The organism is Algoriphagus mannitolivorans DSM 15301, assembly GCF_000429425.1.
In the GTDB taxonomy this organism is placed as follows: Bacteria; Bacteroidota; Bacteroidia; order Cytophagales; family Cyclobacteriaceae; genus Algoriphagus; species Algoriphagus mannitolivorans.
On the sequence record NZ_AUBV01000015.1, the window covers coordinates 1 to 57,671 of the forward strand.

The window sequence follows — 57,671 nt, forward strand, 5'->3', positions numbered from 1 at the left end:
CCTGCCAGCGTTTCTCCTTCCACGCCTAGGGCGGTGCCTGTCGCTCCGTGAGCTGCCGCATCGTACACGCCGGTGTAACCCGTGACGGTGATGTCCGCATCCGCTTTGGTTATTTCAAAAGCCAATGGCACCGATACCGCCCCGTTATAATTCGCATCTGAGGCCAATGTTGCAGTCACTTCATAATTTCCTGCATTGGTAGGTTTAGTGGCGCTTGCAGGATAAGAAGTTCCTGAAACGCCCACATAACTAAAAGTCACCGCTCCGGTAGATCCTGACTTGGTCACCGCATCAGGTCCCTGTGGATTGCCATTATAGGTAAACGGTCCCGCTGAATTTACACTAATAGATGAATTTGCTTTATCAACTGTCAAAGTACCAGTAGCAGTTGCTGGAGTTCCTCCATCACTCAGTGAAACTGTAAAACTGTACGTTCCTGCAGGGACATTTGAAGCAACATTGAGAGTTAATGTAGCTCCTGGGAATGAATTACCTCCTGTTGAAGTAAATGTCGCGGAAGGTGTAAAGCCTCCAGATGTAACACCTGTCGGCAAATCAGAAACACTATAAGTCCCATTTACCGTACCATTACTACCTCTTACTGAAGATATGGCATAAGTAGGTGCACTTGCAGTACCATAAACGGATATGCCTGATTGAGCACCAACTGAAACAGTTCCTACAGAACCTGCACTACCAGTTACATCAAAAGAATTGCTAGTGCCCGAAACACCACTTTTAGTGGCGGTAATTGTTGCTCCTAAAAATGCAGGATTTATTGTTACACTATGTGAGGCTAAAATCCCATTGGAAAAATTTGACGTATTACCTGATCCAGAAGTAAGTGTCGCATTAGAGGAAATTGCAACATTATTTCCTCCTCCACTAAATCCAGTAACAGTGTGATTAAATTGATCTCTTGCCGTTACCTTTACACTAAAGGCAGTACCTGCAATTTGGTTAGGAATATTTCCACCTACAGATGATTCCACAAGGAAATTACTTACAGCACCTGCAACCTGATTTAAAGAGACTATATTCTGGGGCGAGCTTAAATTCTCTAGTGTCCCTGTGAAACTTAGTACTATTGAGCCACTATTTGGCAATAAGTTACCATTAGTAGACCTAATCTCTACTCCACTAATAGTAATTTGGTCATTTGTATTTGATACGGAAGTACCAGAACTAGTAACCGAAACCGAAATGGTTATTGTAGAAGCAGTTGAGCTTAGGACTGAAACAGAAGCAATATCCCGAGTTCCAGAATTTGGCGTATAAGAAACTCCTACACCAGAAGTTTTGAATTCCCATCCACTAGGTGCCGATAAAACAATTTGACTAAAACTAGTAGTAAAATCATTTTTCCCTTGAGTACCATTCGCTTCTCGTACAATAACATTCCCAATGGCTGTAAATGCTGGTGAAGCCGCATTAGCAGCTTTATCTACCGATACGTCCATTGAAATTGGAACACTAGCATTTCCATTTACGACAAGTGAAGCATCATCCGTAAACTCCGTCACTGCCGTTCTCCCAGAGCTTTCACCTGTAGCCGTCAGTACAAAATGAACTCCTAGGTGATTTTCCTTAATCAAAAATCCATCATATCGGATATTGCCATTCGCGTCTGCAATGGCAAAATTATCATGGGAATTGGAACAGGTTTCGGGTTTGGGGGTTTCTTCGAAATGAAAATCCACCCGTTCTCCGGGTTCCCAACCTGTACCTGTGATAATTACATATTCACCCGGAGCATAATCATCCTTATCCGTGGTGACCGTGGCTTGCCCCAGAGCTACGCTCCATCCTCCTATTAGCAGAAGAAGCGTTCCAAAGAACAGGGACTGAATCGATTTGAGTAAAAGCTTTCCCATATAAATGGCATTTTTGGTTTGGTGATAAATGCCCCATTGCCTATTACACCGCCTATTTCTCTAAAAATCAAGGCCAAAGGGATTCAAAAGTTAGAAAAAGAATTCAAATAAAAAATAGGCCTTATGTATTTTTTATACTTTTTTCTGCTTTTTAAACCATGTTTTATGTTTTTTACACGAGCGGCAACCCAAAAACCTATTTCATAACGAACCAGAAACCGCTTTTTTTGACCCTAACACCCTAATCGTTTTATTATCAATAGATTGGATCAAAAATATTTCTTTACCTTAGAAGAATGCACCGAATTTTAGGTTTCTCGCTTCTACTTTTCCTTTTCCTAGGGTCCTTTAGCTTTGCTCAAGTGGACCAAAAATTTCTAATGCAGTCCACTCAATCCTATCTCAATGCCACCCAAGCCAAGGATTGGAAGTCAGTCTTGGAGATGATGAATCCTAAAATTTTCAACTATGCCCCCAAAGCCATGTTGGAACAGATGTACAAACAGATGGAAAATGATTCAGGCATGAGGTTCAACTATTCCGAAATTGAAATTCTTCGAATTAAAACTGAATTTATCCTAGCTGACACCAGCTATATCCCCGTGGATTATTCCATGACGATCCAAGTCCATGTCAATCCAAAACTTTACAAAAACCCTGATGACATCAGATTACTGCACCAAGGTTTTGAAAAAACCTATGCTGGCCAGGAAGTGGTTTTTGATCCAGTGAATTCCAGATTTTCCATTGATCTAAAAAATACATTGATCGCCTCCTCCGCCCAAAACTCACAGCTTTGGTACTTCAGTGAATACAAAGCCAATGATCCACTTTTGAGCTATATTTTGCCTATTGAAGTCATGAATCGGCTTTTGGCAGGCTGGAATTAAATTAAATTTTTCTTTCATTATTTCCGAAAAATCGAAAAATTGGGGATTAACCAAAATGTATAATCACCATGTTAGATCAGTTATTAAGTATGGCCGATGGGCCTTTGAAAGATATTTTGTCAAGTTCAGGTTTGGATGAAGGACCGAATACCACCTCAGCGATCAAAGAATCTTTGACCTCCGTTTTGCAGCAAAAAGCCCAATCCGGCGATTTTTCAGCCATTAAAGAAATGTTTTCAGGAGCAGACACTCCCTCTTCCAGCTCGGCAATTTCATCCCTTGCCGGGGATCTTTCCGGAGGATTGATGGAACGACTGGGAATTTCTAAGGAAAAGGCCATGTCAATTGGCATTGCCGTTTTGCCGATGTTGATGAATTTGTTTAACAAAAAAGTAAACGATGCTCCGATGAGCAACAGCAGCATCGGGGACACCATCGGGGATCTTCTTAGTGGTAAAGGTTCCAGTTCTGCCACCGACCTACTGGGGAGTCTGATGGGAGGAAATGGAGGCTCGGGCCTCGGTGGATTGATGGATTTAGGAAAAGGACTTTTTAAATAAAGAAACCATTCTTCCCAAGATAATAGCCGGTATATTCCGGCTTTTTCTATGGGCAATACTTTGCCTTTAGTATCTTTCAAATCAAAATTTGAACCCAACCCAAGCCAAAACATTTTCATGTCTTACCTAGATCATATTTCCTCTCCCACACTTTTAATTGACGAAAAAATCACCCGGGCCAACATTAAGCGAATGGCGGAAAAGGCCAAGAAGCACGGAAAGGAATTGGTTCCTCATTGGAAAACAGCTCAATCCCATGAAATCGGAAATTGGGCCAAAGAATATGGCATCAAACAAATCACTGTCTCTTCCATCAAAATGGCCGCCTATCTGTGTGGACAGGGTTGGGAAAATATACACATTGCCTTTCCTTTCAATATCCGGGAAACGTCCAAACTGAATGAGCTGGCCAAAGACCAATCTCTATCCGTTCAAATCGTCAATCCTGTAACGGCGAAAACTTTGGCATCCAAACTGACAAATCCGGTCGGCTTCTTTATTGAAATCGACGCGGGCTATGGTCGAACTGGGGTCAATGTTTCGGATTTTGGCACTATTGAGGAAATCATGCGGATTTCCAAGACTTCCGATAAGCTGACTTTCAAAGGCTTTTACCTTCATCCTGGTCATACTTATTACATGCCCAACAAGGATGAAATCTATGACCAAAGCCGAAAAGCCCTTCAAATGCTGAAGCTGAAATACCAAACTGAATTCCCCAAGCTAGCAACCCGCATCGGAGATACGCCCGGCTGTGCTGTCATGGATGAATTCGGAGATGTGGATCAATTAGGGCCGGGTAACTTCGTTTTTTTTGATCTGATGCAGGCTGAATTAGGAAGCTGCTCCAAAGAGGATATTGCTGTCTGTTTGGCTGTCCCGGTTGTAGATATCCAAAAAGAACGAAAGGAGATATTGGTACATGGCGGTGGAGTACATCTGGCCAAGGATGTTTTGGTGGATGCTCAGGGAAATAAAAATTTTGGAGAGGTGGTAGCTCTCCATGAAAACGGCTGGTCGATTTTACCCGAACGCTCGTATTTGAAAAGCATTTCCCAAGAACACGGAGTGATCAAAGCTTCTGATTCGCTTATTAATTCTGTTCAAATCGGGGATCTTTTGGGGATTCTTCCCATTCACTCCTGCATGACCGCGGATTGTATGGGAGCTTACCTGAGCTTGGATGGAAAATGGATTGATCATGCTGAGGGGAAATGACCTTTGGTGAAGGCAGAGGGCTTTCGAAAATATTGATCTGCCCTTCTTGTTTTCCTTTTGCAATTCCTACAACTTAAGCCTTGAAAACCCTTCAAGGCTTTTTTTACCCAAATATGAAAAAACTACCCTTCCTCCTGCTTTCGCTTCTGGCTATTGCCTGCTCCAAACCAAAAGAACAATTTGAACTTTGGCTAACAGATCCTAAAGCAGGAATCCTTTTCCAAAAGGTTCTGGATTATGATATTTCAGAATCCCCAACTCAAAGCATCCTAGTCGATCCCGAAACCTCCTTTCAATCTATCGATGGATTTGGTTACACTTTGAGTCAGGGATCTGCCAAGCATTTATTATCCATGGAAGATTCTGCCAGAAGTTCTATCCTGGAAGAGCTTTTCGGAAAAAAGGGAAATGCCATCGGTGTGTCCTATCTGAGGCTTTCAGTTGCCGCCTCTGACTTGAATGAATTCCCATTTTCGTACAATGATCTGGAAGATTCTCTGGCTACAGATCCAGAGTTGGAACATTTTAGTCTGAGTTACGACACCTTGGATGTCATCCCGGTCTTGAAGGAAATTTTAAAGATTAATCCAGATCTTCAGTTGATGGCTTCCCCATGGTCTCCTCCGGCTTGGATGAAAGACAATAAGGATACTCGGGGAGGATCACTTCTGGAGGAGTTTGAGCCTGCCTATGCAAAGTATTTGGTCAAGTATATTCAGGCGATGCAAAAGGAAGGAATCAGGATTCATGCATTGACTATTCAAAATGAGCCTTTACATCCCGGCAACAATCCTTCCCTACTTATGCTTCCTGAGCAACAGGCTCGTTTTATCGGGCAGCATTTAGGCCCAGCATTTCAGGAAGCTGGAATATCCACCAAAATCATTGTTTACGACCACAATGCAGACAGACCGGATTATCCGATTGCGGTCTTGAGCGATTCTTTGGCCAATCCATTTATCGATGGATCAGCTTTCCATTTATATGGAGGGAAAATCGAAGCCTTAAGCGATGTGCATCAGGCCTTTCCGGATAAAAACATCTACTTCACCGAACAGTGGGTAGGAGCTCCGGGAGACCTAGCTGGAGATTTGGCTTGGCATACTAAAAACCTGATTATCGGAGGAACTCGAAATTGGGCCAGAACCGTCTTGGAATGGAACCTAAGCTCTAACCCTAGCCTTACCCCACATACCGATCGCGGAGGTTGCGATAGATGTTTGGGAGCGATTACCATTGACGGAAATGAGGTGACCAGAAATTCAGCTTATTACATTATTGCCCAAGCCAGCAAGTTTGTGGAGCCCGGTTCGGTGAGAATTGATTCCAATGAACTGGATGGCTTATCCCATGTGGCCTTTCAAAGACCTGACCGGAAAAAAGTGTTGATCGTCTTGAATGACTCCAAGGAAAAACAAGTCTTTGAGATCAAGGAAAAGGAGAAAGTAATTTTGGCTGAATTGAATCCCGGTGCTGTGGGAACTTGGGTTTGGTAAAGAATTTAAGATTTACGAGGCTGAATAATCTATTATTGTGCTGTTCAGGATTAAGCTTTTTGGCAATCCTTATCCGACAACCCATACCCCTCTTTAGCCATAGGTCACCCGACAACCGAAAACAGACAACCGAAAACAGACAACCGACATCAGCCACCTTCTTCAACCTATTTTCGGTTCCTAAATATTACAACCCCAGAAATTCAAAAATCCAGCTTGGGTTCAAGCCAAAGCATTCCTAAACTCAATAACATCCCTGCAAGCCAGATCCACGGAGAAATGGTTTGCTGGGATTCTTTTTGGGGGGAATTGAGAGAAGAAGTAGCGTCCTCCATCTCCCGGACATACTCCGAACTGAAAAGGGTTGGAAATTCATCGGCCGAATACGCATAAATATCCAAATCATACCCCACTTGAATCCATCCAGAGTCTTTGAAAGGAATCTTTCCTTTTGCTAAAAAAAGATTCACTGGATTTGAATTCAGAAAAAGGGTATCGCCAAGTAAGATCAATTCTGAAGGCAAACTGTCTTGTTGATATAATTCCAATTCTTGACCTATTTCTGCCAAAACAGGAGCTTCAAATCTCCAGCTTTTCTCTTCTTCTGGTTCCAATTGACTGATTACTTCACTCCAGAGTTTTTCATAGGCCAATTCATTTCCCTGAAGAAAAAGCGGAAAGGAAGTTTCTACCAAGGCGATCGCAATGGGATTACCAAAAGGGAACTGAATTGCCCAGGAATCCTGGAGCAGTATTTTTTGAGCAGGTTTTTCGAGAAAAGAATAAGGCAAAGCCTCTGCACCATTTTCCAAAACCCTGCTGCTTTCTTGGCTGGTTTTCTCCAGTTCGAAATCAGTCCCATAAAGACGATTGACCAACTGAATTGTCTCAGGGGCATTGGACAAATTCCAAACGACCAAGGCTACCTCGGAATTTTTCACCAGATTCTGAACATCTTTTCTTCCCAATTGTCCTGCTTCTAAAAAAATCACCTGAAGTGAATCCGAGGACTCGGCACTTTGAAGTTGGGTGTCACGGGAAACTTGGATTTCCTCTGTCACCTTTTCCCCCTTATTCTTAAGCCATTGACTTAGATTTCTCAATTCCGGATTCGGAAATCCAGAAATGAAATGATATTTCTTGGGTTTTGACGGACCCACGTAAAACCGCAACCAAGCCAGGGTATCAGAATCCATGATCAATGGAAATTCTATTCTTCCTAAGCCAGCCACTTGAAATTCCATTTTTCCGGTATTCCAGCCTTGTGATAGGGTAGTTTCGGTTTCGTCAATTCCTTCAATTGCTAGGCTTTTTTGAGAACTTTCAGAAAACACTTTATAGCTTAATCGCTGCATTTCTCCTTTTCTGAGAAATCCTTTCCAAGAAACCTCCGAAAGCATTCCATTCCTTTCGGGCAAAATCCAGGTGAATTCCGTCCCTTTTAATGGATATAACTCCTCCCTTTCAAATTGATCACCCAGTAGATAAACCTTTTCTGAACCTTGGTCAAAGTCTTTTAGGGCAACCGCTTTTCGAAGTTGAAGGCTATCCTTCCAGAAGTTCAGTTCGTCTCTCTCCACTCCGCTTCCATACACCAATATTCCCTCCTCCGTCCCAGTGCTAGAGCGTGCAGGCCTTAACACGGCCATGGAAAATGCCAATAAAAACAAGAGGGAAAGGATAATCCGAACGGCAATTCTTTTGAAAGACTTCCCTCTTTTCCATTGGAAGAAAATAGGAAATCCAGCAGCCAAAGTCAGCAAGAATAAGATCCCGGTAAAAAAGGGCCAAGAGACTAAAGGTTGGAAGAATAGGTTCATCTCAGATTTTTCCGGAATGCATTAATGAGCGCTTCATTTCCCAAATAGGAAGCTGAAGGGTTTTTATAATTTTTGGCCAAAGGGTAAAGCTTCTCTCTTAGGTAATTTTTCCCTTTTGAGTCAAGTTTTCCAGCTTCCCACTGCTGCAAATAAAGCAGTAAGTTCCAGTCATCCAGTTGGGTATTTTGCATGCGCTGAGTCCAAAGCTCAGCCAATTTTCGAAGGTTGGACTTTTCTTCGGTACCTAGACTTGTTTGATTCAGGTATCCCAAAGCTTTGGAGGCTAATGGCTGTATTTGCTGGTCCAAAACGACCCTATCCTTCACGATTTGCTTTTCCAGATCCTCCAGTTTTCCGCTGAGTCGTTTTTCTTCCTCCTTAATTGGAGGTGGATCGTATCCGGTTCGCTTGATATAGACTCTGGATTTTTGCTGGACAGTCTTAAGCATTTCCAAGGCCTTGTATTGGAAAGGAAGAGACTTCTCTGGTTCGAACAGCCTCAAATAAAGTTCTGCCTGCCACATTTGTTCCAAGGCAGCTTTCAATGCACCTCGGGTCGATTGCTCGAAATAGGTGTTTTCCTCGGCCGAATCATGCCCGTGAATATACTCCATCAGCAAGCTTTCGATTCCTCCACCACCCTGAGAAGATGGACTTTCCTCTGCATGCGTATGAGCCGGTTCTGCTGGCTTAAAGTCCGGATCATGCTCACCCTCCTGATCATGTAAGTGCATGTAGCCTCTCAATAAATCCCCATCTTCTGCTTCCTCAATGGATCCTCCGGCTTCTGATTCAAACTCTTCTCCTAGATACTGTCCATAGCGAAGTCTGAGCAGCTTTTGGTCATAGCCAATTTCATTGGAAGTAAAATTGAAGTCCTTGGTGGACTTTTTGGATTTCTCTGCCAAAAGCTTTTCAGTGTCAATGATAATCTGCCGCTGACTTCGGAAGTATTCCGGCAAAACCTGAATGGCCATTCCCTCCATCGCAGCTCCATTGTCTTCTTTTTCATCAAAATACTTGATGAAATAGGTGTCTGTTCTGGAAAAGTTGGGATCCGGACTTTTGTTGTCCATCGCGGCCCAATAGTAATACAATTCGTCTCCCGGCTGAAATTCCATGGCTGATACATCTAGGGTAAATCGGGAGGTTTTGGAAGTAAATGCTTGATTTTCGACAGGAAACCGGGTTTCTCTGAATTTTACATTTTCCCCTTTTCCCCGGGCTAAAGTAGCTACTAAGACCACTTCCTGAACTTTGAAGTCATCTTTGATCTGTGCCTGAAGCTGGATCTTTGGGTTATTTCCCGGAAAAAAGAACCGGTACGTTTCCTTTTCTTCCGGAAGGATTTCCGGGCTTTTGTCCTCGATGGATTCCAAGGTGTAAAAATCAGATTGATAAACCTTGAGACTATCTCGCTGTGCCAAAATAGAATAGACTCCTGAACTCAATAATTCCTCTTTTAACTGAAAGCTTGAACCTGTATTGGTAAACCTCAGCTTTTCCCCTGCGGAATTCACCAAAAAGACTTCTAAGTCTTCATTTGCTCTAAAATCCAGATCCCAAGTCAACAAAGAACCACGTATAGCTTTGATTTCTAGGTCTTCTTGAGTGGAAATAGGAATTCCAGTATAGGAAGGGGATTGAATCTGTACTTTGGATTTTTGAAGTAAAACCACCTCTTCATCAGCCTGAAGACCAAGTTCAGCCAATTCTACTTGATTTTTTGAATTAGGTTCAGTTCCACCATAGTTAAATTGATCAATTGCCAAAAAAGAGGCATATACCAAAGCTAAACCGAGAAGAAAGGGCCAAAGACCAGAATAAAAGACCCAAATCTTTGGTGGAATTTGTTTGGAAATTCTATCTGATTGGAGCTTCTCCGCCAGGCTCAGACTAGGCTTTTCCAAAAGCTCCAAGCTGAATTCCAGGTTACCGGCTTTTTGATGGATTAATTGCAGGGCTTCTTTCCTTTGAGATTTCAGGCCTCCAAACAACCAAAGAAAAGCACCTGCTCCTATTCCAATTATCCCCAATCTTATCCCCTCATGAATCCCAACCAGGGTCGCCAAAACTCCAAGAATCAGGGCCAACAAAAACCCTTTCAACCACTTGTTGATTGCAAGCTGAGTTTCTATGGATTTAATATGTCGGGCTAATGTTTTCACTGGTTTGATCGAAAAGCTAGAAACCGCTCTAATCCGAATAGAGCCAGAATTAATAGAAGAATTATTTCAGAGGAATTTGAAATCTTAGCGACTTTACTCTCAGGAATTCTATGAAATTTTTGGGCAATTTGTGCTTGGGAAAGCTTTCGGGAATCGGGATCAATCCCGAAGTGAGGCAATACTTTTTTCAGTATCAATTCCGGAAGAACTCCCTTCTGTACTACTTCCTCCCACGGCTGTTGCACGGGGTTGGAAAGTGCATGTTTTCCCAAGGACTCCGTACGTAAAACCAATTGATTTTCTGAGCTTTCTATATCTTGACCTGAAGTAAAAATAATCTTAGCATCAGGCAAATTACTTTCAGAAAACTGAAGTCCATAAACCTCTGTAATCGCTTCAAGACTGGCCTTTAAAATCTCTTTTTTTCCCACCTCCACATTTTCCAAATTGACCGATATCGGAGAAATCAAGGCCACTTGGCGATAAGCATTTTGCTCCTTTGTTTCTAAAAATCCTTCTGTATTAATCCCAAGAAATCTACCCGAATCCAATTGAATCGAGAATCCTGAATGCTTTGGCTTGACAGTCTGAGAAAGGTGGAAAATTGGTTCAGAATTGATCCAGTAACTCGACTGAGAAAATTCATCAGAAAGCCCTTTCATATACAAATGAACAGCATCGCTATACGCCATCAATTCATCCAAATAGGATTGAAGCCCATTGGGATCAAAACCTTCCAATCCCTTCGCTTCAAGGTCGAATAAGGGTAAACCTTCGGACAGCCATACGACTCTTTCCCCCCTTTCCTGGGCTTGATTTAGCTCAAAGCGAAATTCGGCTGCAACTTTCTCATCCGGAGCTACTCCATGGACAATTGCTTTTTCCTCAGACGTAAGAAATCCCTTCCACCAAATTCCCACCAACAGGAGAATTAGCGCAATCCAAAGTAAAATCCGAACCAGCAACAATAGTCTGTGATCAAGCTTTAAAGAACGAGAGGATTGGGATTCCTGTGGATTAAGCCAAGCAGTGGCAGCCCAAGAAATTACCTTTCCTTTCCTCCCACTCCAGAGATGAATTAAAATGGGAACAGAAATTCCCAAAAGCCCCCAAAAGAACACAGGAGTCACCCAAGTCATATTCCAAAGCGTTTTTGATTTAGAATATTGCGAGCCATCTCTGCCAAAGGCGTTTTCAGGGATCCTCGGATTAGGTGAGTTTGGGAGCTGAGAAACTCCTGATCCAATTGCTTCAAATACGCCTGAAACCTTCGATTATACTCAGCTTTGACGGATTTTGAATCCTGAATAAACTCTTTACCGGTCTCCAGATCCTGAAACACAAAATTTCCATCCATCTGGAAATCCAATTCCTGCTCTCCCAGAATTTGAACCAAAATGAGCTCTTTTCTTGGATGCTGAAACTCTTTGACAAGCTGTGCCCATTCGGAGTCCTGCTGCAAAAAATCCGACACCCAAATCACCAATTCCCGATTTCTTCCCTGAACAAAGCCTTCAGGGATCGAATTTAATGGCCAAGAACCTTCCGCTTTTTCCTTTTCCAGGGAAAAAAGTATCCTTTGGAAGCTTTTGGGACTGGGCCCTACTTTTTGTTCAATTTTCCCTTGGGAAAGCGTGAAATAACTGAGGGAGTCGCCTTGAAGAAAGGCCAAATACGCCAAACTAGCGAGAAGATTTTTGGCATATTCCAGACGGGAAACTCCTTCTTCAGTATAATTCATGGAGCCTGAAAGATCCAGCATCAATCGGATATGCAAGTGGCTTTCCGTGGTAGATTCTTTGATCATGTATTTCCCTGAACGGGAAAAATACTTCCAATCAATCCGGTTGGGATCATCACCCGGACGATAATGCCGGTATTGCTCAAACTCACTCCCCACTCCCACTCGGATGCCGGAATGAATTCCCTGTCTCAACTGCTCAGAGATTAGTCTGGCAGAGAGTTTTAGGTCTTTGAGCTTGATGATCTCCAGATTACTTGGCATGAATCGGGGTCTGAGCTAAGATTTTACCAATGATATAATCAGCGTCCAATTGCTCTGCTTCAGCTCGGAAATGCAGAGAAATCCTATGCCTCAACACTGGGAAGATCAAGTGCTCAATATCTTCGGGAATCACCGAAAATCGGCCTTTTACGATAGCTCTGGCTTTGGCACAAAGCACTAAAGCCTGGCCTGCACGAGTTCCTGCCCCCCATTCCACATAGTTTTTCACTTCCGGAACTGTGGTATTTTCCAATCGGGTGGCGCGTATAAGCCTTGTGATGTAATTCAAAAGGGAAGAATCCAAATGAACCTCACGGGTTAACTTCTGAAGCTCTTTGATTTCATCAGAGTTCAGAACCTTTTCAGGTTGAACTTTATAAGTTCCGGTAGTTCTCTGTAGGACTTCCAGCTCCTCGGTTTCAGTCGGATAGCCCAATTTGATATACAATAAAAAGCGATCTAATTGAGCTTCTGGGAGAGGATAGGTGCCGCTTTGCTCAATGGGATTTTGGGTGGCAATGATCAAAAAAGGATCCGGCAAGGCATAATTCTTCCCAGCATAGGTGACCACTTTCTCCTGCATGGCTTCCAAAAGAGCAGCTTGAGTTTTAGGTGGAGTCCGGTTGATCTCATCCGCCAAAACCATATTGGCAAAAATGGGGCCCGGGGTAAACTGAAAGAACTTTTTGCCGGTGCTGTGGTCTTCTTCCAAGATTTCTGTACCCAAGATATCCCCCGGCATCAAATCCGGAGTAAACTGAATTCGCTTAAAGCTCATCTCCATGACTTCAGAGATGGTTTTGACCATCAGAGTTTTTGCCAAACCAGGCACCCCTTCCAAAAGACAATGTCCTCCCGCCAAAAGGGTGATGATCACCTCATCCAAGACTTCTTCCTGGCCTACAATGACTTTGGCAATTTCCTTTTTCAGCTGGGGAATTTTATCCACCAGAGCTTGATAGTGTAGTAGTTCTGTTTCCAAGGTTGGTTTAGGTTAAAGCATATACCACGATGTTCACACCGAACCGGGTATTGTCAATTTTGAGAAAGCGTTTGTTTCTGAAGTCGTAGTCCCATTCACAGCCATAATCCTTATTGCTGTACAGCACTCCGATTTTTCCATTGATTTCTATGGCTTTCAGGTAATCGTGAACCAGGTCATCTCCCCATCCATTCAATTCAAAAGATGTGGCCGGAGGGCCGTCCTCAAACTCGAAGAAGCAACGGTAAATAAAGTGGTCATTGGGGATTTTCTTCAAGGCAGTAGAGCCGAAGGTTCTGGCCATTTCCTCCTCGAAAGATTTGGCAAATAGCCCATCAATGTCATGGTTGCAATCGTCCACAAAGACAAATCCCCCCTGCTCCACATAAGTTTTGAAATTCTTTCTTTCTACCTGAGAAAACTCCACCAGTTTATGCCCACTGAGGTAGCAAAAGGGGCTTTTGAAGATCTCCTCGCTACTTAATTCTATGACACGCTCCTTTTCATCCACTGGAATCGTGGTGTATTCCACCAAGCTATTCAGCAAATTGGACGGCATACGCTGATCCGTATCCCAATTGCCGGAATTGTATTTGATTCGAGTGAAAAAGAAGTTTCCAGTTGGTAGTTTCCAGTTAGCAGTCACTTTGATTTAATTACTGTGAGCAGTAAGCAGTAAGTGGTAAAAAGTAAGTAGTTCTAAATTACTACTCACCACTTACCACTTACTTTTTACAGATATGGACAGACTATCAAATTAAACGGCGTCCGACAATGAAGTAAAGGTAAAGTCTCTGATTTTCATCGGAGGAATCATGTTACCGCCAGTTCGCTCAGGCTTTCCTAAAGCTTCAATGTTGTTTAACATGATAATCGGGCTTTCATTGAAACGGAAGTTTTTCACCGGAAATTTAATCTGTCCGTTTTCGATATAGAAGGTACCATCACGGGTCAGACCGGTGTAGAGCAAAGTCTGGGGATCCACGGCTCTGATGTACCAGAATCGGGTCACCAAAATCCCTCTTTCAGTATTTCTGATCATGTCCAAAAGCGATTGATCACCGCCTTCGAAAATTACTCCCTGAGGCCTAGGAACAGGCTTTACACCCTGTTTTTCTGCCCAATATCGAGAGTAAAACAGGTTTTTGGCCACTCCGTTTTCTACCCAGGTAGTCTTTTCCAAGGGAAGTCCATCCCCAGACCATGGAGAGGCTGGAATATCCGGATGATTGGGGTCAGAATATATGTTTACTCTTTCGTCAAAAAGCTTTTCGCCCAATTTTGTTCCTCCACCCTTCTTGCTCATAAAGCTCCGGCCTTCATCTGCACTACGGGCATCTAATCCGAAAGTCAAAAGTCGAAGCAAATCATTGGCCGCCATCGGTTCAAGGATCACGGTATATTTTCCCGGTTCGATCGCCTGTGCATTGGTAGATGCCATTGCTTTTTGGGCAGCGATTTTGGTCACTTCCCCTGCCTTCAGCAGACTGGCATCGTTGAAATCCCGACCTGCATAGCCTGAACCTGTTCCATCTGCAGTTCTTACCGTAACAGTAAAATCCACTCCAGTACGCTGGTTGTAGCCAAAAAGGCCTTTGCTGTTTCCTTGAGCAACAAATCCGGAGAAATCCTCTAAATATCCCGCAGCGGTCAGGTTGTTTTCCACGCAAGGGGCAATGCTGTCAATTGCCAATTGAGCCCGATAATCCGGATTGATGTTATGAGTTGCCGATGAGAAAGTTTTGGCAGGACCATAGGATTGCGGTCCTAACATGGGCATGTATTCCGGATTTTCAGGTGCCAATTTGGCGATCTCCTCTGCTCTGGCTACGGCTTTTTTCAGGGATTCATCATCCAGCTCATTGATGCTGGTTGATCCTGATTTCTTTCCGTAAACGGAAGTGATGCTGAGGCTAATTTCGTTGGTTTCCCCGCTCGTATTCACTGTATTCCTTGCATAGCGAATGTTTCCGGTACGTCCTCCACTTAGAGTTACTTCGGTTTCATCAGCTTTAGCATAGGACAAAACTTTATCGATTATTGCTTTTGCTTCTGCTTGTGTAAGTATAGCCATGGTGTTGATGTTGATTTAGATGGATCTACCGGTGTTAATTACATTGACTCCGTCAAAACGGGTGGTTGCACTGCCGTGAGATACTGCAGAAACCTGCGAAGGCTGACCTTTTCCGTCAAAGAAAGATCCGAAAAGACGGTAATCATCTTTATCACAAATCGCAGAACAGCTATTCCAGAATTCCTGAGTATTGGACTGGTAAGCTACATCCTCAAGCATTCCGGCTATTTCCCCGTTTTTGATTTCGTAAAACAACTGGCCTCCAAACTGGAAATTGTACCGTTGCTGGTCAATTGAATAAGAACCACGACCGAGGATATAAATCCCCTTTTCGATGTTTTTGATCATGTCATGTGGGCTCATTTTCTCAGTGCCAGGCTTTAAAGAAACGTTTGGCATTCTCTGGAACTGAACCGAACTCCAGTTGTCTGCAAAGCAACAACCGTGAGATTCTTTTTCCCCGATGATTTTGGCCTGATCGCGGATAGCCTGGTAGTTTACCAATACGCCGTTCTTGATCAGATCCCATTCTTTGGCTTTCACACCTTCGTCATCCCAGCCTACATTGCCCAAGGAATTTGGCTGAACCTTGTCCGCAACGATATTTACTTTATCTGAACCGTACTTGAAAGACTTAGTCTCCCACTTGTCCAAAGTTGCAAAGCTGGTTCCGGCATAATTCGCCTCATAACCTAATACTCTGTCCAATTCGAGCGGGTGTCCTACTGATTCGTGGATGGTCAATCCCAAATGATCTGGGTCAAGCATCAAATCGTACTTGCCTGGCAAAACTGACTTTGCGGTCAGTTTTTCTTTGGCATGCTTGGCGGCTCCAATGGCATCTTCGACCATATCATAGCTATTTCGATAGCTGTTGAAACCGGCCGGATTCATGAATTTTTCGGAAGCCAATCCGTCCAGATACTCGTAGCCCATGCCCATCGGTGCAGAAAGTGCCTGTCGGGAACGGAACAATCCTTCTTGACGATTGACAGCAGTCACGGTAAAGTTTGGCCAGATTCTATGGATATCCTGATCGATGTACGAACCATCCGTTGAAGCAAAGTATTTCTGCTCGTTGACCATGAAAAGCGCCGAATTGACAAAAGCAGCGCCATTGTCCAAAGCCGCATTATTCACGGAAAGCAAAAGATCAATTTTGTCTTTTACCGGAATCTCCATGGCATTTTTTTGAATCGGAGTTTTCCAGCTCACTTCTCCGAAGGATTGTACCGGAGCAAGTTCTACCGGTTCTTTCTGAAGTTTGGAATTCGCTTTGGCAATCGCCACAGCTGTTTCTGCGCATTTCTTAATGCCATCCGGAGTTACATCTGAGGTGGCCGAAAAGCCCCAGGTTCCATTGGCAATCACTCGGATGCCCACGCCGAAAGATTCGGCATTGGTGATTCCCTGAACGTTTTTCTCTCGGGTAAACAGAAATTGCTGAAGGTATCTTCCGATTCTGACATCTGTGTAGGTTGCACCCAGGGATTTGGTGGTGTTTAGGGCAACATCCGCAAGGATTTTTTTAGCGGCAGGATCCATTCCAGGAGTCATCAGGTACTCAGCAGCTACAGGCTTGCTGTATGCTGCCAAACTTGGAATCATCATTGCCCCCAAACCAAGCCCTGAAAGATGGATAAAGTCTCTTCTTTTCAAAGTATCGCTTGTTTAATGGTTAGGTAAAGTTCTCTTTCCTTAAAAGTAACCCTAATCTGAACTGATTTCAACCGGAATCTTACAATTGCGGTAGATTGGGATTATTGGAGGAAAAAAAGCCCCGTAAAAATGTAAATAATCCCTGTCCCGCTTTATTAATCGGGGATTACAGCATCCATCATGGGAATTTTAAATTGATCCAGTTTTTTCAAATAGAGTCTCTCTGAGCTTTCTGGGCGGCTTTCTCCTGCTTTTTGAAATACCTTCTAAACAAGAAATTGGATCTCAAGGCCTGCATATTCTCATTGAAACTCTGAGTGCTCGCTTCCAGATTGATCAAAGTTTCCATCAATACAGATCTGAAAACAGAATCTGTTAGCACCATCCCCGCGGCACCATCTCCCTGCTGAATTTCCTGAAGCATCAGCTTTAATTCACTCATGACCAATTTAGCTTCTTCAGTGGAATGATCCAGTTGACTTAGGGTATGCTGAAAACTGCTGACCATTGAGGTGTCAGAGATCAAGGAAGAGGCAAGGCCATCACCTTCTTTGATTTCCAAGAGTAGATTCTTCCCTTCTTTTGCCAAAGCAGTTGCGTTATTTCCGGCAATGGTGAAGGAGCGGATTGCAGTTTTGATCTCTCTTCCCAAGGTAGAATCAGAAAGAGTCCTCCAAATGGCTTCACTTTCATTCAATTTCTGGGAAACATCGGCCAAATTACGAAGAGTGGTTTCAAGGTAATTTCCGGATACATCCAATTTGTCCAGCAGTTCTTCTGTACCCACCTGGTCCAAAGGATAAAGTATATCACCTTCTTTGATGGAACTAGTAAACTCTTCCTGGGGATGAAGCTGAATCATCTTGTTTCCCATCAATCCATCAGTATTGATGGTGGTTTTGGAGTTATTGGGAATATATTGTGCCATGGACTTGTGGACCAAAAGCTTGGCTTCAATGGTGGAATCATTCAGCATTTCTATACCTGCGACTGTTCCTACATTCATGCCTTTGAATCTCACATTACTTCCTGGCAAAAGCCCATTTATGTCCTTCACATGAACCAGAACAGTCATGGAGGTACCGAAGATGTTTTGGTTTTTCCCGATCATGTATAGTGAGAAAACCAAGAATATCAGCCCGGCAATCACCATCGCTCCCAGTTTTGCATCTGCTATTTTTCGTTCGTTTTTCATAGTCCTTCAAAGAAATCTTTGACTTTTGGATCTTCATTTTGGAGAAGATTTTCATAGGTGCCTTCCGCATAGTTTTTCCCATCGATAAGCATGATGATTCTGTTTCCTGTCATTCGGATACAGTTCAGATCATGGGAAATGATAATGGCTGCGGTTTTATATTTTTTCTGAATGCTGTTCATCAATTCGCTGATTTCTCGAGCAGTGATGGGATCCAGACCGGTAGTTGGCTCGTCATAAAGAATCACTTTCGGCTTCAGGATTAGAGTTCTGGCCAAAGCAATCCTTTTTCGCATTCCTCCTGAAAGCTCAACGGGCATCATATCGATCGTGTGAGCCAAGCCCACATCCTCTAAGGCCTCCTGGATTGCTGATTCTGCATGATCCTGTCTTTCCTCCTTTGTCCAATGCTTTCTCAAAGGAAAAAGTAGATTCTGGCGAACTGTCATAGAATCATACAAGGCATTGCTTTGAAACAGAAATCCCACCTCTGCTCTCAAATGATCCATCTCATCCTGTTCCAATTCGCTGATATCATGATCCAAAACCATAATTTCGCCTGAGTCTGGATGAATTAGGCGGATGATGCACTTGATCAATACAGATTTTCCTGAACCCGATTTGCCAAGAATCACCAAGTTTTCTGCCTCATAAAGGGAAAGCGAGAAATCTTTCAAGACATGGTTTTCACCAAATGATTTATTCAGATTGCTGACTTGGATGATGGGTTTTTTATCCATTGCTGATTTAAGTTAAACCCAAAATATCCGCCACCTGTACCGCAATAAGGTCAAGGATAAAAACCATCAAAGAGGCCACTATCACGGCTGTGGTAGCAGATTTCCCCACACCCTCGGTTCCCTTTTGGCTGTAATATCCTTTATAACAACCCACAATTCCGATGGCAAAACCAAAGAAAATTGTCTTGATAATTGAGGGAAGAAAATCCCCATAAATCAATGCATTATAGGCTTGATGCCAATACAAGGTCCAACTCACATCGCCTTTCATATTCACCCCCAAAAACCCGCCATAAAGCCCAATGGCGATGGCAAGGCTGGAAAGTACAGGGACCATGACCGTCGCAGCCAATACCCGTGTCACCACGAGATATTTGAAAGGGTTCGTGCCGGATACTTCCATGGCGTCTATCTGCTCAGTCACCCTCATGGAGCCCAGCTCGGCGCCTATGCCAGAACCAATTTTTCCGGCACATATCAGAGCAGTAATCACCGGGGAAATTTCCCGAACCAAGGAAACCGATACCATAGAGGGTAAAAGGGACTCGGCTCCAAACTCCACCAAAGTCGGCCTGGATTGAATCGTCAAAACTAGGCCCATGATGAACGCGGTAATGCCTACCAAGGTCAAAGCCTTAAACCCAATCCAATAGCATTGATTTATAAATTCATCCCATTCTTGCTTAGGCTTGGTCGCTTCACGGAAAAATCTCGCCGTAAATCTGGAGATCTCCCCGACCTCCTTAAAGAATGGATTTTCGATCTTTTTGGCTAGTCCCATACATTTTTATCTTTTTAAATTTGACCAACTTCTCCAATAATTTGGAAAAGGAAGATCACCTAAGAACCTGATATAAATCACTCGAACTCTTCCTGCAAAACCAGATTTAGTCTTTCGGAAGTAACTTCAATGCTCCTTGAATCATCAGAAAATCAGAGGCCAGCTCTTGTTGGAGTTTTTCCAAATAGGCATCGGGATAGAGGTCATCTTTTGCATTCTGAAGAACCTCAGTACGAGTATAATAAGGATATAACTCGGCGTAAGTTTCTTCGAATATGGCCTTCAATTTGGCTACCGAAAGCTTGGAACCGATGTCCTTTACTACTTCTAAATACTTGGAATACAAAAACTCATCCTCAGCGATTTTTTTATCCAATTCATCCTCCTTTGAAAAAATATAGGCGGTTGGATTTGAGCGCTGTGCAGCTTTTCCCTCATGTGGAAACGCAGAGAAAATATCATCATAATCCCAGGGGATGATCTTGAACAAACCCGATTCGGGATCGATATAGAAAAACACCTCATCTGCATAATCTCCATTTCTCACCAAGAAATTAAAAGCCATCCAGCTCATATAATTCTCCAAATCAAGCTTTTGACCAAGAGATTCGTAAAGATTTGAACCTGATTCATTTTTCAGCAGCTGGTAAATAGATTTAAAAGAATTCTCAAGCTCTTTGGCTTCGGATTTAGAAAGTGTTTTGGAGGTTTTTGCTTTTTCTATGGAATGACCATAGCCTCTTCTGATCACGATGGGACTTTTTGCTTTATGAATTGCCCAATCTTGAGGCCTCTCTACCAGTAAATAAATCCCCTGACTAGTTCCATTGACTTCTAGATTGGAATAGCTGAAAAAATAATTCATCAACCCGATCTCTTGCATCATCCCGAAGGCAAGGCGGTTTCGGATATAATACTTATCCATCGCCAGGCTCAACAAAATCAAATGCTTTAGTTTGGTTTCTCTCTCATTCCTTGAAAAGTGTATTGGTTTCTCCAAATCAATGCTTAGGCTTTTTCTGGGAAAACTAAGAGTAGTCTGTCCCCGGGAATGGACATCCGTAGGCACAACTTCCTGACCGTTGATTTTTAAGCTTTTTGCATTAAAGCCCTCTTTTTTCCCGGTGACTTGTCTCAATCGGATAAAATCTCTGGGAGCTAAGTCCAATTGAATGAGGTTTTCAATTTTTTGGGATTGGTCTGAAAAAGAAAGCTGACTGTCAATTGAGCTGGATTCCTGGCCCAAGGTCTCAAAAATTGAAAGACCAAATACCAGAATTAAAAAAAGAGCCAGCTTCCTAAGCATTACATTTCCAATTGATTTAATGGAATTTAACCAGAAATAAAGCTTTATAAAAGTTGAATTGAACTTCAGCCAATTTTAAAGAGGAAACTTTCTGGCTAACAGTTTTTTTTCTTGGCATTGAAACTCCTTATTTTTCCGGAAATCATTTCCGCATGAACCTGCAAATTCTCTTTCAAGTCGTTTTCCTTTTGGCTTTTGATTTAAGCCTAATTTTCAGGCCAAATCCTCCAGTTCGGATAGAAATGACCACCAACTATGGAACCGTCGTTCTGCGACTCTACGATGAAACTCCCCTACACCGGGACAATTTTGTGAAGCTTGTTCAAAGTGGGACTTATGACAGCTTACTTTTCCATCGAATCATTGAAAATTTCATGGTTCAAGCCGGGGACCCAAAAAGCAAAATGGCATCATTTCAGGACACCTTGGGAGGTAATGATCTCAATTATAGAATTCCTGCAGAAATCAAGCCTGAGCTTTTCCATAAAAAAGGAGCTTTGGGAGCTGCACGGACCAACAACCCTGAAAGAGCTTCCAGCAGCACGCAATTTTATATCGTGCAAGGAAAAATCCAGAATGATAGCCTTCTAAACCACAATGAAAACCGGATCAATCAAATGCTCGCTAGCCATTTGGCTACCAATGATCCAAGATTCAAGCCGCTTCAAGATTCACTTTTGCAAGCTCGCGAAATCAAAGACTCGCTTTTAATCAAATCCTTATCAGGGAAATGGGCGCAAATTCAGCGGAGTTATGCGGATTTTGAACGCTATCAAATTCCTGCCGCTCATCGGGAAGTTTACAAAGCCATCGGAGGAACTCCCCATTTGGACCAGAACTACACGGTTTTTGGAGAAGTAGAAAGCGGCTTGGAAGTGATTGACGCCATGGCTGCAGTCGAAACCAATTCTATGGACCGGCCATTGACGGAGGTTAGAATTTTGAAAATGAGGATTTTGAGGGATTGAGAGTTTAGACGGAAGCGGGAAGACCGGAGACGGGAGATGGAAGACCGGAGACCGAAGCGGGAAGACCGAAGCTTTGCCTTTTGCCATTTGCCTTTTGCTTCTTGTTCATTTCCTCTTGCCCTTTGCCCCTTGCTTCTTGTTCATTGCCTCTTGCCCTTTGCCTTTTGCCTCTTGCCTGTCAGGCTGAGCATTTGAGAAACTAGAGTCGCGAAATCGAAGCCTTCCCTCATCTCCTAAACCACCTTCGTTTTCCATTTTCCCTTTCGGAAGAAATACAAGGACACCAAAGCATGAAAAGAATGACAAAATGCGATGGCTATAAAAATTCCCAAGTATTTCATCCCCATAGGAAATGCTAGGAAGTAAGCCAAAGGAACTTCCAGACAAAGCAAAACGCCGGTGTTGATCCAAGCTGGAGTTTTGGTATCTCCTGCACCATTGAAAGCTTGAGTAAGCACCATTCCTACTGCAAAGAATATGTAACCCAAGGCAATCACCCAAAGTCCCTGGGCAGCCACATCTCTGACCTCCAGAATATCCGTGAATATTCCTGCTAACTGTTTGCTAAACAAAAGGTAAATACCCGTCACGGAGGCCATGAAAATCACATTATACCGTGTTGTCAGCCAAACGGCCAGCTCGGCTCTTCTGACTTTTTTGGCGCCCAAGTTTTGCCCTACCAATGTAGCTGCGGCTCCTGACAAGCCCCAAGCAGGTAGAATCGTGAAAATCAAAACCCTGAAAGCAATGGTATATCCCGCCAAGGCTGCCGACCCAAATTCTGCATTCATCCGGGTTAGTGCTACCCAAGAAACTGAATCAATCAGAAACTGACCCATCCCCCCGATGGAGAGATCGATGATTTTTTTGACCGTTTCCCAATTAATCTGGAGGTTCTGCCTAAGTATCTTGAGTTTATGCTTTCCGTTGAACAAGTGGTAAAGCTGATATACCACCCCAATACTTCTTCCCAAAGTAGTGGCTATGGCTGCTCCGTCCAATCCAAAGCCATCCCAGGCTCCAATTCCAAAAATAAAAAGTGGGTCAAGGATAATATTCAACCCATTGGCTATCCAAAGGGAGCGCATGGCATGATGTGCTTGACCAGCTCCCCGAAATGCTCCATTTAAGAGGAACAACAGCATAATCGCTGTGTTTCCCGCAAAAACGATCCGGGCATAAGTTTTCCCGGATTGAACCACTGCTTCCTCTGCTCCCATAACCCGAAGAAGATCCTCAGCAAAAATCCATCCTCCGACTCCAAGAAATATGGAGATCACCCCTCCTACCAAAAGCAATTGAAAAGTGGCTGAACCAGCTTCTTCAAATTCTTTTTCCCCAAACCTTCTGGAAACTAAAGCAGTCCCAGCCATGCTGATTCCAAATCCTATGGCATAGGTCAGCACAATTACGGACTCGGTCAAGCCCACCGTAGCTATGGCATGCTCCCCAAGCTTGGCAACAAAGAAAATATCCACCACCGCAAAGGCTGACTCCATCATCATTTCCAGAATCATTGGAATCGCCAAAATGAAAATGGCCGTTTTCAAAGGCAAGCGTGTAAAATCCTGCTCTTTACCGAGAATTGCTTCTTTGATTAGCTGCCAAGTCATTGGAAAAATATTCGTTTTAAAATTGAGGGCCTCAAAAAAACAAAAAAACCGCCAATTGGCGGTTTTTCAAGCTGTTATTTTAGAATTAAATCAAGAACCAATGGCCTCAATATGGTTTTCTTTGATTTTTCTACGAAGAATTTTACCCACGTTGGTTTTGGGCAATTCATCTGTGAAATAGACTTCCCTAGGAACCTTGTAATTGGTTAATGATTCTTTACAATGATTGATAATTTGCTCAGAGGTTAGGCTTTGATCTTTTTTCACGACATAAGCCACGACTTTTTCAGTGGACTTAGGATCTGGCATCCCGATGACACCTACCTCCAAAACCCCTGGACAAGAAGCTATGCAGTCCTCAATTTCATTGGGATAAACATTAAATCCGGAAACCAAGACCATTTCTTTTTTGCGGTCCACGATCTTGAAGAATCCACTTTCATCCATGACTCCAATGTCACCGGATTTAAACCATTCTCCATGCATAACTTTTGCAGTCTCGTCAGGCCTATTCCAATAGCCTTTCATGACTTGAGGACCTTTGATAAAGATTTCTCCTTTTTCTCCCAAAGGAACTTCATTCCCATCATCATCAGCCACCATCACTTCTGTGTTAGGAAGTGGAATTCCGATAGTTCCGATCTTTTCTGTTCCATCAATCGGGTTACAGGTAGCCACTGGAGAAGTTTCTGTCAGTCCATAACCTTCAGCCAAAGGAACCCCAGTGACGAGTTTCCATTTTTCAGCAGTAGTTTTTTGGACTGCCATTCCACCACCGACTGCAATTTTCAACCCCGAAAAATCCAGATTTTTGAATGCTTCCTGGTTAAGCAATCCATTGAACAAAGTATTCACTCCTGTGATCACGGAGAATTTCTTTTTGGCTAAATCTCCAATGAAAGCTTTCATATCCCTTGGATTGGTAATCAGCACATTATGAGCACCAATTTTAAGCATTGCCAGGCAGTTTACCGTCAGTGCGAAAATGTGGTAAAGAGGCAACGCAGTTATGACAATTTCCTCTCTTTCTTTCAGTCTTGGTTTCATCCAAGCTGAAATCTGCTGCATGTTAGCCACTATATTACCATGAGTCAATTCAGCGCCTTTCGAAACGCCAGTGGTACCTCCGGTGTATTGTAGAAATGCAGGATCTGAAAGCGAAGTCTTCACAGGTTTGAAAGAAAACTTCGAACCTTCAGCTAAGGCTTTTTTCAGGGAAATTGAACCCGGAAGGGAAAAAGACGGAACCATCTTTTTGACATGCTTGACTACCAAATTGACAATGGTGCCTTTTAGTCCTCCAAGTAGATCTCCTAGCTCAGTTGTAATGATTTTCTTGGCAGATATTTCATTTCTGATTTTCTCCAAGTTGGAAGCAAAGTTCTCAACAATTACGATCACATCAGCCCCTGAGTCATTGAACTGATGCTTCATCTCAGCAGGTGTGTACAAAGGATTTGTATTGACGACCACCATTCCGGCTCGAAGAGCTCCAAACATCACCACGGGGTACTGAAGCGTATTGGGCATCTGAATGGCTACCCTTGAGCCTTTTTCGAGTTTGAGTCCTTGGGTAAGGTAGTTTGCGAAATTTGCGCTTAACTCGTCCAACACCTTAAATGTCATGGTTTTACCCATGCATTCAAAGGCTACTTCATTACTGAACTTCCGGACACTTTCCTCAAATAAATCGCAAACGCTGTTATAAGCCGTGACATTGACAGTTTTGTCGACTGAAGGTGGGTAATTTTTAATCCAAGGAAAATCACTCATAATTGGTCTATTTCGGGGTTTTTATCTTTTTCAATTACTTAAAAATCCTTTATATCACCAAGGATTTCTGTATTACTTCAAAATTTTTCTGGCGATTAGTTCTTTCATGATTTCATTGGTCCCCGCATAGATTCTTTGAACTCGGGCATCTGCCCAACCTCTTGCCACAGGATATTCCCACATGTAACCGTAGCCACCATGTAGCTGGACACATTCATCAGCCACTTTACACTGAAGTTCAGTCATATTATACTTCGCTGCTGAAGCCATTGCAGAATCAAGTTTTCCCTCATTATGCAGATACACTAAGTAATCGCAATAAATCCTTCCTTGTTCGACAGAAGCCATCATTTCTGCAAGTTTAAATCGGGTATTTTGAAACTCAGAAATAGCTTTACCAAAGGCTTTTCTTTGCTTCACATATTCCACAGTGGATTTGAGCAAAAATTCACTCAAGGCCACAGCAGCCAATGCTACCACCAAACGCTCTTGAGCAAGTTCAGTCATTAAATACTTGAACCCATCCCCTACCTTACCCAGAAGGTTTTCTTTTGGAATCTTGACATCCTCGAAAAACAACTCGCAGGTATCCTGAGCATGAAGGCCCACTTTTTCAAATGGAACTCCCTTGGTAAATCCTTCCATTTCCCGGTCTATCACAAAAAGACTGATCCCTTTTGCCCCTTTATTGGGATCTGTTTTGGCCGCAACCACCACCACATCCGCAAGGGAACCATTGGTGATAAAAGTCTTGGAGCCATTTAGCAAATAATACTCTCCTTTATCTTCTGCAGTTGACCTCATGCCCTGAAGGTCAGATCCAGCCCCTGGTTCGGTCATGGCTACGGCACCGATATATTCCCCTGTGACCATTTTGGGAATATATTTGGCAAGCACTGCCTCTTTCCCATAATGTAGGATATAGGGCATGACAATATCAGAATGCAAGGGATAGCCAATGGTTGGTCCTGAACATCCGCTTAGCCCAAGTTCTTCAATCAAAATGGCGTTATATCGGAAATCTTTGATGTTCATTCCACCCAAGTGTTCCGGGGCCTGAATCCCCAGAAAACCGTTTTCACCAAATTTCATCCAAGATTCCCTGCTTACTCTTTTGTCTTTTTCCCATTGTGCATTATTGGGAATAATCTCTCTGGCAATGAAATCTCTAACACTTTGTCTAAAAAGTTCATGCTCTTCATTGAAAATCGATCTGTGTAGTCCGTACATATTTGGGTTTAGTTTTGCTGGATCAAAAATAAAGGTTTTAGAGTTCTGGATTTTTGCCGCTCCTCAGACTTTCCTGAATTAATTCGGAATTTCTGCCAAAAGCTAAGATTCAAGCTCTTACATTTAAAAATCAATCCGCTCGAAATGATCGAATTATCAGAGAATACCTCCCTCCGGGAATTACAGGCTTTATCTTTTTGGGAAAAAGAAGAAATCCTTCAAGAATCCAGCTCAGCCGGCCCCAGTAATATGAATTTGGTGCTCAGGATTAAGACATCTAACCGAAGCGTCATTCTCAAACAGTCTAAACCTTATGTCCGAAAATTCCCTCAAATCCCGGCTCCAATTCAAAGAATTCAGGTGGAATTTGAGTTTTTACAGCTTTTAGAAAACCACCCTTTGGCAGCCAAATTTGTCCCAAAAATCTTGGCCTACGACGCTTCAAATCATATCTTACTCACAGAAGATCTGGGAAAGGGCAAGGATTTTTCAGGAATCTATTCCGGAGAGAAGTCCCTCAATGAAACAGATATTTCCACTTTAATGGAGTTTATCAATGTACTCCATGGAATTCAAGCGAAGGACTTTCCTGATAACATGGACATGAGAATTCTCAACCATGAGCATATTTTTCATTTTCCTTTTCAAAAAGAAAATGGATTTGATCTGGATTCCATTCAGCCGGGGCTTCAAAAATTATCCTTGGAATTCAAGCACAATGAGCTTTTAAAAGAAAAAATTGAATCTCTGGGTAAGCAATATCTTTCCAAAGGTGAAACCCTACTCCATGGGGATTTCTATCCTGGAAGCTGGCTGGAAGTTTCCACCGGTCTAAAGGTAATCGATCCGGAGTTTGGCTTTATGGGAGACCGAGAGTTTGATTTGGGAGTCTTTTTAGCCCATTTGGATCTCGGTCAACAGAAAGAAGATCTCAAAAATCAGGTGATTTCCTCCTACTCCCACTCTTTTAACCTGCCGCTATTAAAAGCCTACAGAGGTGTAGAAATTCTCCGTCGATTGATAGGAATTGCACAAGTTCCGGTCAACATGACCTTAAGTCAAAAAGAAGCCCTGTTGAATTTTGCAAAGTCCCTGATTATAGATGCTCATGAATAAACTTCTCCTTGTTTTCCTTGTCCTAGCCTTGATTTCCTGTAAAAAAACAGAGGAAACTCCTACCTATGACGTCCTTCAAAAATCCAGCTTGAGCGAATCTCAGCTTCAGGACAAAATCTTGGGAATGTTGGTAGGGTCAGCAATCGGAGATGCGATGGGAGCACCTACTGAAATGTGGAGCCGGGAAAGCATTGCATTAGAGTATGGGTTTGTAGAAAGATTGGACTCCATGGTGCGTGAAGCCTCTCCTGAAGGAATTTGGATTCCCAATTTACCTGCCGGAGGAACCACGGATGATACTCGATGGAAGGTATTGGCGGCCAACTACCTTTTAGGCCAAAAGCCGGGAAGTTTGGATCCAAAGGGGTTTGCCAAACAAATACTCAAAACCTATGAATCCAGCTTGGAAAAATTCAAGTCTTTAGACTCTCAAGACCCTGAGCCCTACGAAAAAATAATGCTTGAAGTAAATTGGCTCTCCGAATGGGCGAAAGTCAGCTATCCCTTTTTGGACAATAATCTTCCTGCATTTGTAGATTCACTGTCGAAATTTTACGGAGGAGAGATGGTCTGTGCGGGACTACTTTATGCGCCGGCTATCGGTGCATTTTTTCCCGGAGATCCCGAAAAAGCCTACCGAGAAGGTTATAAGCTTACTTTTTTTGATTTGGGCTACGCTCGGGACATCAGTGCATTAAGTATGGCGATGACTGCTGCTGGGATGAAAGCAGGAGCCACAAAATCCGATTTGTTGGCTTCTTTGAGATTGGATCCTGAAAAATATTTTGAAAGCAGGTTGGTAGGCAGAACCTCCCATCGAATCCTGAAGGATGCTCTTTGGATCAATGAGGAAGCTAAAAAGCAGGACAGTATATCTCCTTACTTAGATTCGAAAAGTAAAGCTTTGGCTTATGCTTTTTCGCTATTGGATCAAAAACAACAGGACATGCCATTCCATGCCGGTGAGATATATATTCAATCCTTGACGGCCATGATTTATGCAGATTTTGATTTTAAAAACTCCCTGATTTTCCTGGTGAATTATGGTAGGGATAATGACACTACAGCTGCCTTGGTGGGCGGAATCCTGGGTGCATGGTATGGATTTGAAAAACTTCCAGAAAAAGAAAGAATTCAAGTCTTGAAAGTATCCAAAGAAGTCTTGGGAATAGATCTCGAAGAAAAGGCCAGACAATTGACTACCCATCTCCTTGGAAATTAAAAAACCCGAGACAAGCTCGGGTTTTAGTGGAAGTTTAACAGGTTTTTATTCAAAATAAAGGGTTTTGCTTCTGCCTTTGGCATCCTTCAATTCAACGTAGACATCTTCTGCGGAAACGCCCACAAGTCTGTAATTCTTTTGAAATCCTGCTGGTTGGAAAATATCTTCTCTCAGCATTACTCTACCGGACTCCGCATATCTCAAAGTCACCTCGACCCCCGGCTCTTCTAGGCCTACCACAGTTAGGTTGATGGCATTGCCTTCAATTTCCTTCGCATAAGCCACCAAAGGAGATGCTGGTGTCTCAGTTTTTTCGAAGGTTTCTACGCTATACTCTACTTTTTCATCTTCTGTGATAATCCTGACAGTGTATTCTCCGCATGGCAAATCCTTGAGATTATAGGGGATCACTACATCCTGACCAGTGACATTTACTTTTCTTTGATGAAGCTTTTTTCCATTTGGATCCAAGATTGCAACTTTGGCTTGACCCACACCTTCTTTAAGAAGGACATTTACTTTTTTAAAATTTGCCTTTACTTCTGAATTGGATTTCAAATCATCGGAGGCATTTGCGGCAAGACTACTTAATGTAAGTGCGCTTGCAATGGCGAAAGTGAATAAAGTTTTCATAACAGTTTGTTGGTTTAGATTCGTGTCTAGCTTTTTGCCAAGGACGTACCAACAATTATTTCGACATTCACACCTTCCTGTAATTGCTTCAGCGGTATTAAGGATTTTTAAAGATTTAAAAAGAATATTATTTCGATTAGTGCTAATTCTTTAACCGATAGTTGATCGATTCTGGGAAAACCCCTGTTTTTTTGTCACAGTAGCGGACATTTTAGGTCAAAAAGGCAAAAAGTGTGGGTTACAAAGAAATGAATGATATTAAGGAAATTTAATTTTCAAATTTTCAAACAATTTGAAATCAAGGAATTAACCATAAAAAAACCTGTACGTTGTCGTACAGGCTTTGTCCGCTAAGGCTCAAGTTCAGACCGAAATCCAGCTTAAAAAGCGTAGCCTAATCCCGCTCCGATATATAAAGGCCAAAAACCGTTGTTGTTGAAAATCGGAGCTAGGTTAAGTCTCCAGGTGACTCCCCCATCTACCGGCACCTTACGATATCCAAAGTTTAAAGTACCCATGACACTCGGGGATCCATCTACGTCCAAGATGTAACTGTATGAACTGGTATAATAGCTTGTACACACGAAGTTGTTGTTTTGATCATAGTAGCCATTTTGACAATAGCTATATCGATCCTCATTGAATGCAAAAAAAGTAAATCCCATTCCCATCTCGAAATAGTGAGGACCTTGTCCATAAAGCTTATTGACCATGATTGGCATAGAGAAAAAGCTTTCATTCCGGGTAGAATATCCTCCCAAACCTATCCTCATTCCCCAGGAATCCATTTTGGTTTTATCAAAACGGAAATCATAATTAAAGCTGTAAGGAAGTCCAGCTCCTCCCAATTCCAGAAAAAGGGACTGACTGGGGAGTTTTTCCTCTTGGGAAAAAGCTTGGAAAGCCATGAGGCTGACCAGCAAAAATGTAAATAAGGATTTCATGTTGTGGAAGTTTTATTCAATCACGGTAAAAATACAGAAAACGCTACCTTATTTCTAAGTCTTTAGGAAGGAATTCTCATCTTGGCTATAGAATACTTATTTTTATCTGGTACATCGGAGGTCGTGATTATGGATTCAATTTCAAAAAAGTTAAAAGCTACTCTAGGGATAATCTTGCTATATCCAATGCTTTTGGTGCTCTCTTCTTGCATGGAAAATGAATTTTACATTGAGGGCTGCCCCCTACCAGCACAAGCTGATGCCACGGGACTTGCCCAGATTTTTTTTAGCCCCTACAAAAATCAGAAATACTCCAGTTCCGCAGATACGGTTCCTTTTAATGATTTTCGTTTCAACATCGAGCTCAAGATTCTCGAGAAAGAACGGGCTGATGCAGGATCCTTTCCGGGGAAAGCTTTGGCTCTGTCTTGCATGAAAACATACTCCATTTCCAACATATCCAATATCTCAGTGATTCTACAGCAACCATTCGCAGGCCTGCCTATAGGAACGGATATCGCCTATTTATTGGAAAGTCCGGAAGGAAAGAAACTCTCAGAACTTCGGGAATTTTTGGAGGTCCAAGTTTTCTTCAGCTTCAAGCTAAAAATCACCCCTGAAAATTATTCTCAATTAAAAACCCGCACCTTCTTATTTTTGAAGGATGGAAGTCGGCATAATCTAGAATCCACTTCCCCCTATTTAAAAATCTCCTGACATGCTTAGAAAAATTTTTCTCTTTCTCTTTGCCACGGCAATCGTACTGGTCATTGTGTACATGCTGGGTCCAAAGACCGAAACCCAAATCTTAACCATTAACTTTCCTGAAGTACCGACTGGAATATCAGAATTGGAGGAGTATCTCAAAAACCGGGAAGATACTGTAGTCGGGTTGAAGCCCGGTAATGAAGCTTATATCCAATGGGCTGATAGTGTGAATAAAGGCAAAACCCCTTACTCTATTATTTATATCCATGGGTTTGGCGCTGGGCCTATGGAAGGAGATCCGGTACATCGATTTCTTGGAGAGCATTTCGGCGCCAATGTTTTCGTGACCCGCCTTCCTGAGCATGGCATACGACGTGCCAATGGTATGGCATACCTCAACGCACAAGCTCTCGCAGATGCAGCAGGAGAAGCTTACCAAATCGGAAAAAGTCTGGGAGATTCGGTCATCGTGGTCGGAACTTCCATGGGAGGAGCCTTGTCACTTTTACTTGCAAGCCAGCAGCCCGAAATTGCAGCCGTAATACTTTATTCCCCTGCCATTCGGGACAAAGGAGAGAGATTGGAGGCTTTGTTTAAGCCATGGTCTAAATTTTTGATGGAAAAAACCATGACCCAAAATGGATCTATGGACATGAAGCGCACCGGAGAAAAGGCTGAATTCTGGTCTGAAGTGCAGCACCTCAATGCGTATGAAAGCTTGGCCATTCTTTTATACAGTGAAATGAATGCTTCCACTTTCTCAAAAATCCATCAGCCGGTATTCTTGGCCTATTATTATAAAAGCGATGAGGAACAAGATCCGGTAGTCTCTGTACCAAAAATGCTGGAAATGTACAGTCAGCTGGGAACTCCTGATAATTTAAAAAGGGAGAAAGCATTTCCAAAATCCGGAGATCATGTCATCGCTTCATCCATCACCTCCAATGACTGGCAAGGTGTCTTGTTTGGTACCATTGATTTTCTGGAAAATGTGGTAAAAGTCCCTGCCAACCCAAAATATCAGGAACAGGTGGAAGAAATGAGTCGAGCCAAAGATTTGGTGGACAGCTTGGACAAAAACTAAAAAAAGGCCTCTAGGAGGCCTTTTCTGTTTCTATATCCATTCTAAAAGATCGAGTGGGAAGTCCGATTTCATTGACCAGATTCACTTCAGGGTTATCTGCCCAAGCATATCGGATGCTGATCGGAATAACTCCTTCAGGAAGGTTGATTACCACCTGATTGTTTCCCTGGATCTTCCCTCCTATAGCTTCAAACTTGCCTTCTGCTACTTCGACGATAAATCCTTTTACCTGATCCCCTTGAGTTAGTTGAAGTCCTTTTCCTACTTCCTCAAAAGTCAGGACAAGTTGGCTTCCACTTAGATTTATCGCTTGGATTAACGGGCCTGTGGCAAGGATTTTCTCTCCAAAAGCCACTTTTCGGGCTTGCAGCCAAAGTCTTTCTCCTACATCCTTTTTATTTCTGGGATGGATATCCTCTTCCTCACCAATATCAATAGTCAAAGCCAACCCCGTTTTTGGAAGCTCAAGTGTCTGTGATTGAGCTTCTCTTAAGTGGGCCCAATTACTCTCTGGCTGCACTTCCTCTCTTTTCATATAATTAGCTAACTGCACGAAAAGGAAAGGGAAATTCCCGATGTTCCATCGTGTCCTCCAATTCGTAATCATCTCCGAAAACAACTCCCGGTATTCCTCATGCCTTCCTGCATTGCTTTCCCCTTGATACCAAATAACCCCCTTGATGGAATATTGGGTCAAAGGAGCAATCATGGCATTAAACATCACCCCTGGCTTCCAATTGAAGTATTCAACTTTTGGAAGTTGAGGTTCCACTTTGGAATTGGAATAAGCCCAAGAACCTTCCAGATTAATTTTTCTTCCGTTTTGGGAGAAATACATTTCATCCTTTTTCCCAATTTCAGGGCGGTTATTCCAGGTATTAACTGCTCGGATGGTTAGAACATTTTGCCCTCTCTTCAGGATATCGGAGGATATTTCCAATTCAGGCATTGAAGCGCCCCAATCTTTATAATGAACCTGAACTCCATTGATATAGATATAAGCCATTTGGCTGATAGCAGGGAAATGCAAGACAACATTTTCGGTGCTGGACAGATTAAATCTTTTCCTCACCCAGGCGATATGTTCCAATGGATTGGCAGAAGGTAGATTGACTGTAGTCCAGCCAGCCTCATTGTAAGAAAGAGATGCAACTTCCCCGGCTAATAGAGAATCAGGCCGGGCAACAAGAATATCCCTCATTTCCTTTTTCTTCTCGTTTTCCAAGAAGACCTCTTTCCATTTTTGAGCATTTTTCACCATGTCCAAGGCATCCTCGGTATAGGACCTTTCTGGGATTTTGGCCAATTGAGCTGCTTCTGTCCAGCCTTCGGCGGGAGTTCCTCCCCAATTGGATTCAATGATACCCACGGCCACCTCTTTTTCCAGGGCATTTTTCTTGGCAAAAAACCAAGCCACTGCGGAGAAATCGGGAAGATTCTCAGCATTGGCTTTTTTCCATTCCCCACCAGAAAGATTTCCTTTTTCCATTGCACTGTAATCTTTGGGAACCTTAAAAAATCTTATGGTCGGAAATTCTGATAGAGAATATTCTTCCTCCGCGCCAATGACTCCGGACTTCAAGGGCCATTCCATATTGGACTGACCTCCTGCTACCCAAACATCCCCGACATATACATCCTTTATATTCTGAAGATTCACTGTGAGTTCATAGGGACCTCCTGCAGGCAATGGGGGAAGCTGAACTTTCCAAGTACTGTCTTCCAAAACCGTGGTACTGCCAATTGCTCCTGCTAGGCTCGCTCGGATTTTTTTTCCGGGAATTCCCTTGCCCCATAGTTTTATTGCTTGGTCTCGCTGCAACACCATCCCATCACTGATGAGTAAAGGAAAGGAAACTTCAGAATCCGGCTTAGGTCCTTCGCAACCCAGAAAGCTTCCTAGGATAAGGAGCAGGAGGAGTATTTTTTTCATAAATCAGATTTTGGAAATGAAAAAGGGAGATAATTAGTCTCCCTTTAAGTTCGATTAAATAAATCTATTGATCAAATTTTCGAAATATTCTTGCTTTCCGGATATCTGCTTTGGCTCTCCAACTGCAAAGGCATGAGCTCTCAAGTCTTCCAAAGTCAATTTTCCTGCCTCAAATTCTTTTCCTTTCCCAGAATCGAAAGAGGCATATCTCGCTTTTCTCCTTTCCAGATAATCGGATTTTTCCATGATGTCTGCTGCGATCAACATGCCACGGGCAAAGGCATCCATACTTCCGATATGGGCCAAAAACAAATCCTCCGGATCCGTGGAGTTTCTTCTCACCTTGGCATCAAAGTTTACGCCACCACCCTGCAGACCGCCTGCCGCCATGATCACCAACATGGATTCAGCCAATTCCTGAAGATTAAGCGCAAATTGGTCAGTATCCCATCCGTTTTGATAATCTCCTCGATTGGCATCAATTGAACCCAAGAATCCACCGTCAGCGGCTACCTGCAACTCATGCTGGAAAGTATGCCCAGCCAAAGTCGCATGGTTCACTTCGATGTTCAATTTGAAATCCTTGTCCAAACCATAATGTCTCAAGAAACCAATTACTGTTTCAGAATCATAGTCATACTGATGCTTGGTCGGTTCCATTGGCTTAGGCTCGATGAAGAAGGTTCCTTTAAAACCGTTCTTTCTAGCATAATCTCTTGCCATGGTCAGGAATCTAGCCAAATGATCCTTTTCACGCTTCATGTCCGTATTGAGCAAAGACATATAGCCTTCACGTCCTCCCCAGAAGACATAATTTTCACCACCCAATTTGATGGTCGCGTCAATGGCATTTTTTACTTGAGTTCCAGCAAACGCCAATACATCAAAATTTGGATTGGTGGAGGCACCGTTCATGTATCTTGGGTTGCTGAAAACATTGGCCGTCCCCCATAGCAATTTGATTCCGCTGGCTTTTTGATGCTCTTGAGCATAATCTGTGATGATCTGCATCCGCTTTTCATACTCAGCCAAAGAATCTCCTTCGTCAATTAAGTCGATGTCATGGAAGCAATAGTAATCCACTCCAATTTTTGAAATGAATTCAAATGCAGCGTCCATTTTGTCCTTTGCCCTTTGAATTGGGTCAGGATTTGAATCCCATGGATGTACAATGGTTCCAGGTCCGAAAGGATCTCCTCCAGTGCCACAGAAGGAATGCCAGTATGCGATCGCAAACTTGAAGTGCTCCTTCATGGTCTTTCCTGCGATTACTTTATTCTCGTCGTAAAAGCGGAAAGCCATCGGGTTGTCGCTCTCCCGGCCTTCAAATTTGATTTTGTCGATGTTAGGAAAATAGGTTTTTGACATGGTTTTTGAGTTTACTGTTAATTTTTAGGAATAATAGGTTTATGGATTTTTCATTTTATAAAATCACTTCATTACGGCCTTAAGCTGAGATTCCCAATGCTGGTAAACCTCCTCATAGGGCTCAAAAAAGTTTTGATTGGGCTCCAAGGTTTCAAGAAGTTCCAATCCCTGGAACGCTTCAGATTCAGACTGAAATACTCCTGCACCGATTCCTGCTCCTCTTGCAGCTCCCTGAGCCCCATCAGTATCGTAAAGTTCCAAATTGACCCGATTCATATGGACAAACGTCTTTCGAAACAAGGGACTCAAAAACATATTGGCATGACCTGCTTTGACAGTCTGAAGATTCATTCCCATCTCCTTCATGATTCTGAAACCATAAGTTAAGGCAGAAACGATGCCTTCTTGAGCTGCTCGAATGACATGGCGTTTATCATGCTTCAGCAAATCCAAGCCCAACAAATGTGCTCCTACTGGCTTATTTTGCATGATTCTTTCTACTCCGTTTCCGAAGGGGATAAATACCAAACCTTCAGAACCCATCCCGGCGGCAGCTCCCAGACTATTCATCTCCTCATACGAAATCCGGGATCCCCCCATCAATCTCTTCAGCCATGAGTTGAGAATTCCAGTGCCATTTACACAAAGTAAAACTCCATAGGAAGGACTTTTTTGTGAGTGGTTGACATGGACAAATGTATTTACCCTAGACTTCGGGTCATAAAGTGGCTGATCCGAAACCCCATAGACTGTCCCTGAAGTCCCCGCTGTGGTTGCCAATTCCCCGGGCTTTAAGACCTGTAAGGAAAAAGCATTGTTGGGTTGGTCGCCTGCCCGATAAGAAATCGGAACACCGGCTTCAATACCGGTTTCCTGAGAAGCTTTGGCTGTAACTTTTCCCTGCAAAGAAAAGGAAGGGACAACAGTCGGAATCCACTCTTGAGGAATTTCCATTTGACTAAGAAGTTTCTGACTCAATCCATTTTCCTTAAAATCCCAAAATATCCCTTCAGAAAGTCCTGTTTCTGAGGTTAGGATTTCCCCAGTCAATTTCATAGCAATGAAATCTCCGGGAAGCATGATTTTGTGAATCTTGGAAGCAATCTCAGGCTGATTCTCAATCACCCAGCGAAGCTTGGAAGCAGTAAAATTTCCCGGGGAATTCAAAAGATGGGGCAGACAATAGTCTTGCCCCAGTCCTTGGAATGCTTTTTCTCCAATCTCAACGGCACGACTGTCACACCATATAATAGATGGCCTGAGAACATTTTGATCTTTATCTACGCAGACTAATCCATGCATTTGATAGGCAATCCCGATTCCTTTGAGTTCGCCTTTTTTTACCCCTGCCTTTTTGAAAATATAGGCCGTGGATTCTTTGACATAACTCCACCACATTTCCGGATCCTGTTCTGCCCAGCCGGTTTCAGGCGCCAAAATCGGCATTTCCTCTTCTGGAAATGCCTTTGAAGCGATAGCCTTTCCCGTATCTGCATCCAACAAAGATGCCTTCACGGAGCTGCTTCCGATATCCAATCCTAATAATAGATTTCTCATGGCTTACCAGAATACAGTATATAGCGCAGCGATAATACCGGCGATCAAAATAGCTCCAATCTTAAATTGGATACTGGTCTTAAACAACTCCTTGTTGACATCGATGCTGTTTGGATGATCTTTTCCTTTTCCTTCAATCAGAGAAATAATGATCATAAGCGCAGCCAAAACAAGGAAAACCACTCCCATTCGGTCAATGAAGGGAAGATTCGGGAATACAAGCTTTAGAACGACGGAAAGTGGAATACTCAAAGAAGCTCCTACCAATGCAGCGTTGGAAGTGGTCTTTTTCCAGAAAACTCCAAAGAAGAAGATGGCAAATACACCCGGGCTGATAAAGCCAGTGTACTCTTGGATAAATTGGAATGCTTGGTCAAGTTGGCCCAAGGCTGGTGCGACCATCGCCGCGACCACAAAAGCAACCAAAGCTGTAATTCTACCTACTCTTACCTGCTTGGATTCAGAAGCATCTTTACCAAAGTACTTCGTGTAAATATCCATCGTGAAAATCGTGGAAGTACTATTGGCCATAGATGCAAGTGAAGAAACTATAGCTGCGGTCAAAGCCGCAAATGCAAGACCTTTCAATCCTGTCGGAAGCAACTGAAGTAAGGTCGGATAGGCGCGATCTGACTTAACAATACCCGTAGCAGGATCAGTCATGGACTGAATAAATGCAGAATCACCTCCATTTTTCACAATCACCCATGCTGCAATCCCAGGAACAACTACGATCAAAGGCATCAATAGCTTCAAGAAACCGGCGAAAATCATCCCTTTCTGAGCTTCATCAAGACTTTTTGCCGCCAATGCTCTTTGGGTGATATATTGGTTGAAGCCCCAATAGCTCAAATTGGTGATCCACATCCCTCCTACCAAAACAGAAAGCCCAGGAAGGTCCAAATAAGCATCTCTTGTTCCTCCTTTTCCATCAGGAATCATCATTTCGCCTTTGGAAAGAATCATGGAAAAGTGTCCAGGGACTTCCTTTCTCAAAAGACCTATTCCCTCCCAGGCATCTCCATTACCTACCATGCTTAGTGCGATATAGGTCGTGGCCAAACCGCCGGCGATAAGAAATACCACCTGTACTACGTCTGTCCAAGCCACAGCTTTCAATCCTCCATAAATAGAGTAAACCATCGCAAAGAGGGCCAATCCTACAATCCCCGTAAACATCGGAACGTCCAGGATGGTGTTTAACGTAAGCGCTCCCAAATAAAGCACGGATGTCAAGTTGACAAAAACGTACAGCAACAACCAGAAAATTGCCATGGTCGTCCGCACTCGGGTATCGTATCGGTCAAGCAAAAATCCCGGCATGGTATAGATCCCTTTCTTGATATACACCGGAAGAAAGAAAATCGCCACGACCAAAAGCGTGGCCGCGGCCATCCACTCATAAGTGGAGATTGCCAAGCCTAAAGCAAACCCGGAGCCGGACATCCCGATAAATTGCTCCGCGGATATATTAGAAGCGATCAGGGATGCACCTACAGCCCACCAAGGCAAAGCTTTAGAAGCAAGAAAATAATCAGAAGAGTTTTTGACGTGGCCTTTTTTCTCTCTGGAGACAAATAGGCCCATCCCAATAATGAGGAAACAATAGCCAATAAAGACTATCAGGTCAATGGGTTCAAGAAGCATAAGTTTAGGTTTGGTTGATTGTTTTGGGTATATAAAACTACTATTAGTTGATGTTTTACAATTTAAGGTCGATAAATATAGCGGTTTGATGCAAACGTCTGCATATTCCTCCTAATCAGTTTCAGATTTATTTGAAAAATTCAGAAACAAGTCCCCAAGGATCAATAGAAAATTTGGAGGATTCTATATTTTCCAAATAACTAACCCCCAATGCATTGGAAACCCAAACCGAATCGGCCTTCCAAATGACTTCTTTTGGAAATAAACCTTCCTTCAATTCAATTCCTTCACTTTTAAATTTTGAAGCTAAAGCCCCCCTACCCACTCCTTCGATGCACCCAGTAGCCAAAGAGGGAGTAAAAACAATGTTTCCCTTCTTCCAAAAAATATTGGAACTGCCTGCTTCTGCAATATTTCCCTTGGAATCCAGAAGAATGATCTCGTCCCAATTATTTTGAATTCGTTCTTGAGCAGCTAAGATATAAGGCAAGCCATTGAGGGTTTTTAATGAACTTAAAGCTGAAGCATCCAAATTAACAGAGGTGCAAAAACCAACCTTGGTCTTGACTAATGGAGGCGGAGCGAATGGCTCCAGATGGAGTGTTTGGAAAAGTTCATTGGATTGGGGTGAATATTTCCCGGATCCTGCACGAAAGAGATTCCATCGAACTCTTACTTTTTCACCCAAATGATCTCTCAGTAAAAGTGATTCCACTTCATCTAAATCAGCATCATGGCCTTCTATATTTAAGGTGTGTAATCCTTTTCTGGATCTTTCTTGGTGAAGCTCTTTGAATCGGAACTTTTCACCATCAAAAAGCATGGTCTCAAAAACCCCATCACCAAAATTCATGGCACGGTTGGGAATGGCAAAAAAGCCTTCCTTTTTCCAAGGACTTAAGTGGGATTCCTTAATCCAGGTTGTCTCAGATTCGCTCATTGAAGTGTTCAAATTCGATCATATTAAAATTTTGATCTATCTTTATTAAGTTAATTTTGATCAATAACTATGGGTTTTTGATTCAAAAATGACCATTTGAAATAAAAATTAGATATTCTTGAGTGATTTTTTTAGCTAGCATCAAAATTGGAACAATAAAACCCATGGCCAATAAAAGCAGTGTATTTGATATGATCGGTCCTATCATGATAGGGCCTTCCTCCTCACATACTGCCGGAGTAGTACGTATAGCCCGAGCCGCCATTCGTGTGCTTGGAGGAATTCCCGATGAAGCAGAAATTACCTTTTACAACTCATTTGCCAGAACCTATGAAGGACATGGCAGTGACCGGGCGATTTTGGGAGGTTTGATGGATTTTAAAACCGATGATCCCCGGATTAAAACAGCTTTGGAAATTGCAGCCGAAAAAGGACTGAAATACAAATTCAAGTCTATTGGCAACTCCTCTATTCACCATCCCAACACCATCAAACTTAATCTCAAAAGAGGCGAAACATCAATAGAAGTCGTGGGAGAAAGCTTGGGAGGTGGAGTCATCAATATCGCCGAAGTAGATGGTTTTGTGGCTAATTTCTCAGCCCAGGCCCATACTCTGATCATCAAGGCTCAGGATATTTCAGGTGCTATAGCCTTTATTTCCAGTGTGATCGCTCAGGAAAAAGCCAATATTGCTACCATGTCTGTATCCCGAAAAGGAAAAAACGATATCGCCTGCCATGTGATCGAAATGGACTCCGGAATACAACCGATAACGAACCAATACTTAAAGTCTTTACCTTGGATTAAGGAATTGATTTATATCCCGGATATTGACTTGTAAGCAAAAATTTGAACAACCAACTAATTCCTATGAGAAAGATTTTTACATTTTTCCTAATCATGTTTGGGATTATAATCCAAACACAAGCCCAATCAGACCAATTTCAAGGCCCTTATGACTTGCAGTCATGCATTCAAATAGCCCTGGAAAACAACCTTACCCTGAAAAGAACCCGCTTAAATCAGGATATCACTGAAGCCACTTTACTCCAAAACCAAGGACAAAGAATTCCGAGTTTTTCCTTGGGTGCTAGTTCTGGTTATCGATGGGGTCGTTCAATTAACCCGGTAACCAACCTTTTCGAAAACAACAGAATCGGTAACATCAACCTGTTTGCAAATACGAATGTCACCATATTTGGAGGAATGAGAATCAACAACTCCATTTCCCAGGCAAGAAAGGATTTGGAAACAGGTGAATTCAGTGTGCAGGCCACCACCAATCAGGTGACTTTGGATATCATCAACCAGTTTATCAATGTGGTTTTTAACAGAGAGCAGGTTAAAATTGCCGAAAACCAGCTAAAGTCCACCGCAGAACAACTGGAGAGAACCACCAAGCTAGTCAATGCAGGATCACTGCCACTTTCCGATCAGCTGGATCTCCAATCCCAAAATGCTACCAATCAACTGGAAGTCATCAATGCCAAAAACAGCCTTAGACAAGCCAAATTGGCATTGGCTCAGGCGATGCAAATTCCTTTTTCTGAATCCTTCGATGTGGTCGAACCGGATTTTGAAATCACAGATTATGACATGGAGTTAAATGACCCAGCCAGAATTTATGAGGTTGCCATTGATATGATGCCCGAAATCAAAGCAGCTGAAGCTTCTGTTGAAAGTGCTGAATACGGAGTCAAAATCGCCAAAGGAGCCTTCTTCCCTACGCTTGGCTTGAGTGGCAACATTTTCTCCAACTATGTAGATCAGCCCGGGTTTGGTCAAACTGAAATCCCTGCTTTTGGGACCCAGATTGAAAACAACCTTTCCCAATCAGCCAACCTTCAGTTGAACATTCCAATCTTCACCAACTTCAACAACCGGGCTTCTGTACAAAGAGCTAGGGCTCAAAAGGCTTTGGCTGAAGTGGATCATATTCAGGCAAAAAACCAATTACGTCAGGACATCGAGACTGCTTACAACCAAGCATTGGCTTCAGAGCAATCCTATCAGGCATCTTTGACCCGAGTAAGAAGCTTAGGCGAGACATTCAGAGTCGCTCAGCAAAGATTTGACTTAGGCGCCATCAACTCAGTTGATTTTCAAGTTGCACAAAACAACCTATTCAATGCTCAGGCAGATTTGCTGAATGCGAAATACACATACATCTTCAGAATTAAAGTTCTGGAATTCTATCTAGGAAACCCCATTAACATAAACTAAACCATGGCCAACAAGAAGTCAAACAAGCTTTTGTATTACCTACTCGGAGCGGTGGGTGTGATCATTATATTTGCTGTCATCGGTAGATCTGCAGGATGGATCGGTGGAGCCAAAGAAACCGAAGTGGAATTTGCCACTGCGAAAAAAACCTCCATTATAGAAAAAGTCAGTGCATCCGGAGAAATCCAGCCTGAAGTAGAAGTTAAGCTTTCCCCAGACGTAGCTGGTGAAATCATCGAATTGAATGTCGTAGAGGGAGACTCAGTGGAAATGGGGAAATTGCTGGTAAAAATCCGACCTGACAACTTCATTTCAGCCCTAGAGAGAACCCGTGCGAATCTCAACCAGCAAATGGCTAATCTTGCTCAATCCAGAGCAGCGCTGCAAAGATCCGAGGCTCAGTTTACGCAAGTAAAACTCAACTTTGAGCGTCAGCAAAAACTCTATCAGCAAAAGGCTATTTCTGATGCTGACTTCGAAACTGCAAGAGCCAACTATATCACTGCAGAAAAAGATCTCGAAGCCGCAAAGCAAAATGTGGTTGCTTCTGAATTTATCGTGAAAAGCTCTCAGGCTTCCGTCAACGAGGCCTCCGAAAATCTGAGATTAACTAACGTGAATTCTCCGGTTTCAGGAATTGTGTCCAGCCTTTTGATTGAAAAAGGAGAACGTGTGGTAGGAACTCAGCAGATGGCTGGTACAGAAATGATGACCATCGCAGACCTTTCTAAAATGGAAGTACGCGTAGATGTGAATGAAAATGATATCGTAAGACTTTCCTTGGGAGACACCACCATCATCGATGTAGATGCTTATTCTTCCCTAGGTAAGAAATTCAAAGGAATCGTAACCAGCATTGCAAATACCGCCAATGCCAAAGCCTCTGCAGATGCAGTGACTGAGTTCAAAGTCAAAATCAGAATTCTGAATAGCTCCTATGAGGATTTGGTAAAGGCAGGAAATAAATATCCATTCCGCCCTGGGATGACAGCTTCTGTGGAAATCCTCACGACATCTAAAAATGATGCCTTGGCTATTCCGCTTTCTTCTGTAACAACCCGTGAAGATAAGCTAGATACACTTGCAGGAGGCACCACGAAATCCAAAGAATTGGTATTTGTCAGTGAAGGAGGAGTTGCCAAAATCAGAGAGGTCAAAACCGGAATCTCTGACTATGAGAACATCGAGATTTTGCAAGGCCTGAAAGAAGGAGATGAAGTGATCTCTGGTCCTTACTTTATTGTCAGCAAACAACTTAAGGAAGGAGATAAAGTGAAAAAAATGAGTGCTCCTAAGCCGACAGAAGAGAAATAAACTGAAAATCCCCGCCAAAAGCGGGGATTTTTTTTGCCTTATTGAATCGTAAACCGAACTCCAAGAAATCCGCGGATTCCCTGATTGGGAGCAAAAACGTAGGTCGGATCGAATGTAAGCGCATTGGGGTTGCCGGGTGTGGGGATCACTTGCCCGGACTCATCAAATTCTACTCCTTTATCAAAGGGATCAAAAGATCGGGCGATACTGTTGGCCGGTGGTGTGAAATTCAACAGGTTTTTGATTCCTCCATAGAGCTCCCAATTCCCTAGCTTTTTGCTGACTTGAATATTTTGGATACTGAACCATGGGGAGTACTCCGGACGGTCATCCAAGTCCCCCAATAAAGGTAACCTCATAGGACTGTAAACATTCCCGGTATAATCAATCTGTAAATGAAGCGCATGGATATGGTATCCGATATTCCATACTCCAGAAAACCTTTCAGTCAACAATTGCCTTACTTTTTCTCCATCTTCATCGAGTGAAACATCCATTAAAGTCGCTCCAGCCATGAAGTTTAATCCGGATTGAAGAGCTGCATCGAAGTTTAGAGAAACACCCTTGGAAACTGCTTTTCCATCCAAATTTGCATAGATGATTTGGTTGGGGTTGGTTTCATAATCCGGTACAATTCTGTTGGTGAAATGAGTGTAGAACACTGTCCCGTCCAAGGAATAATAATTTCCTTTGGAAGAATATATTTTCTTCACCAGGTTCACATTTCCATTCCAGCTTCTCTCCGGATCCAATTCCTCTTCGAAAACTACTTCTCTGGCCCCTGTGAGTGCCGCATGATCCTCCGTAAAGACATTCGCTACCCGAAATCCATTTCCTGCAGAAATCCTAAGAATGGTCGTCTTGTCTAATGAAGACAACTTATAATTGAGTCGGGGTGAAACCACTGACCCATGGATGCTATTGTAGTCATATCGCACTCCAGCCAAGACAGTACTTTTCGGAGATAAATTCAGTTCATTTTGCACAAAAACTCCCGGAAGATGAATGACTGAGGGGTTGTTTTGTCTTCCATCTCCCCCAGTCGCTACCGTATTATCATCGTAGTAAGTGTATCTATACGCGGCGCCTAGGAGCAAATTGTTGATTCCAGCCTCCTTTCGATAGGTCAACTGGCCAAATCCAATCTTTTGATCAGCTACAAAGAATGTTTCACCATACACTGAGTTTTGATGATGACCATTGGCAGAAAACTGGAAGTTGACATTTTTGACTCTGGGCAACTCATAATTTCCAAACAGCTCCCATCTGAAAGTAAAAATACTTTCTCCATATACCTCATCTCCTCCCCTAAAGGCCGGTGTCCAATTCATTTCTCCACCCCAACGATCCTCGTACATATACCGACCTGCCAAGGAGAATGCTTTGGCTCCCGGTCGGTCAAACTCCAATTTTTGAAATAGTGAAACCCGTTTTTGCAAAGTGACATCTGTAAACCCATCCTGATTATTGTCAATTGGGCGATCGTACCAAAAAACATTTAATCCTGTCAAGGACTGGACTTTTTTGCCCAAGCTGGATTTGAAACCCAAATCAGCATTTACCTCACCCCAAGAACTGACCATTACATCCGAGCCCACGACAGGTGCCAACTCTGATCTTTTAGTGATGATATTGATCAATCCACCTACGGCCTCAGAACCATAGAGCGTAGATGCAGGTCCTTTGACCACTTCAATCCGATCAATGAGAGATTGAGGAATTCCAGTGAGTCCATATACCGTGGATAGTCCACTGACGATTGGCATCCCATCAATCAATACCATGGTATAAGGCCCCTCCAAACCATTGATATGAATGTCTCCGGTATTGCAAACATTGCAATTGACTTGAGGTCTTACTCCGTTAACATTTTGAAGGGATTCAAAAATAGAGGGGGTTGGGTTAGCCTTGAAAAACCCGGATTTATAGACTTCCACTGGCACAGGGCTATTGGTCTTGGAGACTTCTTGGAGCGTGCCGGATACCACTACCTCATCTAAAGAGCTGTCTAAATTTTCCAGGACAAAAACCAGATCCTGACTTGCTAATGGAACAACAAGGGTTTTGGATACTTTTCGATATCCCAAAAGAGAAACCTCCAAGTTCCATTTTCCGGCAGGAATATTCAAAAGAACAAACTGCCCATTCTCATCGGTTGTGGTTCCTTTTTGCAATTCAGGAATATAAATCGTCACAAATTCCAGTGGCTTTTGAGCACTTTCTACCTTCCCCTGTACCCGATGTTGAGCCAAAGATTGGATTGAAAAGGAAACCATCAAAGCTATGAAAATCAGTAATCTTGACATTACAAGTGGTGTAGTTATAACAGTATTATTCGATTTATTCGAACACAAAAATATAATTGTTAGATCAATCTAACAAATATATTTATGAAAGATTATTAACATATTTGAAGATCCGAACAAAAACATGGCCTCAACTACAGAAGAAAACTATCTCAAAGCGTTGTTCAATCTGGCAAATCCAGAAGGTGAAGTGAATATTTCAGATTTAGCCCAAAGTCTTGGAGTCAGCATGCCTACTGCCAATTCCATGGTCAAAAGCCTTCAAAAAAGCGGGTGGGTTATTTATGAGAAATACAAACCTGTCACCTTAACTAAGCAGGGGAAAAAAACTGCTGCTTTGGTCATTCGAAAACATCGACTGACAGAGATGTTTTTGGTTAAGAAAATGGGATTTGGTTGGGAAGAGGTGCATGAAGTAGCAGAACAGATCGAGCATATTCATGCTCCCAAATTTTTTGATCGCATGGATGAAATGCTAGGATATCCCACCATTGATCCCCATGGATCTCCGATTCCTGATGATCAGGGAAGAGTCCAAACCCTAAGCCACGTTTCCTTAGCAAGTTGCCTCACAGGGCAAGTAGTTCAGCTTACCGCCTTAACCAACTCTTCGGCAGATTTTTTGGAATTCCTCAACAATCGGGAGTTGACTTTGGGAAAAGAATTGAAAATTCTTTCACAAGAGGCATACGACCATAGCATGACCGTTTCCTATGCTGGACACCCTCAAGAAACCCTCAGTGAAAAAGTCTGCGAAAAACTACTGGTACGTGTGATTTCCTGAGTTTCTTCTACCGCTCAAAAATTTTCCCTTGAAACAATTCTGGGACTAGTTTAGTATCGCAGTACTAATCTTATCCCCATGAAACGTCTATATTTCTTTTTCACATTTTCCCTTATCGCCACCGCCTCTTGGGCTCAAGACCGAGTAAGTGGTAAGGTATTCGCCACCCGATCAGAAGTCATCGCCCAAAATGGGATGGCTGCGACCGCCCAGCCACTCGCGACCCAAGTGGCCCTGGATATTTTGAAAAAAGGAGGCTCCGCGATGGATGCTGCCATTGCCGCAAATGCCATGCTTGGCTTAGTGGAGCCTAACGGTTGTGGGATTGGAGGGGATGTTTTTGCAATCATATGGGACGCCAAAACCCAGAAACTTTATGGCTTTAATGGAAGCGGCCGTGCTCCCGAGTTGCTGACTATGGAGGTATTTAAGGAAAAAGGCCTGAATCAAGTGCCTTTACTGGGTCCTCTCCCCGTCTCTGTGCCAGGTTGTGTGGATGGTTGGTTTCAAATGCACAAACGATTTGGAAAGCTCTCCATGGAGGAGATCCTGCAGCCTTCTATCGACTATGCCAATCAAGGTTTTCCCGTTTCTGAGGTAATTGCCTGGCAAATGAACGGGATGTATGAGAAAATGCAGGACATCCCTGGGTTCAGAAAAACTTACATGCCCAATGGAAAAAACACTCCGAGAAAAGGAGAAGTCTTCAAAAATCCGGATTTGGGAAGAACCTACTCTTTAATCGCCAAAGAAGGCAGGTCAGCTTTCTATGAAGGAGAAATCGCTCGTACAATTGACCGGTTTATGAAAGAAAACGGAGGTTATCTACGCTACGAAGACCTGAAAAAGCATACCTCTGAGTGGGTAGATCCAGTCAGCACCAACTATCGGGGATATGATGTCTGGGAACTTCCTCCCAATGGGCAGGGAATCGCTGTCCTCCAAATGTTGAACATTCTAGAAGGCTATGATATCAAATCCATGGGCTTTGGAAGTGCAGAATACCTACACCTCCTCACAGAAGCCAAAAAACTAGCCTTTGAAGATCGGGCTAAATTCTATGCCGATCCGGCTTTCAACCAAATCCCTGTGGAAAAACTGATTTCCAAAGAATATGCAGAGGAAAGAAGAAAGCTAATCGATCCGCAGAAAGCAGCATTATCCTATCCTGCAGGAGAAATCGAGAAAGGAAATACAACCTATCTTACCGTAGCGGACAAGGAGGGCAACATGGTCTCTTTCATTCAAAGCATTTACGATGAGTTCGGCTCAGGAATGGTACCGGATGGCTTGGGATTTGTCCTTCAAAACCGAGGTCAACAGTTCAATGTACAGGATGAAAACCATTGGAACTCCCTCGCCAAGGGCAAAAGACCTTTCCATACCATCATCCCTGCTTTTGTCACCAAAGACGGCCAACCTTATATCAGTTTTGGCTTGATGGGAGGATCAGTGCAGCCACAAGGTCATACCCAGATCATTGTTAACCTGATTGATTTTGGAATGAATCTTCAGGAAGCTGGTGACGCACCTCGGATGCGACACAATGGAAGTTCAGAACCTACCGGCTCTCAAATGACCAATGGAGGATCTCTCAACTTGGAAAGCGGCTTTTCCTATGAGGTAATCCGGCAGCTGGAAGAAATGGGACACCGAATCGAATATAGTGTCGGTCCCTATGGTGGCTATCAGGCCATTCTGTATGATCGAATCAACAAAGTGTACATTGGAGCCTCTGAGTCCAGAAAAGACGGACAGGCAGCAGGATATTGATTTCTTTCAAGAATTAAGATTGGATGCCATTATCTCAAAAGTGGTTAAAAAATAAGTCCTCGGGCTGTCAGAGCTCGAGGACTTATCAATTAATCCCGGATTTAAAGATTTTTCTGCCATCTCCAGCTATCCCGCATGGAATCTTCCAGGGAATATTTAGGACTCCATCCCAGTACCTTTCTGATTTTAGAGGTGTCGGCCCAGGTCTTCACCACATCCCCGGGACGGCGTGGACCGATTTCATAATTGAGCTTTAATCCGTTTACCTTTTCAAAAGTCTGGATCACCTCCAAAACAGTATTTCCCTCTCCTGTACCCACATTGAATACCTCGTAGAAGTTTGTCTTTTGACCTTTCAGGAAATCTAAGGCTTTGACGTGAGCATCTGCTAGGTCCATCACATGAATGTAATCCCGAACGCAGCTTCCATCAACCGTATCGTAGTCATTCCCAAAAACCGTCAATTTCTCTCTAATCCCAGCCGCAGTTTGGGTAATAAAAGGAACTAAATTCTGTGGTACTCCGAGCGGCAACTCCCCTATTTTCGCGGAAGGATGCGCACCGACCGGATTGAAGTATCTCAAAGAAATCACACGAATCCCAGGTTGGCTTTTCACATAGTCCACCAAGATGTCCTCACAGATTTTTTTGGTATTTCCATAGGGACTTTCAGCCTCTTGTCTCGGTGTGGATTCAGTAACGGGAAGCACTTCAGGCTGCCCATAAACGGTACAGGAAGAAGAAAAAACTAAATCCTGGATGTCTTTTTCCTTCATCCATTCCAATAGAATCAATAAAGATCCTACGTTATTCTGATAATACTTCAAAGGCTGTGCAGTGCTTTCTCCGACAGATTTAAAAGCTGCAAAATGGATAATACCAGATATTTGGTGTTGACTTGAAATCTCCTCCAATTGCTTCTTGTCGTTGCAGTCCCCTTTAAAAAAGGAGAATCTTTTCCCGGTTATTTCCTCCAACCTGTCCAAAACATTGCTGTCAGAATTGGACAAATCATCCAAAATAATGGGTTCAAATCCCGAGTTCCAGAGTTCAACTGCCGTATGGGATCCGATGTAACCGGCACCCCCGGTTATCAAAATTTTCTTCATGGGTTTTAAAAATGAATTTGAGACAAAACTATTTCAAATCTTGCCAATTCAAAGAATTCAATCGGCTCAAATAGCTTGAAAATCGTAAACAGCTGATTTTAACGGAGGAGAATAAACGAACCTTGATCCTCTTCTACCTTCTCCTGACCTGAAATGGTATAATAATAAATCAAGCGATAGTGGTAGGTTCCGGTTGGAGCTTCTTTTCCTTTGATTTCTCCGTTCCAGCCTTGAGATCCAGTAAATGCCACATTACCCCATCGGTCAAAAATCTGAATCTCAAAATTCACCAAGCAATTGGAAACTGGCTCGAAAGGTCCATCCATGGGTTTGAATCCAGTTGGCATTCTGAGTTCTGGTTTGGCCTCGGAAATTTTCCCCATAGCCGTAATCGTGCATCCGTTGGCATCTGTCACCATTACCTCATATTCACCTGATGGCATTGAGCTGATGCTCGGCCCTTGATCCAAAAATGACCTTGGTGAGGAGGTGGTTGAAGCTAATCCAATTCCACCCTGCAAACCCCAAGTGTATCGGTAAGGTGGAGCTCCCCCGCTTACCTTGACTGTTAATTCCCCATTATTTCCACCAGGACATCCCAGATTGTTCTCCACAAAAGCCACTGTCATTGGGGCTGTTTCTTGAATTTGGCCTGAAACGGGGATCGAACAACCCGTAGAATCTGAAATGAACAGATTGAATGTTCCTTTGGATAGACCTTGAACTTCCAGATACTGGCCATTCCAAATTGTCTCCAATCCATCTACCCGGTAAGGTGGGGTGCCTCCTTCCATTTTCGCTCTAAACTTCCCTGTCGAGGCTCCTTGGCAAATGATCGGAAAAGTTTCCACTTCCCCTAAAATCCGCATTTTAATCGGATCCTTGATTTCAACTTCCAGCTCAGCTACCCCGCAACCGTCCTTGTCTCGGACTTTAATGCTGTATTTTCCTGCTTTTAAATTTTCGGCTTTGGTGCTTTTGAGCTCAGCATTATGACTCCAGGTAATGTCATAATTTCCAGACCCACCCTTGAATTGAATTTCTAAACCACCGCTTGAATCTCCGGGACATTGAGGAGAAGTGTTTTTAATCACCAAAATCTCAATCTGAGCTGATTTGGAAACTTTTAAATCTTCGGAATTTTGAACACAAGCTAAACCCAATTTTTTGATGGAATAAGCAACAGAAAAGTTGATGTTCTCCGGATTCCAATCTATGCTCACCTTGGAGCTTCCCTGTCCCTCTTTGATTTGTCCTCCTACCACAATCCACTCGATCGTTTCTCCTGAAACTCCCTGAGGCAATTCATAGGAAGTGAGTTTACCAGCACAAAACTCGGCAGGGCCTTTAGCAGCCGGCAAAATCTCTCCGACACCAATTTGTACTTCCAAAGAAACTTCCTTTCCTGTGCAACCTGCCTCCGAAACCGGAACAGCGGTGATTTTACCCAAGACCACGCCTTCATTCCATTTGATCACCAGTTGGCTTTCATCTTGTGAAATGATTTGTCCACCGACAATCTCTTTCCATTGTGCTTTTACAATGGTCTCCCCATTTTTCAACTGATAAGTCGATTGAGATCCTCCGCAGGCAGTAGTCGGCCCTTTTATTTCCCCCTCAACATTTTGGACATTTACTTCAATCTCCAACTCTTCTGTAAGAGCACAACTTCCTGAACCAGTACTTGCCACCACTTTGACCAAGAAATTTCCCGGTTCCTGGAATTGATGGAGTACTGACTTACCACTCTTTAGAGGGCTTCCATCTCCAAAATCCCAAGAAAATTGAGTGAATTGTTGATTTGCAATTTTTATTTCCCAAGGGGTTTCCTCGCCTACGCAAACCTGATACTTGCCGTTGATTTCAGCTGCTTGATCATTTTCGATCTGTAGCTGGGATTGGGTAATTTCAAATCCTGCAGAATAGCCATAGGAGGATCGCTGTCCTGAACCATAGATATAAATAATGGCTCCTTCAGGACTGAAGAATTTATTGGCCCCGTCCTTTAAGTTAACCTGGGCATAGGAAAATGCAGTGTTTCCGGGAACTGGTTTAAACTGCGAGGTAATGGCTAATCCATTGAGTCGAATCTGACTGATGGAGGCAGTTGGAGCAATAATATTGGCATTGTTAAAAATGAATCCTGCCTCGTCAACAGAATAAAAATCCAGTTCCTTAATCCTCAATTCATTGCTTTGAAGATTAATCAAAAAAGGATCTCCAATAAATCCAGGAGAAGTGTTGCAATCCTGACTCTTGGAAAGCAGAGAGACCGCTGCGGGTTGGGAAGTTTCGATATTGGCGACCTCATCGACCTTGAATTCCATTCTTAAAAACTCCCCTTGATTCAAAATGCCTTTGCTGACACCATTGACTTTTACTTCGGTATTGTCAGTTCCTGCGAGCACTTTCACCACTTCACCAGAGGTTCTGTTTTTTAAAGGGACATGGATATACGATTTGCCCCAGAACTCAATGGGAAGTGCTTGAGAATACATGTGGTCCCCAGTATTTCCGCACTCTGCAACAGTGGTCATCTTATTACCTCCAAATACTGCAAGTCTTTTACAATCGCTGGGGTCTGAGTTCAGGATTCTAAAACGGGTACCAGTCAAGTCTCCGAAGGCTCGAATTTGATAGCTCTCCCCGGCATTGAGAGAAATGGTGTAGGGTTGTTTGGCAGGCTTACCCAGTTCGGTGGTGACCGAGGGGGTGATTTCTACGAGGGTGTTGTCTTCATTGGCAAGAACCAGAGCAGTAGAAGCGGAATTATCAGGACCATCTGTAAGAGGTCTGAAGTGGGCAGTGACAAAATAATCCTTGCTGAGAATATTAACCGGCAGGACTAAAGTAGCATCCGCGCTATTCTGTCGGGTGTTGTAGGCATAGACAGATACTTTACCGGAAGTTCTGATTAAGACAGACTTATTCTCTTTTTCCTCGGTTTTTCTATGGATTACATCCTGAGAACCAGAGAGAAACTCTTTTTTGAAAATCTGACCTTTATTAAGAGAAAAGGAAATCTGCTGTCCAAGGAAGTCAATGGTTCCGGACACATTTTCATTGGCTGTAATTACAACTACAGCTTTGTCGGGTAGGCTTGGCTTTTGGTTATTTTCCATGAACCCAACCAGAAATTCACTTCCAATCGTGCTTTGAGCTATCCCTTGGATGCTCGAGAAAAATGAAATGCACATCAAAAAGATTATCCATCTTTTGTTGTGCTTCATTTTAGTAGTAAGGGCCTATCAATTTTTTGATTTTAAGGGTGTTAACGGACAAGGGTGAATTGCCCCTTAATATTACTGATTTGCGACTTCCCTTCCAATTCAAAGTAATAATTTACTGAATAAGAATAAGTTCCGCTTGGGGCCTCCTTACCAGAAACCATGCCATCCCAGCCTTTGTTTCCAAAAAATATCAATTGACCCCAACGATTAAAAATCCATAGCTCAAATGCAGTTTCGCAATTCGAGACCCCCTGATACATACTATCCTTCTTTTTAGGGTCAAATCCTGTAGGCATTCTTATCTCAGGAGCTGCTTCTGAAACTCTTCCTGAACCCACACTGACGCATCCATTGGCATCGGTTACTTCCAGTTCATACTCCCCAGCAACTAAGCCTGTCACTAAATCTCCTGACATGGATAAGGTTTTCCATTCGAAAACAAACGGACCGTTTTCACCTTTAGGAATGGCAATAAGTTCTCCGTTGGAATCACCTGGGCAAGCAGGTTTCACTAACCTGACATCTACTTCCAAAGGCATAGGCGACGTAATTTCAAATTCCACAGGAAGCACACAACCATTGGCATCTGTTACCTTCCAAGCATATTTTCCTGCTTCCATTTGGGCTTTTTGATAAGTTCCAAAAAACTTGGTATTCGGATCAGCATCAAAAGAATATGGCATAGTCCCTCCTTGAATGGTAATTTGCACGGTTCCATCGGGTTTGCCATAACAGGATGTTCCAACAGGCTGAAGAGTTCCGATTTTTAGGATGTCCGGTTGAGTGATTTCCAGATTTTCCAATCGCTGAATACAGCCCAATTGATCTAAAACCTCCACCCAATAAATCCCAGGGGCCAAATTTTGCGCAATATTGGAGTTTAATCCGCCGGCATGAGACCATTTGTATTGGTAAGGAGGTTTTCCACCTTTGACCTCAATTTGTATTGAACCATTATTAGCTCCGAAGCAATCCACCATTTTCACATCAGTGACTTGGGCCAAAAATTCAGCAACTATTGATACTTCAATTTTTGGAGAAGTTCCTTCACATTGACTATCCACCAAACTAAACGCTACATATTCCAAGGTGCCTACCGTTTCGGGTTGATCCCAATTGACTTCCAATGTAGGTGTGCCTTGACCTGAAATAATGGTCCCTCCTACTATGGTCCATGTATATCCTCTCGAGGTTTGAGGGCTTGGCGCTTGGTAAATAAAAGAGGCATTGGGGCTGTAGCAAACCTCCAAAGGCCCTTCGGCAGCATCTACGGATATCCGTTGATTGATCACTACCGGCAATTCTATCGGCTCACCCGGACAACCACTTTCTGTATATGGAATCAATCGCAATAGGGCATTTTCATTTGCAGGTCCCCATTTAACCAAAACCGAGTCTCCATAATCTTTCATTATTTCTCCCCCTTCGATTTCGAAGATAGATTTGAAAACATTCTCCTTTCCCTTTACCCGATACATGATTTCCTCCACATCCGGACAAACAGATTGTTCTCCCACTAACTCAGCTTTAGTCTCCCGCACCACTACTTCAAAAACAATTTCCTCCTGATCATCACATGAGTTTGGACTTAATGCTGCGGTAACTGACACTTCATAATTTCCGGGCTTTTGGAAAATATGGTTTACCTCTTTTCCCACTACCGGATCTGAGCCATCACCAAAATTCCACACGAAATAGGTAAAGTCAGGATTGTCAGGAATTATCTCCCAGAGGCCTTCTTGATTAAGACATGCGACTCGCTCCCCCTCCACATCAAATTCATATTTGGTATCCGCCTTAAAATTTAGATTGTCCAAAGCGGCTCCTGCGGCATATCCATAGGATTCAATTTGTCCAAAGCCATAGACATAAGCAGTAAAACCTTCTTTATTCGAGATTTTATGAACCCCCTGTGAAATACCAACTCTGGCAATGGAATAGGTTGGATCGCTTGCCAGGACAGAAAAAAATGAGCCTATGTTATTTCCATCCAAAATCGTCTGATTTTCTGTCCCCGTCTTGACCACAATATTGATATAATGGTTGGTGATGGAGGGCAAGGCCATCGCGTTGAAAGAAATTTCTTTCAAGCTCTGTTCCACCGGACTATACGTAATCATAAAAGGATCTCCGTTTTGGGCTTCTGGAGTATTCGGCAGATTACAGTCCATACTTTTGGAAAAGACAGTAACAGATGCCGGTTTGGAGGTTACTATTTTTGCGTTCTCGTCGATCCCAAATTCAATTGATAAAAATTGAGATTGATTGATCGTACCCACGGAATTTCCATTCACAAAGACCTGAGTGCCATCTTCAGAGGCCAATACTTTCACCAATTCTCCGGAGGACCTTCCTTCCAGCCCTACATGCACAAAGGAAGTCCCCCAAGTATTTACCGGGTAGGCTTGTTGGAACAAATGATCGTTGGCCTGACCACAATCTCCGACTCCAGTCCATTTATTTCCTCCAAAGACTGCGATCTTCCTACATTCATCGGCATTCGCTCCAACGACACGAACTCTCGAACCCGTCAAATCTCCTCTGGCTTTCAGCTGATAGCTTTGACCTCTGTTTAGAACAATGGTAAAAGGGGTTTTCGCAGCGTTTCCATTAATGGTGGCTACTGAAGGGGTAATTTCTATTGAGGTTTTATCCTCTGTTGCGATGACCAACAAAGTACTCTCATTGTTGATATTTCCGTTGAATCCTGAGCTTACAGTCAGGGTCTCAAAATGTGAGGTGATGTAGTAATCCCTTCCCAAAGTGCCTACCGGCAAAACCAAAGTACCATCAGCACTTCTGAGCCTTTCATTGAATGCATGAACTGCAATTTTCCCGGAGGAAGAAATATAAATTCCTTTGTCTTCGATGTTTCCACTAGTTCTATGAAGTAAATCTAAATCATCCGAGGGAACTCTCAGGGTAAATTGCTGTCCACCTGAGAGAGAGAATGACTGCACATTGCCAAGGTATTCGATAGAGCCCGTTGCATTTTCAGTTGCTGTGATGACAATTACTGCAAAGTCCATGGCTCCTTGATTATTGGGACCACTTGGAAATACCCGGTTGTTTTCCATGAAACCAACCCAAAATTCTTTCCCAACAGTAGATAATTGTCCCATCACATACACCGGATTTCCTACGAGAAGGAAAAGAGACAAAAGAAGCCAATAAAATGCTCGCATCGAACAGAATTAGGGTTAATTGCCGACAATATAATTAACCTGCAAAACATTTCTCCATGAAACTATACCAGTGGATGAATAGGAATTAAGGAAAAGCCTAAAAAAAATTTAATTCCCTATCTTTGCGCCTTCTAAAAGCAAAAATAATCCATGATTTCAGTAGATAGTCTTTCCCTCAAGTTTGGTAAGCGCACTCTTTTTGATGAAGTTAACCTCAAATTCACTCCCGGCAACTGCTATGGAGTGATCGGTGCCAACGGAGCAGGAAAATCCACCTTTTTGAAAATACTTTCCGGAGAGCTCGATTCGACCTCTGGTTCAATCAATATTACTCCAGGCCAGAGAATGGCTGTTTTGAAGCAAAACCACTTTGAATTTGATGAAGTGGAGGTCTTGAAGACGGTATTGATGGGCCACAAAAAGCTCTTTGCCATCATGGCAGAAAAGGACGCTATCTACATGAAGGCGGACTTTACAGAGGAAGACGGAATCCGTGCATCTGAACTGGAGGCTGAATTTGCTGAAATGGATGGCTGGAATGCCGAATCCGATGCAGCAGCTTTGCTCTCAGGCCTTGGCATAACAGAAGATCTGCACTACATGCAGATGAAAGACCTTGCCGGCAATCAAAAAGTCCGTGTGTTGCTAGCTCAGGCCCTTTTTGGAAATCCAGATATCCTGATTCTCGATGAACCTACCAACGATCTGGATGCTGACACCATCGTATGGCTGGAGGATTTCCTTATGGATTTCAAAAACCTCGTAATCGTAGTTTCCCACGATCGTCACTTCCTGGATACTGTTTCCACTCATATCGTGGACATTGATTTTGGGAAAATCAAAATCTACTCCGGTAACTATACCTTCTGGTACGAATCATCCCAGCTTGCTCTGAAGCAGCGATCTGACCAAAACAAAAAAGCTGACGAAAAGAGAAAAGAACTTCAGGACTTTATCGCGAGATTTTCAGCCAACGTCGCCAAATCCCGCCAGGCTACCGCCAGAAAGAAAATGCTCGAAAAACTCAATGTGGATGAAATTGAGCCTTCCAGCAGAAAGTACCCAGGCATTATTTTCAAGCCGGAAAGAGAAGCCGGAGACCAGATCTTCATGACCGAAGCCTTGGAACTTAAGGAAGATGGCACCACTTACTTCACCGACGTCAATTTGATGGTGGATAAAGGCGACAAAATCGCATTCATTTCCAAAACCAAACAGGCGGTTCATAAATTCTTCGATGTGATCATGGATGAAGGCACCAAACCAAGCAAAGGCAGCTTCAAATGGGGGGTCACCATCAACAAAGCTTACCTTCCAAATGACAATGCCAAGTATTTCAATTCTGACTTAAACCTAATTGACTGGCTAAGACAATACTCAACCAACCAAGAAGAAGCTTATGTCAGAACTTTCTTGGGTAGGATGCTATTTACCGGTGAAGAAACCCTGAAAAAGTGTACCGTGCTTTCTGGAGGAGAAAAAGTAAGATGTATGATTTCCCGCATGATGCTTCAAAATCCAAACTTATTGGTCATGGACGAACCAACTAACCACTTGGACTTGGAGTCTATCACAGCCTTCAACAATGCGATCATCGAATTTAACGGGACAGTATTGATGTCATCCTATGACCACACATTCGTGCAATCTTCCTGTAACCGGATCGTGGAATTCACTCCAAACGGCACAATAGACAGAAGAATGCCTTACGACGACTATTTGGCAAGTGAGGAAATCAAAGCCCTTCGGGAAAAAATGTACGGCAAAAACTAAAAGGAAAGCACCTTGCTACTCACTGCAATCATCATATATCTAGGATTGACTGTGGCTGTGGGTGCATGGTCTTCTCGTTTGGTCAAAAACTCCAGTGATTTTGTGTTGGCAGGGCGATCCCTGCCTCTTTTTCTTTCTGCTTCAGCCCTTTTTGCTACTTGGTTTGGTTCCGAGACCATCTTCGGTGCCTCTTCGGTATATCTGGAGGAAGGCCTCATTGGAGTGATTGAAGATCCCTTCGGAGGAGCCCTTTGTTTGGTGCTGTTCGGAATGTTTTATCTCCGCCCGATGTATCGGATGAATGTGCTTACCATCGGGGATGTTTTCTCTAAAATCTTTGGAAAAAGGATAGAATTCTTTGCCTCAGTCTTTATGATTCCCGCCTATTTCGGCTATGTCGCAGCCCAGCTGGTAGCTTTAAGTTTGGTCCTTGGAGCTGTGACCGATTTGACGCTGACTCAGGGTATCA

Annotated in this window: 43 protein-coding genes (1 of these 43 running past the window's edge); 16 read left to right on the forward strand and 27 right to left on the reverse strand. The window is 43.0% G+C overall.

Annotated features, from left to right (window positions below):
• Positions 1-1,874: MBG domain-containing protein (locus tag G458_RS0115055; RefSeq protein WP_026952621.1), on the reverse strand; the 1,874-nt coding region annotated here is incomplete at its 3' end.
• Positions 1,875-2,254: 380 nt separating this feature from the next.
• On the opposite strand from G458_RS0115055, the gene G458_RS0115060 reads away from it, so the two are divergent.
• The 4 genes from G458_RS0115060 to G458_RS0115075 all read left to right on the forward strand — a co-directional run bounded on the left by G458_RS0115060 (position 2,255) and on the right by G458_RS0115075 (position 6,038).
• Entirely contained in the window at positions 2,255-2,764 is a 510-nt protein-coding gene (locus G458_RS0115060) for a hypothetical protein (protein WP_157359818.1), read from the forward strand.
• 68 nt (positions 2,765-2,832) lie between these two features.
• Entirely contained in the window at positions 2,833-3,324 is a 492-nt protein-coding gene (locus tag G458_RS0115065) for a hypothetical protein (RefSeq protein ID WP_157359820.1), read from the forward strand.
• 117 nt (positions 3,325-3,441) lie between these two features.
• Positions 3,442-4,542, forward strand: coding sequence for an alanine racemase (locus G458_RS0115070; protein ID WP_026952624.1), 1,101 nt, complete (start codon positions 3,442-3,444; stop codon positions 4,540-4,542).
• A 113-nt stretch (positions 4,543-4,655) separates the two neighbouring features.
• A complete protein-coding gene (locus tag G458_RS0115075; RefSeq protein ID WP_035468354.1) occupies positions 4,656-6,038 on the forward strand; it encodes a glycoside hydrolase family 30 protein in 1,383 nt (460 codons plus the stop codon).
• Between the two features lie 203 nt (positions 6,039-6,241).
• Here G458_RS0115075 and G458_RS0115080 read toward each other — a convergent pair whose 3' ends face one another.
• The 12 genes from G458_RS0115080 to G458_RS0115135 all read right to left on the reverse strand — a co-directional run bounded on the left by G458_RS0115080 (position 6,242) and on the right by G458_RS0115135 (position 20,768).
• The gene (locus G458_RS0115080; RefSeq protein ID WP_026952626.1) at positions 6,242-7,858 is read right to left on the reverse strand and encodes a hypothetical protein; all 1,617 of its coding nucleotides are present in this window, start codon (positions 7,856-7,858) and stop codon (positions 6,242-6,244) included.
• Positions 7,855-10,026, reverse strand: a complete 2,172-nt coding sequence (locus G458_RS0115085; RefSeq protein ID WP_026952627.1) for a hypothetical protein — start codon at positions 10,024-10,026, stop codon at positions 7,855-7,857. Before G458_RS0115085 ends, G458_RS0115080 begins: the two co-directional genes overlap by 4 nt.
• On the reverse strand, positions 10,023-11,165 hold the full coding sequence (locus G458_RS0115090) for a BatA domain-containing protein (RefSeq protein ID WP_026952628.1): 1,143 nt from the start codon (positions 11,163-11,165) through the stop codon (positions 10,023-10,025). Before G458_RS0115090 ends, G458_RS0115085 begins: the two co-directional genes overlap by 4 nt.
• Positions 11,162-12,031, reverse strand: coding sequence for a DUF58 domain-containing protein (locus tag G458_RS0115095; protein ID WP_026952629.1), 870 nt, complete (start codon positions 12,029-12,031; stop codon positions 11,162-11,164). Before G458_RS0115095 ends, G458_RS0115090 begins: the two co-directional genes overlap by 4 nt.
• Positions 12,021-13,013, reverse strand: coding sequence for an AAA family ATPase (locus tag G458_RS0115100; protein ID WP_026952630.1), 993 nt, complete (start codon positions 13,011-13,013; stop codon positions 12,021-12,023). Before G458_RS0115100 ends, G458_RS0115095 begins: the two co-directional genes overlap by 11 nt.
• 7 nt (positions 13,014-13,020) lie before the next feature.
• Positions 13,021-13,659 (reverse strand): DUF4159 domain-containing protein, encoded by a 639-nt coding sequence (locus tag G458_RS0115105; RefSeq protein ID WP_026952631.1) that lies wholly within the window; start codon positions 13,657-13,659, stop codon positions 13,021-13,023.
• A gap of 111 nt (positions 13,660-13,770) precedes the next feature.
• Positions 13,771-15,087, reverse strand: a complete 1,317-nt coding sequence (locus G458_RS0115110; protein ID WP_026952632.1) for a TldD/PmbA family protein — start codon at positions 15,085-15,087, stop codon at positions 13,771-13,773.
• Positions 15,088-15,102: 15 nt separating this feature from the next.
• On the reverse strand, positions 15,103-16,746 hold the full coding sequence (locus G458_RS0115115; RefSeq protein ID WP_026952633.1) for a TldD/PmbA family protein: 1,644 nt from the start codon (positions 16,744-16,746) through the stop codon (positions 15,103-15,105).
• A 208-nt stretch (positions 16,747-16,954) separates the two neighbouring features.
• Positions 16,955-17,941, reverse strand: a complete 987-nt coding sequence (locus G458_RS0115120) for an MlaD family protein (RefSeq protein ID WP_026952634.1) — start codon at positions 17,939-17,941, stop codon at positions 16,955-16,957.
• Positions 17,938-18,681: an ABC transporter ATP-binding protein gene (locus G458_RS0115125; protein WP_026952635.1), complete on the reverse strand. Its 744-nt coding sequence runs from the start codon at positions 18,679-18,681 to the stop codon at positions 17,938-17,940. Before G458_RS0115125 ends, G458_RS0115120 begins: the two co-directional genes overlap by 4 nt.
• Before the next feature lie 7 nt (positions 18,682-18,688).
• Entirely contained in the window at positions 18,689-19,462 is a 774-nt protein-coding gene (locus G458_RS0115130; protein ID WP_026952636.1) for an MlaE family ABC transporter permease, read from the reverse strand.
• A 106-nt stretch (positions 19,463-19,568) separates the two neighbouring features.
• Positions 19,569-20,768, reverse strand: a complete 1,200-nt coding sequence (locus G458_RS0115135; protein WP_026952637.1) for a CotH kinase family protein — start codon at positions 20,766-20,768, stop codon at positions 19,569-19,571.
• Positions 20,769-20,920: 152 nt separating this feature from the next.
• On the opposite strand from G458_RS0115135, the gene G458_RS0115145 reads away from it, so the two are divergent.
• Positions 20,921-21,736, forward strand: a complete 816-nt coding sequence (locus G458_RS0115145) for a peptidylprolyl isomerase (RefSeq protein ID WP_026952638.1) — start codon at positions 20,921-20,923, stop codon at positions 21,734-21,736.
• A 233-nt stretch (positions 21,737-21,969) separates the two neighbouring features.
• On the opposite strand, the gene G458_RS0115155 is transcribed toward G458_RS0115145, so the two are convergent.
• From G458_RS0115155 to G458_RS0115165, 3 genes are all read right to left on the reverse strand, one after another.
• Positions 21,970-23,349 carry an MATE family efflux transporter gene (locus tag G458_RS0115155; protein ID WP_026952639.1) on the reverse strand — a complete coding sequence of 460 codons (1,380 nt, stop codon included), beginning with the start codon at positions 23,347-23,349 and terminating at the stop codon, positions 21,970-21,972.
• Positions 23,350-23,439: 90 nt separating this feature from the next.
• A complete protein-coding gene (locus G458_RS0115160; RefSeq protein ID WP_026952640.1) occupies positions 23,440-25,122 on the reverse strand; it encodes an AMP-binding protein in 1,683 nt (560 codons plus the stop codon).
• A 72-nt stretch (positions 25,123-25,194) separates the two neighbouring features.
• A complete protein-coding gene (locus G458_RS0115165; protein ID WP_026952641.1) occupies positions 25,195-26,352 on the reverse strand; it encodes an acyl-CoA dehydrogenase family protein in 1,158 nt (385 codons plus the stop codon).
• A 144-nt stretch (positions 26,353-26,496) separates the two neighbouring features.
• On the opposite strand from G458_RS0115165, the gene G458_RS0115170 reads away from it, so the two are divergent.
• Both G458_RS0115170 and G458_RS0115175 read left to right on the forward strand, forming a co-directional pair.
• A complete protein-coding gene (locus G458_RS0115170; protein WP_035468356.1) occupies positions 26,497-27,468 on the forward strand; it encodes a phosphotransferase in 972 nt (323 codons plus the stop codon).
• Positions 27,461-28,690, forward strand: coding sequence for an ADP-ribosylglycohydrolase family protein (locus G458_RS0115175; protein ID WP_026952643.1), 1,230 nt, complete (start codon positions 27,461-27,463; stop codon positions 28,688-28,690). The genes G458_RS0115170 and G458_RS0115175 overlap by 8 nt, the downstream gene beginning before the upstream one ends.
• A gap of 45 nt (positions 28,691-28,735) precedes the next feature.
• Here G458_RS0115175 and G458_RS0115180 read toward each other — a convergent pair whose 3' ends face one another.
• Together G458_RS0115180 and G458_RS0115185 are read right to left on the reverse strand one after the other, a co-directional pair.
• Complete coding sequence (locus G458_RS0115180) at positions 28,736-29,323, reverse strand: hypothetical protein (RefSeq protein WP_035468358.1); 588 nt, start codon at positions 29,321-29,323, stop codon at positions 28,736-28,738.
• Between the two features lie 380 nt (positions 29,324-29,703).
• On the reverse strand, positions 29,704-30,267 hold the full coding sequence (locus G458_RS0115185) for a hypothetical protein (RefSeq protein ID WP_026952645.1): 564 nt from the start codon (positions 30,265-30,267) through the stop codon (positions 29,704-29,706).
• Positions 30,268-30,453: 186 nt separating this feature from the next.
• On the opposite strand from G458_RS0115185, the gene G458_RS0115195 reads away from it, so the two are divergent.
• Positions 30,454-30,984, forward strand: a complete 531-nt coding sequence (locus G458_RS0115195; protein ID WP_157359821.1) for a hypothetical protein — start codon at positions 30,454-30,456, stop codon at positions 30,982-30,984.
• Position 30,985: 1 nt separating this feature from the next.
• Entirely contained in the window at positions 30,986-32,059 is a 1,074-nt protein-coding gene (locus G458_RS0115200) for an alpha/beta hydrolase (RefSeq protein WP_026952647.1), read from the forward strand.
• Between the two features lie 10 nt (positions 32,060-32,069).
• Here the strand turns inward: G458_RS0115200 and G458_RS0115205 are convergent, their stop codons facing one another.
• The 5 genes from G458_RS0115205 to G458_RS0115225 all read right to left on the reverse strand — a co-directional run bounded on the left by G458_RS0115205 (position 32,070) and on the right by G458_RS0115225 (position 39,504).
• Positions 32,070-33,992 carry a sialate O-acetylesterase gene (locus G458_RS0115205; RefSeq protein ID WP_026952648.1) on the reverse strand — a complete coding sequence of 641 codons (1,923 nt, stop codon included), beginning with the start codon at positions 33,990-33,992 and terminating at the stop codon, positions 32,070-32,072.
• 54 nt (positions 33,993-34,046) lie between these two features.
• Positions 34,047-35,360, reverse strand: coding sequence for a xylose isomerase (gene xylA, locus G458_RS0115210; RefSeq protein ID WP_026952649.1), 1,314 nt, complete (start codon positions 35,358-35,360; stop codon positions 34,047-34,049).
• 63 nt (positions 35,361-35,423) lie between these two features.
• Complete coding sequence (locus tag G458_RS0115215) at positions 35,424-36,917, reverse strand: xylulokinase (protein WP_026952650.1); 1,494 nt, start codon at positions 36,915-36,917, stop codon at positions 35,424-35,426.
• 3 nt (positions 36,918-36,920) lie between these two features.
• Positions 36,921-38,564: a sodium/sugar symporter gene (locus G458_RS0115220; protein WP_026952651.1), complete on the reverse strand. Its 1,644-nt coding sequence runs from the start codon at positions 38,562-38,564 to the stop codon at positions 36,921-36,923.
• Between the two features lie 127 nt (positions 38,565-38,691).
• Positions 38,692-39,504, reverse strand: coding sequence for an aminotransferase class IV (locus G458_RS0115225; protein WP_035468360.1), 813 nt, complete (start codon positions 39,502-39,504; stop codon positions 38,692-38,694).
• A gap of 164 nt (positions 39,505-39,668) precedes the next feature.
• Between G458_RS0115225 and sdaAB the strand changes: the two genes are divergently transcribed.
• The 3 genes from sdaAB to G458_RS0115245 are packed head-to-tail and all read left to right on the forward strand — an operon-like array spanning position 39,669 to position 43,042.
• A complete protein-coding gene (gene sdaAB, locus G458_RS0115235; protein ID WP_026952653.1) occupies positions 39,669-40,346 on the forward strand; it encodes an L-serine ammonia-lyase, iron-sulfur-dependent subunit beta in 678 nt (225 codons plus the stop codon).
• A 29-nt stretch (positions 40,347-40,375) separates the two neighbouring features.
• Positions 40,376-41,728, forward strand: a complete 1,353-nt coding sequence (locus G458_RS0115240; protein WP_026952654.1) for a TolC family protein — start codon at positions 40,376-40,378, stop codon at positions 41,726-41,728.
• A 3-nt stretch (positions 41,729-41,731) separates the two neighbouring features.
• On the forward strand, positions 41,732-43,042 hold the full coding sequence (locus G458_RS0115245) for an efflux RND transporter periplasmic adaptor subunit (protein WP_026952655.1): 1,311 nt from the start codon (positions 41,732-41,734) through the stop codon (positions 43,040-43,042).
• 38 nt (positions 43,043-43,080) lie between these two features.
• On the opposite strand, the gene G458_RS0115250 is transcribed toward G458_RS0115245, so the two are convergent.
• Positions 43,081-45,348 carry a TonB-dependent receptor gene (locus G458_RS0115250; RefSeq protein ID WP_026952656.1) on the reverse strand — a complete coding sequence of 756 codons (2,268 nt, stop codon included), beginning with the start codon at positions 45,346-45,348 and terminating at the stop codon, positions 43,081-43,083.
• A 124-nt stretch (positions 45,349-45,472) separates the two neighbouring features.
• Between G458_RS0115250 and G458_RS0115255 the strand changes: the two genes are divergently transcribed.
• Complete coding sequence (locus tag G458_RS0115255; protein ID WP_026952657.1) at positions 45,473-46,132, forward strand: metal-dependent transcriptional regulator; 660 nt, start codon at positions 45,473-45,475, stop codon at positions 46,130-46,132.
• 78 nt (positions 46,133-46,210) lie between these two features.
• The gene (gene ggt, locus G458_RS0115260) at positions 46,211-47,905 is read left to right on the forward strand and encodes a gamma-glutamyltransferase (protein WP_026952658.1); all 1,695 of its coding nucleotides are present in this window, start codon (positions 46,211-46,213) and stop codon (positions 47,903-47,905) included.
• A 101-nt stretch (positions 47,906-48,006) separates the two neighbouring features.
• On the opposite strand, the gene galE is transcribed toward ggt, so the two are convergent.
• The 3 genes from galE to G458_RS0115280 form a co-directional block, all read right to left on the reverse strand.
• Positions 48,007-49,014: a UDP-glucose 4-epimerase GalE gene (gene galE / locus G458_RS0115265; protein ID WP_026952659.1), complete on the reverse strand. Its 1,008-nt coding sequence runs from the start codon at positions 49,012-49,014 to the stop codon at positions 48,007-48,009.
• Between the two features lie 98 nt (positions 49,015-49,112).
• Positions 49,113-52,244, reverse strand: coding sequence for a PKD domain-containing protein (locus G458_RS0115275; RefSeq protein ID WP_026952660.1), 3,132 nt, complete (start codon positions 52,242-52,244; stop codon positions 49,113-49,115).
• Positions 52,245-52,285: 41 nt separating this feature from the next.
• A complete protein-coding gene (locus G458_RS0115280; protein ID WP_026952661.1) occupies positions 52,286-55,429 on the reverse strand; it encodes a PKD domain-containing protein in 3,144 nt (1,047 codons plus the stop codon).
• Between the two features lie 150 nt (positions 55,430-55,579).
• Between G458_RS0115280 and G458_RS0115285 the strand changes: the two genes are divergently transcribed.
• Together G458_RS0115285 and G458_RS0115290 are read left to right on the forward strand one after the other, a co-directional pair.
• Positions 55,580-57,202 (forward strand): ABC-F family ATP-binding cassette domain-containing protein, encoded by a 1,623-nt coding sequence (locus G458_RS0115285; protein ID WP_026952662.1) that lies wholly within the window; start codon positions 55,580-55,582, stop codon positions 57,200-57,202.
• 12 nt (positions 57,203-57,214) lie between these two features.
• A protein-coding gene (locus G458_RS0115290; protein WP_026952663.1) for a sodium:solute symporter family protein crosses the window boundary here: on the forward strand, positions 57,215-57,671 show its 5' end (the start). The gene runs 941 nt beyond the window's last position; the window shows 457 of its 1,398 coding nt (coding positions 1-457); the start codon lies at positions 57,215-57,217; the stop codon falls past the right edge of the window.

What these genes read in the sequence shown, in the direction of transcription:
- G458_RS0115060 (WP_157359818.1), top strand. Translation starts at nt 2,255, where the DNA reads ATGCAGTCCACTCAATCCTATCTCAATGCCACCCAAGCCAAGGATTGG.
- G458_RS0115065 (WP_157359820.1), top strand. Translation starts at nt 2,833, where the DNA reads ATGTTAGATCAGTTATTAAGTATGGCCGATGGGCCTTTGAAAGATATT.
- G458_RS0115070 (WP_026952624.1), top strand. Translation starts at nt 3,442, where the DNA reads ATGTCTTACCTAGATCATATTTCCTCTCCCACACTTTTAATTGACGAA.
- G458_RS0115075 (WP_035468354.1), top strand. Translation starts at nt 4,656, where the DNA reads ATGAAAAAACTACCCTTCCTCCTGCTTTCGCTTCTGGCTATTGCCTGC.
- G458_RS0115080 (WP_026952626.1), bottom strand. Translation starts at nt 7,858, where the DNA reads ATGAACCTATTCTTCCAACCTTTAGTCTCTTGGCCCTTTTTTACCGGG.
- G458_RS0115090 (WP_026952628.1), bottom strand. Translation starts at nt 11,165, where the DNA reads ATGACTTGGGTGACTCCTGTGTTCTTTTGGGGGCTTTTGGGAATTTCT.
- G458_RS0115095 (WP_026952629.1), bottom strand. Translation starts at nt 12,031, where the DNA reads ATGCCAAGTAATCTGGAGATCATCAAGCTCAAAGACCTAAAACTCTCT.
- G458_RS0115110 (WP_026952632.1), bottom strand. Translation starts at nt 15,087, where the DNA reads ATGGCTATACTTACACAAGCAGAAGCAAAAGCAATAATCGATAAAGTT.
- G458_RS0115120 (WP_026952634.1), bottom strand. Translation starts at nt 17,941, where the DNA reads ATGAAAAACGAACGAAAAATAGCAGATGCAAAACTGGGAGCGATGGTG.
- G458_RS0115125 (WP_026952635.1), bottom strand. Translation starts at nt 18,681, where the DNA reads ATGGATAAAAAACCCATCATCCAAGTCAGCAATCTGAATAAATCATTT.
- G458_RS0115130 (WP_026952636.1), bottom strand. Translation starts at nt 19,462, where the DNA reads ATGGGACTAGCCAAAAAGATCGAAAATCCATTCTTTAAGGAGGTCGGG.
- G458_RS0115135 (WP_026952637.1), bottom strand. Translation starts at nt 20,768, where the DNA reads ATGCTTAGGAAGCTGGCTCTTTTTTTAATTCTGGTATTTGGTCTTTCA.
- G458_RS0115145 (WP_026952638.1), top strand. Translation starts at nt 20,921, where the DNA reads ATGAACCTGCAAATTCTCTTTCAAGTCGTTTTCCTTTTGGCTTTTGAT.
- G458_RS0115155 (WP_026952639.1), bottom strand. Translation starts at nt 23,349, where the DNA reads ATGACTTGGCAGCTAATCAAAGAAGCAATTCTCGGTAAAGAGCAGGAT.
- G458_RS0115160 (WP_026952640.1), bottom strand. Translation starts at nt 25,122, where the DNA reads ATGAGTGATTTTCCTTGGATTAAAAATTACCCACCTTCAGTCGACAAA.
- G458_RS0115165 (WP_026952641.1), bottom strand. Translation starts at nt 26,352, where the DNA reads ATGTACGGACTACACAGATCGATTTTCAATGAAGAGCATGAACTTTTT.
- G458_RS0115170 (WP_035468356.1), top strand. Translation starts at nt 26,497, where the DNA reads ATGATCGAATTATCAGAGAATACCTCCCTCCGGGAATTACAGGCTTTA.
- G458_RS0115175 (WP_026952643.1), top strand. Translation starts at nt 27,461, where the DNA reads ATGAATAAACTTCTCCTTGTTTTCCTTGTCCTAGCCTTGATTTCCTGT.
- G458_RS0115180 (WP_035468358.1), bottom strand. Translation starts at nt 29,323, where the DNA reads ATGAAAACTTTATTCACTTTCGCCATTGCAAGCGCACTTACATTAAGT.
- G458_RS0115185 (WP_026952645.1), bottom strand. Translation starts at nt 30,267, where the DNA reads ATGAAATCCTTATTTACATTTTTGCTGGTCAGCCTCATGGCTTTCCAA.
- G458_RS0115195 (WP_157359821.1), top strand. Translation starts at nt 30,454, where the DNA reads ATGCTTTTGGTGCTCTCTTCTTGCATGGAAAATGAATTTTACATTGAG.
- G458_RS0115200 (WP_026952647.1), top strand. Translation starts at nt 30,986, where the DNA reads ATGCTTAGAAAAATTTTTCTCTTTCTCTTTGCCACGGCAATCGTACTG.
- G458_RS0115205 (WP_026952648.1), bottom strand. Translation starts at nt 33,992, where the DNA reads ATGAAAAAAATACTCCTCCTGCTCCTTATCCTAGGAAGCTTTCTGGGT.
- xylA (WP_026952649.1), bottom strand. Translation starts at nt 35,360, where the DNA reads ATGTCAAAAACCTATTTTCCTAACATCGACAAAATCAAATTTGAAGGC.
- G458_RS0115215 (WP_026952650.1), bottom strand. Translation starts at nt 36,917, where the DNA reads ATGAGAAATCTATTATTAGGATTGGATATCGGAAGCAGCTCCGTGAAG.
- G458_RS0115220 (WP_026952651.1), bottom strand. Translation starts at nt 38,564, where the DNA reads ATGCTTCTTGAACCCATTGACCTGATAGTCTTTATTGGCTATTGTTTC.
- G458_RS0115225 (WP_035468360.1), bottom strand. Translation starts at nt 39,504, where the DNA reads ATGAGCGAATCTGAGACAACCTGGATTAAGGAATCCCACTTAAGTCCT.
- sdaAB (WP_026952653.1), top strand. Translation starts at nt 39,669, where the DNA reads ATGGCCAATAAAAGCAGTGTATTTGATATGATCGGTCCTATCATGATA.
- G458_RS0115240 (WP_026952654.1), top strand. Translation starts at nt 40,376, where the DNA reads ATGAGAAAGATTTTTACATTTTTCCTAATCATGTTTGGGATTATAATC.
- G458_RS0115245 (WP_026952655.1), top strand. Translation starts at nt 41,732, where the DNA reads ATGGCCAACAAGAAGTCAAACAAGCTTTTGTATTACCTACTCGGAGCG.
- G458_RS0115250 (WP_026952656.1), bottom strand. Translation starts at nt 45,348, where the DNA reads ATGTCAAGATTACTGATTTTCATAGCTTTGATGGTTTCCTTTTCAATC.
- G458_RS0115255 (WP_026952657.1), top strand. Translation starts at nt 45,473, where the DNA reads ATGGCCTCAACTACAGAAGAAAACTATCTCAAAGCGTTGTTCAATCTG.
- ggt (WP_026952658.1), top strand. Translation starts at nt 46,211, where the DNA reads ATGAAACGTCTATATTTCTTTTTCACATTTTCCCTTATCGCCACCGCC.
- galE (WP_026952659.1), bottom strand. Translation starts at nt 49,014, where the DNA reads ATGAAGAAAATTTTGATAACCGGGGGTGCCGGTTACATCGGATCCCAT.
- G458_RS0115275 (WP_026952660.1), bottom strand. Translation starts at nt 52,244, where the DNA reads ATGAAGCACAACAAAAGATGGATAATCTTTTTGATGTGCATTTCATTT.
- G458_RS0115280 (WP_026952661.1), bottom strand. Translation starts at nt 55,429, where the DNA reads ATGCGAGCATTTTATTGGCTTCTTTTGTCTCTTTTCCTTCTCGTAGGA.
- G458_RS0115285 (WP_026952662.1), top strand. Translation starts at nt 55,580, where the DNA reads ATGATTTCAGTAGATAGTCTTTCCCTCAAGTTTGGTAAGCGCACTCTT.